This window comes from Kitasatospora sp. NPDC004531 (genome assembly GCF_053602195.1).
Window position 1 is genome coordinate 57,040 of sequence record NZ_JBSGDD010000002.1, and the last position, 57,671, is coordinate 114,710.

Here is a 57,671-nt window from a genome sequence, read left to right on the forward strand (position 1 = left end):
GGGGTGGACGGCCCGAAGCCGGGCTGCGGCGGGCCGAACTGGTTGTCGGACACGGGGGCTCCGTTCGAGCGTGAAGTGTGCTGCGGTGACGCTTACTTGGCGACGGTCGAGGCGTCGCGGAACTGGCGGGCGCGGGCCGCGGCCTCGGTGGTGCTGATGGACTTGCCGCTGGAGTCCATGGAGACGAACGCGACCACGCCGATGGTGGAGTGGCTGGCGAACATGCAGATCGGGATGCCGGGGGAGGCCTTGCCGGTGGTGCCGGTGTCCGAGGCGCCCACGCCGCAGCGGAGCTTGGCGCCGGAGTCGGTCGGGTCGTTCGCGTCGACGTCCTTCAGCTCCTCCTTCCAGACCGGCTTGTCCGAACCGTCCTCGCCGTCACCCTCGTTGATCTTCTGGGCGGCGACGTCGAGCGCCTTGGCCGGGTCCGGGACCTTGCCCCAGGAGCCGCTGAAGCTGGCCACGTCGGTGGGGGTCTTCTGGTACGTCGCGGTGAGCGAGCCCTCGAAGGTGCCGATGCCGTCCAGGCCCTTCAGCTCGCCCTTCTCGGAGACGTTCTTCTGGGTGTAGCCGGACACGCTCTGCGGCGCGGCCAGCTTGTACTTGCCCGCGCTGTCCGCGCCCTTGGAGCCGCTCAGCGCGAACCACGCGCCACCGCCGGCGACGGCCAGCACCAGGACCACCACCAGGGCGATGATCCCGCCCTTGCCCTTGGACGGGGCGGGCGGCGGCGGGAAGCCGCCGTAACCGGGCTGCCCGGGCGGGCCGGGCTGCTGCGGCATGCCGCCCCACTGCTGCTGGGGCGGCGGCGGCTGCTGCGGGTAGCCGTACCCCGGCTGCCCGGCGGGCGGCTGCGGCGCGCCGTAGGCCGGCGGCTGCGGAGCCCCGTACCCGGGCGGCTGCTGCGGAGCGCCGTACGCCGGCGGCTGGGGGGCGCCGTAGGCCGGAGGCTGCTGCGGGGCGCCGTAGCCGGGCTGCGGCGGCGGAGCACCGTACGGCTGCGGCGGCTGCCCCTGCGGATACTGCTGCGGTCCCTGGCCCTGGCCGTACATATGTCTTTTCTCCCCCGCCGCTTCTGTTGCGCGGCCCCGTCCGATCGACTATGCGGGCACGCTACCGTACGGCCCCCCCAGCGCGCCCGACCGGTCGCCGCACTGTCGGGTCACAATTGCCGCCCCGGCTTCCGTAAACTGTGCGTCGTGACCGACACGACGAACCAGCGCCCCGCGAGCAAGCCCGGGGACGAAGCAGCCACCCTCCCGACGACCTACACCCCCGCGGACGTAGAGGGCGAGCTGTACGAGCGCTGGGTAGAGCGTGGCTACTTCACGGCCGACGCGAAGAGCGACAAGCCCCCGTTCACCATCGTCATCCCGCCGCCGAACGTCACCGGCAGCCTGCACCTGGGCCACGCGTTCGAGCACACGCTGATCGACGCGCTGGTCCGTCGCAAGCGCATGCAGGGCTACGAGGCGCTGTGGCAGCCGGGCATGGACCACGCCGGCATCGCCACCCAGAACGTGGTCGAGCGCGAGCTCGCCAAGGAGGGCAAGTCCCGCCACGACCTGGGCCGCGAGGCCTTCGTCGAGCGCGTCTGGAAGTGGAAGGCGGAGTCCGGCGGCCAGATCTCCGGCCAGATGCGGCGTCTGGGCGACGGCGTGGACTGGTCCCGCGAGCGCTTCACCATGGACGAGGGCCTGTCGCAGGCCGTCCAGACCATCTTCAAGAAGCTCTTCGACGAGGAGCTGATCTACCGCGCCGAGCGCATCATCAACTGGTGCCCGCGCTGCCTGACCGCCATCTCGGACATCGAGGTGGAGTACCAGGACGACGACGGCGAGCTGGTCTCGATCCGCTACGGCGAGGGCGAGAACTCGATCGTGGTGGCCACCACCCGCGCCGAGACGATGCTGGGCGACACCGCGGTCGCCGTCCACCCGGACGACGAGCGCTACAAGCACATGGTCGGAACCGAGATCGAGCTGCCGCTGACCGGCCGCCGGATCCCGATCGTCGCCGACGCCCACGTCGACCCGGAGTTCGGCACCGGCGCCGTCAAGGTGACCCCGGCGCACGACCCCAACGACTTCGAGATCGGCCAGCGCCACAACCTGCCGAACATCGCGGTCATGGACGAGCACGCCGTCATCACCGTCCACGGTCCCTTCCTCGGCCTGGACCGCCTGGAGGCCCGCTCGGCGATCGTCGCCGCCCTGCGTGCCGAGGGCCGGATCGTCGCCGAGAAGCGCCCGTACGTCCACTCGGTGGGCCACTGCTCGCGTTGCAAGACCACCATCGAGCCGCGGCTGTCCATGCAGTGGTGGGTCAAGGTCGGCCCGCTGGCCAAGGCCGCCGGCGACGCCGTCCGCGACGGCAAGGTCAAGATCCACCCGCAGGAGATGGAGAAGCGGTACTTCGACTGGGTCGACAACCTGCACGACTGGTGCATCTCGCGCCAGCTCTGGTGGGGCCACCGCATCCCGGTCTGGTACGGCCCGAACGGCGAGATCATCTGCGTCGGCCCGGACGAGCAGCCGCCCACCGGCGAGGGCTGGCACCAGGACACCGACGTCCTGGACACCTGGTTCTCCTCCGGCCTGTGGCCGTTCTCCACGCTCGGCTGGCCGGAGCAGACCGAGAGTCTGGCGAAGTTCTACCCGAACTCCGTCCTGGTGACCGGCTACGACATCCTGTTCTTCTGGGTCGCCCGGATGATGATGTTCGGCCTCTACGCGATGGACGGCACCCCGCCGTTCCACACGATCGCGCTGCACGGCATGGTCCGTGACCAGAACGGCAAGAAGATGTCGAAGTCCTTCGGCAACGTGGTCAACCCGCTGGACTGGATGGACAAGTACGGCTCGGACGCGCTGCGCTTCACGCTGGCACGCGGCGCCAACCCGGGCGTGGACGTGCCGATCGGCGAGGACTGGGTCCAGGCGGCCCGCAACTTCGCCAACAAGATCTGGAACGCCACCCGCTTCGCGCTGATGAACGGCGCCACCGTCGAGGGCCCGCTGCCCGCGCCGGAGGAGCTGACCGCGGCCGACCGCTGGATCCTGTCGCGCCTGGGCAGCACCGTCGCCGAGGTGGACGGGCTGTACGAGGACTACCAGTTCTCCAAGCTCTCCGAGGCGCTGTACCACTTCGCCTGGGACGAGGTCTTCGACTGGTACGTCGAGCTCTCCAAGACCACCCTGGCCAAGGGCGGCCCGCAGGCCGACGCCACCCGCCGGGTGCTCGGCGAGGTCCTGGACGTCACCCTGCGCCTGCTGCACCCGATCGTGCCGTTCGTCACCGAGGCCCTGTGGACCACGCTGACCGGCGCCGAGTCGGTGGTCATCGCCGACTGGCCGACGGACAGCGGGTTCCGCGACGCCGCCGCCGAGGCGGAGATCGTCTCCCTCCAGCAGGTGGTCACCGAGGTCCGCCGGTTCCGCACCGACCAGGGCCTCAAGCCGGGCCAGCGCGTCCCGGCCGCCCTGGAGTTGGACGGCACCCCGCTGGCCGCCCACGAGGACGCGATCCGCTCGCTGCTCCGCCTGACGGTGCCGGAGGAGGGCTTCCACGCCACCGCCTCGCTGCCCATCGCCGGCACCACCGTCGCGCTGGACCTGTCCGGCACCATCGACGTCCCGGCCGAACGCAAGCGCCTGCAGAAGGACTTGGCGGCGGCCGAGAAGGAGAAGGCGCAGGCCACCGGCAAGCTCGGCAACGAGGCGTTCCTGGCCAAGGCGCCCGACGAGGTGGTCGCCAAGATCCGCACCCGGCTGGAGACCGCCGAGGCGGACATCGCCCGGATCACCGCGCAGTTGGCGGCGCTGCCGCAGGGCTGACCGCCCGCCCGGAAGGGCCGCCGCTCCCGCTTCGCGGGGGCGGCGGCCCTTCGCCATTTGCGAGTTGGGGCCCATGGGTTGTCAATTCCCTTGGCCGCGCGTCGCCGTAACGGTTTCGCTGCGGCTATTCGCCCGGTATTCCCGACAATTGGAGTACTCCGCCAAAGGGAATACAACGCGTTGCCGCCCCCCGCGCGTTCAGCGAACTTCGCACATCGAATGTGTACGGTGGGCGGAGTTCCCATTCGGGCGGGGCATCGAACGGAGGGCAGAAGCATGGTGGCGACCAGGGAGTTGGCCGACGAACTTCCGATGGAGGAGGTGGAGGCGGCCAAGGCCCGGGCGGCGACCCTGCTGCTGGCATTCCGGCACGGAAACCAGCTCGCCTTCGACGCCGAACTCGACCTGCTGCTCACCGAGAACGCCGAGCGCGAGGCGGCCACCCTGCTGGTGTGGATCGCCGCCGAGGCGGTCCGCAAGGCGTACGCCCCCGAGGTCGCCGACCGGGTGCTGCGCGGTCTGGCCCGGCGCGCCCCGTACGGCGCCGCCGAGGTCGCGGTGGACGAGGAGACGGCGAGCGCCGCGATGCTGCTGGAGGCCGTCGTGGACGGGGACGTCGTGGCGGTCCGCGCCCTGGTGGCGGGCACCCCCGACACCACCTACCTGCTCGGCGGCCTGCTGCAGGCGGTGGCGATGATGCTGCCGCTGCTGCCGGAGGGCGAGGCCGAGGAGATCGCCGCCGAACTGCGCCGCCGGCACGCCGCGCGACTGCCCACTCCCCGCGTCACCACTTGACGGATCGTCACTGCGCGGGCCCGGCACGGAGAGTCCTCCGCGCCGGGCCCGCCGTCGTCGCGCGCGGCTACGGCATGGCGTGCAGGTGCGAGCCGACGGTGTTGGCGATGCCGCCGCCCGCGAGGGCGTCCCAGTTGGTGGACCAGGTCATCGCGCCGCCGATGCCCGGCCAGGTCTTCGAAGGCTTGTAGGAGCCGCAGTTGGTGCCCGAGGCGAGGCAGTCCAGCGCCGCGTTCACGGTCGCCGGGCTGGTGTAGCCGCCGCCCGCCGCACTGGTCGAGGCGGGCACCCCGAGGCCGACCTGGCTCGGGTCGAGGCCGCCCTGCAACTGGATGCAGGCCAGCCCGGTGAGGAAGTTCTCGGTGCCCTGCGAGTACACCCCGCCGTCGCAGCCGAGCATCGCCCCGGAGTTGTAGTACTGCATGTTGACGATGGTCAGGATGTCCTTGGTGGCCAGCGCCAGCTTGAAGTACTCGGTGCCGGTGGACTGCATGTCGATGGTCTGCGGGGCCATGGTGAGCACGAAGCCGGCCCCCACCTTGGCCGCCAGGCTGTGCAACGCCTGTGCCATGTAGGTGGCGTTGACGCCGTTCTCCAGGTCGATGTCGATCCCGTCGAAGCCGTAGGCCTGGATCAGGCTGTACGCGGAGTTGGCGAAGTTGGCCGCCGCGGTCGAACTCGCCACCGACACCGTGCCGTTCTGCCCGCCGACCGAGATGATCACCTTCTTGCCGGCCGCCCGCTTGGCCGCGATGTCGGCCTTGAACTGGGCGTCGGTGTAGCCGTTCAGCTTCGAGGACAGCGCCGGGTCCAGCGTGAAGGAGATCCCGCCCGGAGTCCCGGTGGCGTCCGCGAAGGCCACCGCGATGATGTCGTACGCCGCCGGGACGTCACTGATCCGCTGCGGGGTCGCGCCGTTGTAGAAGTTCTGCCAGTAGCCGGTCAGCCGGTGCTTCGGCCCGGGCGGCGGCGGGGTGCTGGCCGAGCCGCTGGGCGACGGCGACGCGGACGTGGAGGTCGACGGCGACGCGGAGGTGGAGGTCGAAGGGGACGGCGAGGACGAGCCGGAACCGGACGCGGAGGCCGACGGGCTGGGCGAGCCGGTGCCCGGGCCGACCATCGACACCTTGTCCACCAGGTACGCGGACTGGCCGTACCAGCCGTGGAACCACACCTGCACCGAGGTGGTGGACGCCCCGGTGGTGAAGGTCGTGGTCAGCGTGTTCCACCCGGTGTTGGAGGTCCAGGTGGACGGGTCGGTGCCGCCGGTGCCGGTGGCGCCCAGGAACACGTACGAGCCCTGCGCCACCGCGGAGAGGGTGTACGTCGAGTTCGGCAGCACGGTGACCTGCTGCGAACAGTTGGCGTAGTCGGAGCCGGCCGGGGCGCCCTGCAGGTCCCAGCCGGTGGCGGAGTTGTTCACCGCGGTGACGGTCGGGCCGCAGGTCCACGGCGCGAGGTGGTTGCCGGACGAGAAGTCGCCGTTCTGGATCACGTCCACGTTCGCGGCGGTGGCCGTCCCGGTGCCGGTCAGCACCATGCCGACCAGCGCCAGCGCGGCCGACAGCAACCCGGCGAGCAGGGCCCGCGCGCCGCGCGGGTCTCGATGTGGTGCACGCATGCCATCTCCATGTGGGGGAGTGTCGATGGGGGTGCGGTGCGGGGAGCGGGGAGCGACTCACACGGTGGACTGGACCAATTCGGGTGTCAAGAGGGCCGGGGCGGCTTCGCCCGCCGCCGGGGTGGCCGTCGGGGACGGACGTCGGGAGTCCTTAGACTGGCAAGGTGAGCGACAAGGCCGAGCCCAACCCCTACACCGTCCGTCCCGCCGACGCCGGCGGCACCGACTCCGAACTGCGCGCCGTCGAGGCCGAACTGGCCACCCGCTGGCCGGAGAACAAGCTGGAGCCCTCGCTCGACCGGATCGAGGCGCTGATGGACATCCTCGGCCAGCCGCAGCGCTCCTACCCGTCCATCCACATCACCGGCACCAACGGCAAGACCTCCACCGCCCGGATGATCGAGCAGCTGCTCGGCGCCTTCGAGCTGCGCACCGGCCGCTACACCTCCCCGCACGTGGAGTCCGTCACCGAGCGGATCAGCCTGGACGGGGCGCCGATCAGCCCGGAGAAGTTCGTCGAGACCTACCGCGACATCGAGCCGTACGTGCGGATGGTGGACGCGGCGCAGCCGGTCGCGATGTCCTTCTTCGAGGTGCTCACCGGCATGGCGTACGCCGCCTTCGCGGACGCCCCGGTGGACGTCGCCGTGGTCGAGGTCGGCATGGGCGGCTCCTGGGACGCCACCAACGTGATCGACGCCCAGGTCTCGGTGATCACCCCGATCGGCCTGGACCACACCGACAAGCTCGGCGACACCACCGGCAGGATCGCGGTCGAGAAGTCCGGGATCATCAAGCCGGGCGCGCTCGCCGTGGTCGCCCAGCAGCAGTTGGACGCCGCCGAGACCATCCTGCGCCGGGCCGTCGAGGTGGACGCCACGGTGGCCCGCGAGGGCATGGAGTTCGGCGTGCTGCGCCGCGAGGTCGCCATCGGCGGCCAGCTGATCACCCTGCGCGGCCTCGGCGGCCACGAGTACCAGGACGTCTTCCTGCCGCTGCACGGCGACCACCAGGCGCAGAACGCGGCCCTCGCGCTGAGCGCCGTCGAGGCGTTCTTCGGCGTCGGCCAGGGCGGCGCCGAGCACCTGGACGAGGACAAGGTCCGCCAGGCGTTCTCCGGCGTCTCCTCCCCGGGCCGCCTGGAGGTGGTCCGCCGCAGCCCCACCGTGATCCTGGACGCCGCGCACAACCCGCACGGCGCGCAGGCCGCGGTCGCCGCGCTGGGCGAGGCGTTCGGCTTCACCAAGCTGGTCGGCGTGATCGGCACCAGCGGCGACAAGGACGTCAGCGGCCTGCTGGAGGCGTTCGAGCCGATCCTCGCCGAGGTGGTCGTCACCCAGAACTCCACCCACCGCGCGATGCCGGTCGACGAGCTGGCCGCGCTGGCCGTCGAGGTGTTCGGCGAGGACCGGGTGCAGGTCGAGCCCCGGCTGGACGACGCCATCGACGCCGCGGTCACCCTCGCCGAGGAGGAGGACCTCGGCGGCGCCGGCGTCCTGGTCACCGGCTCCGTCATCACGGTGGGCGAGGCGCGCCTGCTGTTCGGAAGGAAGTAACCGCCGATGCGCACCCTGTGCTCCTCCACCCTGATCGGCGAGGCGCTGCTGATCATGTTCGCCGGCCTGGTCGCGATGAAGCTGACCGACGTCGGCACCGGCACCATCTGGGCGGTCAGCGGCGTCGCCATCCTGCTGTGCGTGCTGCTGTGCGGCGTGATCACCCGCCCCGGCGCGGTCTGGGTCGGCTGGGCGCTCCAACTCGGCGTGCTGGCCAGCGGGTTGGTGCTGCCGACGATGTACGCCTTCGGCGTGGTGTTCGGCGGCCTGTGGTGGTGCTCGGTGCACTACGGCCGCAAGATCGACGAGTTCAAGGCGCAGCGCGCGGCGGCCGCCGCGGCGACCGCCTGAGCCGGGCTGGGCGCGGAGGCGGCGACCGGGCCGGGGTAGTGTCAGGTGCACACACCGCACCACCCACGACCTCAGGAGCCGCCCCGTGTCCCAGCGCACTCTCGTCCTGCTCAAGCCCGACGCCGTCAAGCGCGGCCTGGCCGGCGAGATCATCAGCCGGATCGAGCGCAAGGCCGGCTGGCGCTTCGCCGCGATGGAGCTTCGCACCTTCGACCGCGGCACCCTGGAGCAGCACTACGCCGAGCACGTCGGCCGTCCGTTCTACGAGCCGCTGCTGGAGTTCATGACCTCCGGCCCGTCGATCGCGCTGATCGTCGAGGGCGAGAACGTGATCCCGGGCATCCGCGCGCTGGCCGGCGCCACCGACCCGCTGCAGGCGGGCGCGGGCACCATCCGCGGCGACTACGCGACGATCACCCGCGAGAACCTGATCCACGCCTCGGACTCGCCCGAGTCGGCCGAGCGCGAGATCAAGATCTTCTTCCCGGCCCACGTCTGAGGCCGCCGGCGGAAGCCCGGTAGGACCCTGGTGCCCCTGCCTCGGCAGGGGCATTTCGCCCAACCGGGCGTTCATCCTCAAATCACGGAACCCTACCCTCCGACACGGCGTCCCAATGCCAGGAGAAGCCGATCCGTGCCCGGACAATGGGCGGGACGCCGTACCCGCCGCTCGTCATGTCCGGCGTGATTACGATGGACCCCAACTCACGGGCCCGGAGCGGCAGCTCAGCCGCCGGCAGCCCCGTTGCGGGCCTGCGCGGCCGGCTCTCTCTCCCCCCGCCCTTGATCCACATTCGGGAAGGCACTCGACATCCCATGGCGAACAACCTGTCGTTCCTCGGCCGGGACCTGGCGATCGACCTCGGCACCGCGAACACACTGGTGTACGTCCGGGGCAAGGGCATCGTTCTGAACGAGCCGTCGGTGGTCGCGGTGAACACCAACACCGGCGGAATCCTCGCGGTGGGCGCCGAGGCCAAGCAGATGATCGGCCGCACCCCCGGCAACATCGTGGCGATCCGCCCGCTGAAGGACGGCGTGATCGCCGACTTCGAGATCACCGAGCGGATGCTGCGGTACTTCATCCTGAAGATCCACCGCCGCCGCTACCTGGCCCGCCCCCGGGTCGTGGTCTGCGTGCCGTCCGGCATCACCGGCGTCGAGCGCCGCGCCGTGGTGGAGGCCAGCATGCTGGCCGGCGCCCGCCAGGTGCACATCATCGAGGAGCCGATGGCCGCCGCGATCGGCGCCGGTCTCCCGGTGCACGAGCCGACCGGCAACATGGTCGTCGACATCGGCGGCGGCACCACCGAGGTCGCGGTGATCTCGCTCGGCGGCATCGTCACCGCCCAGTCCCTGCGGGTGGCGGGCGACGAGCTGGACAACGCGATCGTCCAGCACATCAAGAAGGAGTACAGCCTGCTGCTGGGCGAGCGCAGCGCCGAGCAGATCAAGATGTCGATCGGCTCCGCGTTCGGCCTGGAGGACGAGAAGGACGAGCACGCCGAGATCCGCGGCCGCGACCTGGTCTCCGGTCTGCCGAAGACCGTGGTGATCTCCGCCGCCGAGGTCCGCGAGGCCATCGACGAGCCGGTGAACTCGATCATCGACTCGGTGAAGACCACCCTCGACCAGTGCCCGCCGGAGCTGGCCGGCGACGTGATGGACCGCGGCATCGTCCTCACCGGCGGCGGCGCCCTGCTGCGCGGCCTGGACGAGCGGCTGCGCCGGGAGACCGGCATGCCGGTGCACATCGCCGAGAACCCGCTCGACTCGGTGGCCCTGGGGGCGGGCAAGTGCGTCGAGGAGTTCGAGGCACTGCAGCAGGTACTCGACGCCCAGCCGCGTCGCTAGACAACTTTCCAACTGAAGAACAGACAGAGCTGATGGACCAGCTGATGGACAATCGGCACGAAGGGGCGGCAGCAGCACCGTGAGGGACACCCGACAGAGTCGACTACTGCTGGTCCTACTGGTCGCGCTCGCTTTCGCCCTGATCACCGTCGACATCAAGGGCGGCCAGGACTCGCCGCTCGGCGCACCGCGCCGGGCGGCCGCTTCCGTGCTCGGCCCGGTGGAGAACGCCGCGGCCGGCGCCGTCGACCCGATCGCCGGATACATCCGGGCGATCCGCGACGCCGGCACGCACCAGCAGCGCCTGGACCAGATCACCCGGGAGAACACCGACCTGCGCCAGAAGCTGGCCTCCTCGGACGCCGCGGCCGGCCGCACCAAGCAGCTGGACGACATGCTGCGCACCGCCGGCACCGGCGGCTACACCGTCAAGGCGGCGCAGGTGATCGCGATCGGCGCCGCCCAGGGCTTCTCCTGGACCATCACCATCGACGCCGGCAGCGACGACGGCCTGACCCGCGACATGACCGTCATCGATGGCCAGGGCCTGGTCGGTCGGATCACCACCGTCGCCCCGACCACCGCCACCGTGCTGCTGGCCTCCGACCCCGGCTTCACCGCCGGCGTCCGGCTGGAGGGCAACAACGAGATCGGCTTCGCGGCCGGTCAGGGCGCCTCGCCGATGAAGATCGAGTTGCTGAACGGTCGCGCCCAGGTGAAGGCCGGCGACCGGCTGGTCACCTTCGGCTCGCAGAGCGGGCGCCCGTTCGTCCCCGGCGTCCCGGTCGGCACCGTCAAGGAGGTGCAGGCCACCCCGGGCCAGCTCACCAAGACCGTCCTGGTCGAGCCGTACGTGCAGTTCACCCGCCTCGACCTGGTCGGCGTGGTGGTCGTGCCGCCGCGCACCGACCCGCGGGACGCGGTGCTGCCGCCGGTTCCCGCCGCCTCCGCCGGCGCCGCGGGCAACCCGCAGGCGCCGATCGCCAACGCACCGTCCACCTCCGGGGGGAACTGATGTTTCGTCCGTCTCGGATCCTGCTGTCCGCCGTCCTGCTGGTGCTCGCCCTGGTGATCCAGGTCAGCATCCTCGGACGGCTCCAACTGCCCGGCGCCACACCGGACTTGCTGATGCTGGTGGTGGTCGGCCTGGGCCTGGTCCACGGCTCCACCGGCGGCTGCCTGGCGGGCTTCTCGGCCGGTCTGCTGGCCGACCTCGCCCCGCCGTCCGACCACGCGGTCGGCCGGTACGCGCTGGTGCTCTGCCTGGTCGGCTACGGCGCCGGACTGCTCCGCCCGGAGGCCGGCCGGCAGCGCTCCGCGATCAGCGCGATCGGCGTGGTCGCCGTCGCCGCGGTGGTCTCCACCCTGCTGTACGCCACCGTCGGCGCCCTGGTCGGCGACACCGCCGCCCGGCACGTCGGCCTGACCGGACTGGTCTTCAGCGCCCTGCTCTACGACGTGCTGCTGGCCCCGTTCACCGTCCCGCTGGTGATGCTGCTGGCCCGCCGCTTCGACGGCGACCGGGTGGTCAACGAGACGCTGCGCGGCGCGGACGGCGGCTCCGGCCTCGGCGCGCTGGCCCGCTACCGCACCACCCGGGAGACCTCGCCCACCCCCTCCTACAAGAAGAAGCGCGCGCTCGGCCTCGCCAAGCGCCCCTGAGCCGGGACGGAGTCCGCGCACGTGACGAACATTCCCGAGACCGGCCGCACCCGGCGGGTGACGATCCGGCTGGTGGTGCTGCAGATCCTGGTGCTGTCCCTGCTGGCCACCCTCGGCGGCCGGCTGTGGTACCTGCAGATCCGCAACGGCAAGGAGTTCAGCGAGAAGGCCCAGGGCAACCACATCCGCGAGGTGGTGGAACCCGCCGTCCGCGGCGAGATCCTGGACGCCGCCGGCCGGATCCTGGCCGGCAACGAGACCAAGCTGGTGGTGTCGGTGTCCCGCACCGCGCTGATGCAGCAGAAGGACCGCGGCAAGGAGGTGCTGACCCGGCTCGCCGAGGTCCTCGGCGTGCCCGCCGACGACGTGAAGAACAAGGTCCGGCTGTGCGACGCGAAGACCCCGCAGCCGTGCTGGAACGGCTCCCCGTACCAGCCGATCCCGGTCACCCAGCAGGCCACCACCCAGCAGGCGATGCAGATAATGGAGCGCCGCGAGGACTTCCCCGGCGTCACCGCCCAGCCCACCGCGCTGCGCCGCTACACCGGCGCCGAGGGCGCCAGCGCCGCCCAGATCCTCGGCTACCTGTCGCCCGTCACCGACGACGAGGTCACCAAGACCGCAGACAAGTCCGGCCGTGAGCGCCGCCTGCCCTCCGACCAGATCGGCCGGGCCGGCCTGGAGTCCGTCTACGACGACGACCTGCGCGGCACCACCGGCGTCGACCGGCTGGAGGTCGACAACCTGGGCCGGGTGATCGGCAGCGCCGGCACCACCCCCGCCCAGCCCGGCAACAACCTGGTCACCTCGATCGACGCCCGGGTGCAGAAGGTCGTCGAGGACCAGCTGAACCAGGCCATGGTCGAGGCGCGCAAGGTCTTCGACAAGGAGACCAACCGCAACTACATCGCCGACTCCGGCGCGGCCGTGGTGATGGACGTCCACACCGGCCGGATCGTCGCGATGGCCAGCGCCCCCACCTACGACCCCAACCTGTGGGTCGGCGGCATCTCCGCCAAGGACTACGAGGCGCTGAACAGCAAGGACTCCAACTACCCGCTGATCAACCGCGCCATACAGGGTCAGTCGGCGCCCGGCTCGACCTTCAAGGTCATCTCCACCACCGCCGCCGTGCAGGCCGGGTACGACCTCAACGGGCGCTACCCCTGCCCGAAGTCGCTGACCATCGGCGGTCGCGAGTTCAAGAACTTCGAGTCCGAGCAGTTCGGTGACATCACCCTGGAGAAGGCGCTCGAAGTCTCCTGCGACACCGTGTTCTACGGCCTGGCCTACGACCAGTGGATGAAGGACGGCGGCCTCAAGCCCAAGAAGGACGCCCCGGACTGGTTCTTCAAGACCGCCCACGAGTTCGGCCTCGGCGCCAAGACCGGCATCGACCTGCCGGGCGAGGTCCCCGGCCGGGTGCCCGACCGGCAGTGGAAGCAGTCCTACTACGACGCGATGAAGCAGTCCTGGTGCGACCAGGCGGCCAAGGGCGGCCACGAGTACGCCGACGAGATCGCCCGCGAGAACTGCGCCGACGGCAACCAGATGCGCGCCGGTGACATGGTCAACTTCGCCATCGGCCAGGGCGACACCCTGGTCACCCCGCTGCAGATGGCCCGGATCTACTCGGCGCTCGCCAACGGCGGCACCCTGTACCGGCCCAGCATCGGCAAGGCGGTGGTCAGCCCCGACGGCACGCTGGTGCGCGACATCGCCCCGCACGAGGACGGCAAGATCCCCGCCCAGGGGCAGCTGCTCGAATACATCGACCAGGCCACCGCCGGCGTCATCACCAGCGGCACCGCCGCCTGGAAGTTCACCGGCGCCGGCTGGCCGCAGGGCAAGATCGAACTGCACGCCAAGACCGGTACCGCCGAGGTCGCCGGCAAGCAGACCACCTCCTGGCTGACGACGTACAGCAAGGACTACGCGGTCGTCATGACGATAAGCCAGGGCGGCACCGGCTCCGGCGGCTCCGGCGACTCGGTGCGACGGATCTACCAGGCGCTGTACGGCGTCGACGACAAGGGCACCATCGACAACGGCAAGGCGCTGCTGCCCAAGCCGCAGGCCGAACTGCCCAAGTTCAACCCGGACGGCACCGCGATCGTCCAGGCCGCGTACACCTACGAGGGCGACCGGACCTTCCTGGACCCGGCCCGTCCCGCCCAGGCCGACCCGGCGCCCGCGGTGGCGCTGGCCGCCCTGGAGCCCAACCGGGCCGGCGGCCCCGGAAGGAGCCGTTCGTGAGCTCCTACGGCTCGTACCGCCCCCCGCGGCGCTCCTTCCTGGCGCGGGCGCTGGCCAAGGACTCCCCGCTGCGGCGGCTCGACTGGATCATGATCCTGGCGGCGCTCGCGCTGTCCCTGATGGGCTCGCTGCTGGTGTGGTCCGCCACCCGCGGCCGCGACTCGCTCACCCACGGGGACCCGCAGTACTTCCTGTACCGGCACCTGACCAACCTGGTGATCGGCGTCGCCCTGTGCGTCGCGGTGGTCGTGCTCGGCACCAGGCGGCTGCGCACCGCCGTGCCGTTCGTCTACCTGGCCGTGATCCTGATGCTGTTCGCGGTGCTCAGCCCGCTCGGCTCGACCATCAACGGCGCGCACTCCTGGATCCAGTTCGGCGGCGGATTCTCCATCCAGCCCGCCGAGTTCGCCAAGCTGGCGATCGTGCTGGGAATGGCCGTGCTGCTGTCCGCACGGGTGGACGCCGGCGAGCGGGAGTTCCCGCCCACCCGCAGCGTGCTGCAGGCGCTGGCCGTGGCGGCGTTCCCGATGGGCGTGGTCATGCTGATGCCCGACCTCGGCTCGGTGATGGTGATGGCCGTCACCACGCTCGGCGTGCTGATGGCCTCCGGCGCCGCCAACCGCTGGACGTTCGGCCTGCTGGCGGGAGGCGTGGCCGGCGCCCTCGCGGTGTGGCAGCTCGGCGTGCTCGACCAGTACCAGATCGACCGCTTCGCGGCGTTCGCCAACCCGGCGCTCGACCCGTCCGGCGTCGGCTACAACACCGCCCAGGCCCGGATCGCCATCGGCTCCGGCGGGCTGACCGGCATGGGCCTGTTCCACGGCACCCAGACCACCGGCCAGTTCGTGCCCGAGCAGCAGACCGACTTCGTGTTCAGCGTGGCCGGCGAGGAGCTCGGCTTCGTCGGCGCCCTGGTGATGATCGGCCTGCTCGGCGTCATCCTGTGGCGGGCCTGCCGGATAGCGCGCCAGGCCACCGACCTGTTCGGGACGATCCTGGCGGCCGGCGCGGTCACCTGGTTCGCCTTCCAGGCCTTCGAGAACATCGGCATGAACCTCGGCATCATGCCGGTCGCCGGCATCCCGCTGCCGTTCGTCTCCTACGGCGGCTCCTCGATGTTCGCGGTGTGGATCGCGATCGGGCTGTTGCAGTCCGTGCGCTCCCAGCGACCGATAGCGATATAGCCCGCACAGCGGTGCGAACCAGTGACCCTCGGGGCTCGGCTACCCTTGAGGGTCACTGCTTTTTCTGCCGTAAAGGTCCTTGCGCATGACTGTCGAATCGGTCTTCCCACGCCTGGAGGCCCTCCTCCCGCACGTCCAGAAGCCGATCCAGTACGTCGGTGGCGAGCTCAACTCGACCGTCAAGGACTGGGACGCCTGCGATGTCCGCTGGGCGCTGATGTACCCCGACGCCTACGAGGTCGGGCTGCCCAACCAGGGCACCATGATCCTCTACGAGGTGCTGAACGAGCGCGAGGGCGTCCTCGCCGAGCGCAGCTACAGCGTCTGGCCCGACCTCGAAGCCCTGATGCGCGAGCACGGCGTCCCCCAGTTCACGGTCGACGCCCACCGCCCGATCAAGGCCTTCGACGTCTTCGGCCTGTCCTTCTCCACCGAGCTCGGCTACACCAACATGCTGACCGCGCTCGACCTGGCCGGCATCCCGCTGAACGCCGCCGACCGCACCATGGACGACCCGGTCGTGCTGGCCGGCGGCCACGCCGCGTTCAACCCCGAGCCGATCGCCGACTTCATCGACGCCGCCGTCATCGGCGACGGCGAGCAGGCCGTCCTCGACATCACCGACATCGTCCGCGCCTGGAAGGCCGAGGGCCGCCCCGGCGGCCGCGACGAACTGCTGCTGCGCCTCGCCAGGACCGGCGGCGTGTACATCCCGCGGTTCTACGACGTCGAGTACCTGCCGGACGGCCGCATCGGCCGCGTCGTGCCCAACCGCCCCGGCGTGCCGTGGCGGGTCTCCAAGCACACCGTCATGGACCTCGACGAGTGGCCCTACCCCAAGCAGCCGCTCGTCCCGCTCGCCGAGACCGTGCACGAGCGGATGTCGGTGGAGATCTTCCGCGGCTGCACCCGCGGCTGCCGTTTCTGCCAGGCCGGCATGATCACGCGCCCCGTGCGGGAGCGAAGCATCACCGGCATCGGCGAGATGGTCGAGCGCGGCCTCAAGGCCACCGGCTTCGAGGAGGTCGGCCTGCTGTCGCTGTCCTCCGCCGACCACTCCGAGATCGCCGACGTCACCAAGGGCCTCGCCGACCGCTACGCCGAGGACAAGATCGGCCTCTCGCTGCCGTCCACCCGGGTCGACGCCTTCAACATCGACCTCGCCAACGAGCTCTCCCGCAACGGCCGCCGCTCCGGCCTCACCTTCGCGCCCGAAGGCGGCTCCGAGCGGATCCGCAAGGTCATCAACAAGATGGTGTCCGAGGAGGACCTCATCAACACGGTGGCCACCGCGTACGGCAACGGCTGGCGCCAGGTGAAGCTGTACTTCATGTGCGGCCTGCCCACCGAGACCGACGAGGACGTGCTGCAGATCGGCGAGATGGCGAAGAACGTCATCGCCAAGGGCCGCGAGGTCACCGGCACCAACGACATCCGCTGCACCGTCTCCATCGGCGGCTTCGTCCCCAAGCCGCACACGCCCTTCCAGTGGGCCCCGCAGCTGTCCGCCGAGGCCACCGACGCGCGGCTCACCAAGCTGCGCGACTCGATCCGCGGCGACCGCAAGTTCGGCAAGAACATCGGCTTCCGCTACCACGACGGCAAGCCCGGCATCGTCGAGGGCCTGCTCTCCCGCGGCGACCGCCGCATCGGCGCCGTCATCCGGGCCGTCTACGAGGACGGCGGCCGCTTCGACGGCTGGCGCGAGCACTTCTCCTACGACCGCTGGATGGCCTCCGCCGAGAAGGGCCTGGCCGGCACCGGCGTCGACGTCGACTGGTACACCACCCGCGAGCGCGGCTACGAGGAGGTCCTGCCCTGGGACCACCTCGACAGCGGCCTCGACAAGGACTGGCTCTGGGAGGACTGGCAGGACGCCCTCGAAGAGGTCGAGGTCGAGGACTGCCGCTGGACCCCGTGCTTCGACTGCGGCGTCTGCCCGCAGATGGACACCCACATCCAGGTCGGCCCCACCGGCAAGAAGCTGCTGCCCCTGACGGTCGTCAACAACTGACGTTCCCACAGCGGTGATCGCCCCCGTCGCACGCGTTGCGGCGGGGGCTTCGCGCTGGGTCGGACGATCGGGTCGGTCTACCATCGGTCGATCGTTCGGACGGGGAGTGGCAGCGGTGCAGCAGCAGCAACAGCAGGGCGGCGGCGGGTGTTTGGTGGCCGTGGTGCGGCCGGTGGTGGTGGCGGTGGTGGTTCCGCTGCGGCTGCTGTGGGAGTTGGTCGTGCTGATCGCCCGCGGGGTCGGGTGGGTGTGCGACAAGGTGCTGGTGTGGCCGCTGCGGTTGCTGTGGCGGTACGTGCTGGAACCGCTGTTGAGGTGGCTGGTCGTCATACCGCTGCGCCGGCTGTGGCGTTGGGTGGTGCGACCGGTGCTGGAGTGGCTGTGGCGCTGGGTGCTGGCACCGATCGGGCGCGGGGTGCGGGCGGTCGCCGTCGGGTTCGGCAGGGTGGTCTCCTGGCTGGCCTGGTACCTGGTGGCGGTGCCCGTCCGGGCGGCGTGGCGGTGGATCCTGGTGCCGCTCGGCAAGGGCTTCTACTACGGGCTGTGGCGGCCGGTGCTGTTCCCGGTGCTGCGCGCGCTGTGGCTGGCGTTCCGGTGGGCCTGGCGGCTCGGCGGCCGGATCTGGCGGTTCACGGTGGTGCGTCCGTGCCGCTGGGTGCGCCGCCAGGTGTGGTGGCCGGTCAAGGCGGAGATCCGCCGGGTCGCCCGGGAGGTACGCCGGACACTGCTGGGCTGAGGCACCGCGTACCCTTGGAACGACAGAGTTCGGCCGGAGCCGCAAGCGGTGCGAGGCCGGACGGGGACACACTGACGAAGGACTGAGCTCCCTGGCACGCCGCACGCCCGACGGTCCGCCGCCCGCGCCCACGGTGCAGCGCATCCGTCTGCGCTACACCAAGCGCGGCCGTCTGCGCTTCACCAGCCACCGGGACTTCCAGCGGGCGTTCGAGCGCGCGCTCCGCCGCTCGGCCGTCCCGATGGCCTACTCCGCGGGCTTCACCCCGCACCCGAAGGTCTCCTACGCGAACGCCGCCCCCACCGGCACCGCCAGCGAGGCCGAGTACCTGGAGATCGGCCTCGCCGAGGCTCGCGACCCAGAGGCCCTGCGCCGCCAACTCGACGAGTCGCTGCCGCCCGGTCTGGACGTCACCGACGCCGTCGAGGTCCGCACCAGCAACTTCGTGGAGCGCCTGGAGGCCTCCGAGTGGCTGCTGCGCCTGCCCGGCGTGGAGCCGGCCGAGGCCGAGCGGGCCGCCGCCGCGTTCCTGGCCGCCGAGGCGGTCGAGGTGCAGCGGATGACCAAGAACGGCCTGCGCACCTTCGACGCGCGCGCCGCCGTCGCCGCCCTCGACGTGGTGCCGGAGGGCTCCGTGCAGGTCGGGATCGGTGACGACACACTCACCCAAGGTGCGGACGATGTTCGTACGGGTGCTCCCTGTGCGATACTGCGCCTGGTAGTACGACACGCCACACCCGCCGTACGACCCGACGACGTATTGTCCGGTCTCCGTTCGACGGCCGACCTCGCGCCGCCGGTCCCCGCAGAGGTGACCAGGCTGGCGCAGGGGCCGCTCGACGAGCAGACCGGCACGGTGACCGACCCGCTGGCGCTCGACCGCGCCGCGGCCGAGGTCGGCCGGTAGGCCGCCCCGCCGCGCGCATCCGCCGTCCGCCGAGTGGGCGGGAGCGCAGGCACGGAGTTCAGCTCCGGGCCTGCGGCTCCCCGGCCTCCGCGGCTCCCCAGGGGAGCGAGCGTCGTCGCGCGCAGGCCAGGCCACCCTCGGCCGGGCCGCTTGAAAACTGAGAAGACTGGTCAGACCAGAAGACTTTTCGACTCCCCGCGCCCTGCGGGGGTCGAGCGAGACTACGAGCCCCTGTGCGGCCTCGCGTCCGCACGACGGCACCGTGGGAGCCGGAACCGCCCGAAAGGCGCGGCCGGCTGGTGAATGCGGTGGTACGTCGTGCCCGGATGCGGAGCCCGGGGGCCTGACGGGAGACACACCCGCATGCTCGAAAACACCGAACCGCAGTCCGCTGCGGCCGACCACACCGACGACGGCGCCTCCGCCGCGCCGCCGCGCCGCCGTCGCCGGGCGGTCTCCCGCCCGGCCGGCTCCCCGCAGGGGGCCGCGAGCGAGAGCGCCGAGACCGTCGTCGCCGCCCCGGCGAGCGCCGAGGAGCCGCCGGCCGCCGAGAAGCCCGTCCGGGCCCGGCGTACCCGCAAGCGGGCCGAGGCCCCGGCCGGTGCGCCGGAGACCACCACTGCCGCCGCTGAGCCGGTCGTCGAGACGCAGGCCGAGCCGGTTGTCGAGGAGCCTGCCGCGGAGGAGAAGCCCGCGCGTGCCCGCCGGGCGCGCAAGCGCGTCTCCGCGCCCGCCCAGAGCCCCGTGGCGGCCGAGGAGGCCGTCGTCGAGGAGCCCGCGGCCGTCGAAGAGCCGGTCGCCGAGGAGCCCGTGGTCGAGGAGCCGCCGGCCGCCGAGCCGCCGCGGGCCCGCCGCCGCGCCGTCCGTCCGTCCACCGCGATCTTCCAGGCGCCGGTGTTCCAGGAGCCCGCCTCCTACACCGCCCCCGCCGCTGCCGCGCCCGCCGCCAAGGCCGAGCCGGCCCAGGCCGCCGCGCCGCAGGACGAGGCCGAGCAGGACGACGAGTTCGAGTACAGCGGCGTCGGCCGCCGTCGCCGGGTGCGCACCCAGGTGCGCGTCCAGCAGCCCGCGAAGGGCGGCAGGGGCGGCAAGGCCGCTCAGCAGCCCGCCAAGGCCGCGGAGCCGGTGAAGGCCGCCCCGCCGGTGAAGGCCGAGGCCCCGGCCGAGGTCGAGGCGCCCGCCACCGGCCCGGAGCAGGAGTCGGAGTGGGAGGAGGACGGCCGCCCGTCCCGCCGCCGCCGCCGTGGCGGCCGTCGCCGCCGTCGCGGTGACGCCGAGGACGCGGGCGAGGCCGAGAGCGCCGAGACCGTCGAGACCGACGCCGAGGACGCCCACGAGGAGCCCGAGGCGCAGGACGCCCACGACGAGGACGAGGACCACGAGGACGACCTGGCCGCCGGCCTGTCCTCCTCGCGCCGCCGTCGTCGCCGTCGCCGCCGCAGCGGTGAGGGCGGCGCCGACGCCGGCGAGACCACCGAGGACGGCGTGCGCACCGTGGTGAAGGTCCGCGAGCCGCGCCGCCGCTCCACCGAGCCCGCGTTCGACCCGGACGAGGTGCAGTCCATCAAGGGCTCCACCCGCCTGGAGGCCAAGAAGCAGCGCCGCCGCGAGGGCCGCGAGCTGGGCCGCCGCCGGGTGCCGATCATCACCGAGGCCGAGTTCCTGGCCCGCCGCGAGTCCGTCGAGCGGGTCATGGTGGTGCGCCAGACCGGCGCCCGCACCCAGATCGGCGTGCTCGAGGACGGCGTGCTGGTCGAGCACTACGTCAACAAGGAGCAGGCCACCTCGTACGTCGGCAACGTGTACCTGGGCAAGGTGCAGAACGTGCTGCCGTCCATGGAGGCCGCGTTCGTCGACATCGGCAAGGGCCGCAACGCCGTGCTGTACGCCGGCGAGGTCAACTTCGGCGCGCTCGGCGGCCACAGCGGCCCGCGCCGGATCGAGTCGGTGCTGAAGTCCGGCCAGTCCGTGCTGGTGCAGGTCTCCAAGGACCCGATCGGCCACAAGGGCGCCCGCCTGACCAGCCAGATCTCGCTGCCCGGTCGCTACCTGGTGTACGTGCCCGAGGGCTCGATGACCGGCATCTCCCGCAAGCTGCCGGAGAACGAGCGGGCCCGCCTCAAGCAGATCCTCAAGAAGATCGTCCCGGACGACGCGGGCGTGATCGTCCGCACCGCCGCCGAGGGCGCCTCCGAGGAGGAGCTGACCCGCGACGTCCAGCGGCTGCAGACGCAGTGGGAGGAGATCCAGAAGAAGGCCGCCACCGGCAACGCCCCGGCGCTGCTCTACGGCGAGCCCGATATGACGGTGCGCGTGGTCCGCGACATCTTCAACGAGGACTTCACCAAGGTCATCGTCAGCGGCACGGACGCCTGGAACACCATCCACGACTACGTCTCCAACGTCGCCCCCGACCTCACCGAGCGCCTGCAGAAGTGGACCTCGGACGTCGACGTGTTCGCCACGTACAGGATCGACGAGCAGCTGATGAAGGCGCTGGACCGCAAGGTCTGGCTGCCCTCCGGCGGTTCGCTGGTGATCGACCGGACCGAGGCGATGGTCGTCATCGACGTCAACACCGGCAAGTTCGTCGGCCAGGGCGGCAACCTCGAAGAGACCGTCACCCGCAACAACATCGAGGCGGCCGAGGAGATCGTCCGCCAGCTGCGGCTGCGCGACCTCGGCGGCATCATCGTGATCGACTTCATCGACATGGTGCTGGAGTCCAACCGCGACCTGGTGCTGCGCCGCCTGCTGGAGTGCCTGGGCCGCGACCGCACCAAGCACCAGGTGGCCGAGGTCACCTCGCTCGGCCTGGTCCAGATGACCCGCAAGCGGGTCGGCCAGGGCCTGCTGGAGTCCTTCTCCGAGCCCTGCGTGCACTGCAACGGCCGCGGCGTGATCGTCCACATGGACCAGCCGCACAGCCACGGCGGCGGTGCCGCGAGCACCACCGGCGCGGGTACGGCGGCGGGCGAGGGCGGCGGCAAGCGCCGCCGTCGGGGCCGCGGCGGGGCCGGGCAGGCCGAGGCGGAGACCGTCGAGACGGTCGAGATCGTCGAGGAGCCGGAGCCGATCGAGGCCCCGGTCGAGGCTGCCGCCGAGGTCGAGGTCGAGGAGATCGTCGAGCCCGTCGTGGTCGCGGAGCCGGTGGCGGCCGAGCCGGTCGTCGAGCCGGTCGCGGTCGAGGAGCCGGTGGCCACCGCCGCTCCGGCCCGGCCGCGGCGCCGGGCCGTGCGCAAGGCCACCGCTCCGGCCGGGGCGTCCGGCGAGCCCGAGATCGTGGTGCTGCAGGCCCGTGCCGAGGCCGCGATGGAGGCCGCGCTGAGCGCCGCGGAGAAGTCCGCGGAGCAGTCGGTCGCCGAGACCGCCGCCGAGGTGGCCGCCGAGGCCGTCGCCGCAGTGGAGCCCGAGGCCGAGGTCGCCGTGGCGGTCGAGACCGAGGAGCCGGCGCCGAAGAAGCGGGCCGCCCGCAAGACGGCCGCCAAGACCACCGCGGCGAAGAAGACCACCACGGCCAAGAAGACCGCGGCGAAGAAGACCACCGCCACGGCCGCCAAGAAGACCACCGCCCGCAAGACCGCCACCAAGCGGACCAGCGCGGCGGCCAAGAAGGCCGCGGCCGCCGAAGGTGACGGCGCCGCAGAGTGAGCCACGAAGGGCCGGGACCTCGGGTCCCGGCCCTTCGTACGGCCCGGTTTGTCTTCGGATGGACAGGTCCGTATTCTTGACCCTCGGCGTGTTGACGCCATGCTCCTGAGCATCTCACCTCCCGGTCGGGGCCGATTTTCGGCACTTTCCGGGGGAGGCAGCCTGTGTCCATACCCAGGCGGCTGGCATCCGGAGTTCCGACCGAGTTAGGAAAGTAGGTACCGCATGTACGCGATCGTTCGCGCCGGCGGCCGCCAGCACAAGGTCGCCGTGGGCGACGTGCTGGAGATCGACCGTATCGAAGCCAAGCCGGGTGACTCGGTCGAGCTCTCGACCATCCTCGTCGTCGACGGTGAGTCCGTCACCTCCGACCCGTGGGTGCTCGGTGGCGTGAAGGCTCACGCCGAGGTCGTCGACCAGACCAAGGGCGACAAGATCGTCATCCTGCGCTACAAGAACAAGACCGGCTACCGCCGTCGTCAGGGCCACCGCCAGAAGTACACCGCGGTGCGCATCACCAGCATCGACTCGGTCAGCAAGTAATCACACTTACTGCGGTCTTCCTAGAAAGGGGATAGCCAGATGGCACACAAGAAGGGTGCGAGTTCCACTCGCAACGGTCGTGACTCGAACGCCCAGCGCCTCGGCGTGAAGCGCTTCGGCGGTCAGGTCGTCTCCGCCGGCGAGATCATCGTCCGCCAGCGTGGCACCCACTTCCACCCGGGTGCGAACGTCGGCCGTGGCGGCGACGACACCCTGTTCGCGCTGACCGCCGGTGCCGTCCAGTTCGGCAACCGTCGCGGCCGCAAGGTCGTCAACATCGTGGCCGTCGAGGCCTGAGTCTGTACAGACTCGCTGTGAAGGGTGGGCCGGGACTATCCGGGCCCACCCTTCGTGCTTTACCAGCAGGACCACTTTTCTTCTTCGCACTGGAGGCAGACACATGACCACCTTCGTGGACCGCGTCGAACTGCACGTCGCCGCGGGTAACGGAGGCCACGGCTGCGCCTCCGTGCACCGCGAGAAGTTCAAGCCGCTCGGCGGCCCCGACGGGGGCAACGGCGGCGAGGGCGGCTCGGTGACGCTGGTGGTGGACTCGCAGGTCACCACCCTGCTCGAGTACCACCACTCGCCGAAGCGCAAGGCCACCAACGGCAAGCCCGGCGCGGGCGGCCACCGCACCGGCGCGGACGGCCAGAACCTCGTGCTGCCCGTCCCCGACGGCACCGTGGTGCTCGACCGCAAGGGCAACGTGCTCGCCGACCTGGTCGGCCACGGCACCACCTTCGTCGCCGCCCAGGGCGGCCGCGGCGGCCTCGGCAACGCCGCGCTGGCCTCCGCCCGCCGCAAGGCCCCCGGCTTCGCGCTGCTCGGCGAGCCCGGCGAGGCCCGCGACATCGTGATGGAGCTCAAGTCCGTCGCCGACGTCGCGCTGGTCGGCTACCCGAGCGCCGGCAAGTCCTCGCTGATCTCGGTGCTCTCCGCCGCGAAGCCGAAGATCGCCGACTACCCGTTCACCACGCTCGTCCCCAACCTCGGTGTGGTGACCGCCGGTTCGACCGTCTACACGATCGCCGACGTGCCCGGCCTGATCCCCGGCGCCAGCCAGGGCAAGGGCCTCGGCCTGGAGTTCCTCCGCCACGTCGAGCGCTGCGAGGTGCTCGTCCACGTCCTCGACTGCGCCACCCTGGAGCCGGGCCGCGACCCGCTCACCGACCTGGAGACCATCGAGGACGAGCTCGCCCAGTACGGCGGCCTGGAGGACCGGCCGCGACTGGTCGCCCTCAACAAGATCGACGTCCCCGACGGCCAGGACATCGCCGACCTCACCCGCGCCTCCCTCGAAGAGCGCGGCTACCGGGTCTTCGAGGTCTCCGCGGTCGCCCACAAGGGCCTGCGCGAACTCTCCTACGCCCTGGCCGAGATCGTCTCCACCGCACGCGCCGCCAAGCCGGCACAGGAGAACACCCGCATCGTCATCCGGCCGACCGCCGTGGACGACGCCGGCTTCACCATCGAGGAGGAGGACGGCGCGTACCGCATCCGCGGCGGCAAGCCCGAGCGCTGGGTCCGGCAGACCGACTTCGCCAACGACGAGGCCGTCGGCTACCTGGCCGACCGGCTGGCCCGGCTCGGCGTCGAGCAGGAGCTGTGGAAGGTCGGCGCGAAGGAGGGCGACACCGTCATCATCGGGCCCGACGAGAACGCGGTCGTCTTCGACTGGGAGCCGACGATGGCCGCCGGCGCGGAGATGCTCGGCCGCCGCGGCGAGGACCACCGCTTCGAGACCCAGCGGCCGGCGGTCGACCGGCGGCGGGAGAAGCAGCGCGGGCGGGACGCGGCGGAGCAGGAGTTCCTGGACTTCGAGGCGCTCAGCTCTGGCCGAGAGCAGTTGGAGCAGTAAAGGAGCGCACGTCAGCAAGGTCGCGAACACGTGCAGGTGAATGTCGTGCTTCGCGATCTTGCTGGTGGAGGCCTTCCGCCGCGCGCCGTTCCCCGCGCCCCTGGTGGTGCTTCCCACCCGTCCCCGGATTTCGTGAGCGGCGAGTCGGGTCGCTACATTTCGGGCGTACAGGACGTCGTGTCGGGAAGGTCGGACTGATGGTGGATCAGTTGCTCCGCGAGGAGGTCGTTTCGGCGCGGCGGATCGTGGTGAAGGTCGGTTCGTCGTCGTTGACGACGGCGGCCGGGGGGTTGGACGCGGACCGGGTGGACGCGTTGGTGGACGCGTTGGCGAAGGCGCGGAAGGGGCAGGGCACGCCGGAGATCGTGCTGGTCTCGTCCGGGGCGATCGCGGCCGGGCTGGCGCCGCTCGGGCTGGAGAAGCGGCCCAAGGACCTGGCCCGGCAGCAGGCGGCGGCCAGCGTCGGGCAGGGGCTGCTGGTGGCCCGGTACACGGCGTCGTTCGCGCGGTACGGGGTGCGGGTCGGGCAGGTGCTGCTGACCGCGGAGGACGCGAGTCGGCGCGCCCACTACCGCAACGCGTTCCGGACGTTGGAGCAGCTGCTGACGATGGGTGCGATGCCGATCGTCAACGAGAACGACACGGTGGCCACCGCGGAGATCCGGTTCGGCGACAACGACCGGCTGGCGGCGCTGGTGGCGCACCTGGTGCGGGCGGACCTGCTGGTGCTGCTGTCCGATGTGGACGGCCTGTACGACGGGGATCCGGCGAAGCCCGGCAGCAGCCGGCTGGACGTGGTGCGCGGCCCCGAGGACCTGGCGGGCGTGGAGGTCGGCAGCGCCGGCAGGGCGGGCGTCGGGACCGGCGGCATGGTGACCAAGGTGGAGGCGGCCCGGATCGCCACCGGCGCGGGCATCCCGGTGGTGCTGACGGCGGCCAGCCAGGCGGCCGACGCACTGGCCGGGCGGCCCACCGGCACGCTGTTCCTGCGGACCGGCAGCCGCTCGGCGGACCGGCTGTTGTGGCTGGAGCACGCGTCCTCGCCGCGCGGCGCGCTGACCCTGGACGAGGGGGCGGTGGCGGCCGTGGTGCACGGCGGGAAGTCGCTGCTGCCGGCCGGGGTGACCGGGGTGGACGGGGAGTTCGTCGCGGGTGATCCGGTCGACCTTCTTGGCGAAAACGGTCACATCGTCGCCCGCGGACTGGTCAACTTTGATGCGAGGGAGTTGCCCCGTCTGCTCGGCCGGTCCACCCGAGAACTGGCCCAGGAGCTCGGTGCCGCGTACGAACGCGAGGTCGTCCACCGCGACGACCTGGTCGTGCTGCGCGGCTGAGCGCGGGCGGCGGGGCCGGTACGGGGGGTGGGAGCAGCGGGCCGGGGGGCCCGCGCGACACGCTGAATGGGAGGCCGCCGGTGGTTCGCAGGCGGGAGGAAGCGCTGCCGGGGCAGAAGCCCGAGCGGCGGCTCACCAGCATCGAGGGCGGCCGGGGCGTCGAGGAGCAGGAGGACGTGCGGGAGCCGGAGCAGGGCCGGCTGTGGCACGTGGTGCTGAGTGTGGCCGGGGCGGCGGCGCCGTTGCCCGAGCTGCGGGCGTCGCTGGAGAAGCTGGCCCACGACCATTCGTTCTTCCTGACGGCCCGCTACGCCGCCGACCACGCAGAGCTCCGGTACTGGGAGGAGGCGCGGGACCTGCACGACGCGGCGGCGATCGCGCTGCGGCTGTGGGGCGAGCACAAGGCCAGCGCGAAGCTCCCGGCGTGGGAGATCGTCGGCCTGGAGGTGGTCGACCGTCCGACGTACCACAAGCGGGTCGCGGAGGGCTTCGGCGGTCCGCCGCCGCAGCTGGGCGGGGTGTACCCGTACTGACGTGCGCAGGCCGGGCCCGCAGGGGTGTCTCAGCGGGCGAAATACGCGCCGGGGCGGGGCGGGTGTCTCGCTAGGCTGGGGGCCATGAGCGACCTCACCGCCACCGCCGACAGCCCCGTCCTCGCCGCCGCGCGCCGTGCTCGGGAGGCGGCCGCCGCCCTGGCGCCAGTGCCGCGTTCGGTGAAGGACGCCGCGCTGCTGGCGATCGCGGACGCGCTGGTCGCCCGGGCAGGGGAGATCACCGCCGCGAACGCCGAGGACGTCGCCCGGGCCCGCGAGGCCGGCACCGCCGAGTCGGTGATCGACCGGCTGACGCTCACCGAGGAGCGGATCGCCGCGATCGCCGCCGACGTGCGCAGCGTGGTCGGCCTGCCCGACCCGGTGGGCGAGGTGGTGCGCGGCTACACCCTGCCGAACGGGCTGGACGTGCGCCAGGTGCGGGTGCCGCTCGGCGTGGTCGGCATCATCTACGAGGCCCGGCCGAACGTCACGGTGGACGCCGCCGCGCTGTGCCTGAAGTCCGGCAACGCGGTGCTGCTGCGCGGCTCCGGCTCCGCGTACCGCTCCAACACGGCGCTGGTGGAGGTGCTGCGCACGGCGGTCGCCGGGGCGGGCCTGCCGGCCGACGTGATCCAGCTGGTGCCGGGGGAGAGCCGCGAGTCGGTGCAGCAGCTGATGCGCGCCCGCGGCCTGGTCGACGTGCTGATCCCGCGCGGCGGCGCCTCGCTGATCCGCACCGTGGTGGAGGGCTCCACCGTCCCCGTGATCGAGACCGGCACCGGCAACTGCCACGTGTACGTGGACGCGCAGACCGACCTGGCGATGGCCGTCGGCGTGCTGCTCAACTCCAAGGCACAGCGGGTCAGCGTCTGCAACGCCGCCGAGACCCTGCTGGTGCACCAGGACGTCGCGGACGCCTTCCTGCCGCTCGCGCTGGCCGCGCTGGCCGAGGCGGGCGTCACCGTGCACGGTGACGACGCGGTGCTGAAGGCCGCCGAGGGCACCGGCGTGACGGCCGTCCCGGCGACCGAGGAGGACTGGGGCGCCGAGTACCTGTCGCTGGACCTGGCGGCCGCCGTGGTGCCCTCGCTGGACGCCGCCGTGGAGCACATCCGCCGCTGGTCCTCCGGCCACACCGAGGCGATCGTCACCACCTCGCAGGCCGCCGCCCGCCGGTTCACCCAGCTCGTCGACTCCACCACCGTGGCCGTCAACGCCTCGACGCGGTTCACCGACGGGAGCGAATTCGGTTTCGGCGCGGAGATCGGCATCTCCACCCAGAAGCTGCACGCCCGCGGCCCGATGGGCCTGCCGGAACTGACCAGCACCAAGTACATCGTCACCGGCGACGGCCACGTGCGCGGCGAGGCCCGGCAGACCGTCGGCGGCTGAGCGACCGGGAGCGTTACAGACCCGATCGGCCCGACCCACAGACAAACGCCCCGGCCGGTAATACATTGAATCCGTGGCTGAGGATGTGGGGGGCTCGCCGTACTCCGACGGCGCCGACCACGGTGGTGCGGACGACGAGTTCGCCACCGTGGTCTTCGACGAGAGCTTCGTCCGCTCCGCCGCCGTGCACGAGCCGAGCGCCCGGGAGCGGCAACTCGCCGCCGCCGAGACCAGGTTCGAGCCGGATCAGGCCGGTGCGGCCCGGAGCTACGAGTTCACCGCCGGGAGCGAGGTGCTGCCGCTCGAACTGCGCCCGCTGCCCGGTGGGCTGGACGAGGACCGCTTCTACCCCGACCCGTGGTCGGGCGGCGACCGGCAGCACCGGCGGTTCCGCCGCTCCCGGCTGCGGGCCTTCGACCCGCTGCGCGGCGGCACGGTCGCCCAGCAGCGCTGGCACCGGCCGGTGGCGTGGGTGCTGGCCGTGGTGATGGGCATCGGCGTGGTCGCGCTGGCCGTCGCCGCCGTGTACCGGGGCGTCGGCAGCGCCCCCGAGTCGCCCGCCCGGCCGGCCAGCGGCACCAGCAGCCCCGGTGCGACGCCCTCCGTGACGGTGCCCGTTCCCGCAGGCTGACGGGCCGCGCGGCTCACCCGCCGTGCCGGTCCCGTTACCCGCCCGCCCCTCGTCGCGGGCGGCCCGCGAGCCTACCCTGGTGTCATGGGTGACCGGCGCGAGCCTCCCGGGGGCACGCCCGACGACGGCTCGAACGATGACGAATTCCGGTCCGTCGTCTTCGACGAATCGTTCGTGAAGGCTGCCCGGATCCAGGAGCTGTCCGCGCAGGAGCGGCTGGCCGGCGCGTTCGGCCGGGCCACCCGGATGCGCGGCTGGGGCTGGTTCGGGTCGCTGCCCCGGCAGGCCGTGATCCTGTTGCTGCTGGTGACGATGGCGTTCGCCGCGGCCGTCTACTTCGGCGTCAGCTCCCCGCACGGCCAGGTCGCCCCGCCCAGCGGCGCCCAGCTGACCGTCGCCGTCGCCCCGCTCAGCCCGTCCGGCACGGTCGGGGCCGTCCGCGACCCCGTCCACCCGTTCGCCGCGCTGCCGCCCGGTTACGCCGACGGCCGGGCCGGCTTCGGCATGCCGGCCGCCTCGTCCACCGCGCACTTCGGCGGGACCGACGTGCAGCGCGCCCTGGACGCCGCCGAGCACTACCTGGTGGTCTCCGAGCTGGCCCCCGCCACGCTGACCGCCAACGAGACCGGCCAGGTCCGCGCGCTGCTCACCACCGGCGAGCTCGCCCAGTACGACGACAGCGTCGACGCGCCGCGCGACGACCAGCACCACGCCGCCACCGGGTGGATGGTGCGCTTCGATCCCGGGCAGGTCGCGCTGGCCACCGACACCGTGAAGGTCGCCGGAAGCGTCCAGGTCGGCGAACTCGACTCCGGCACGCTGGAGATCACCGCCGACCACACCCTGATCTACGCGCTGCGCCCGGCCGGCACCACCAGCGACCCCTCGGTGACCCTGTACGCGGTGCGCCGCGAGGTCCGCATCGAGGTCGACCGGGCCGACCTGGACGCCGGACGCGTCCGGGTGGTCGACTCCGCCGTCCAGGCCGGGCCCACCGCGTGCGGCGCCGTGCAGAGCGACTACCTGCAGCCCGTGCTGGCCACGGCGGGCGGCGTGAACCCGAGCACCCCGCCCGCCGTGAACCCGGCCGACCACAGTCGGCCGGCCTGGCAGAGCTGCGGAGTGCTCGGGCCGATCACCGGCTGAGCGCCTGCCGCAGGGTCAGTCCTGCTGCTCGTCGGCGCTCGCGCCGTTGCCGTTGCCGTTGCTGCGGCCGGCGCCCGTGAAGGTGTCGCGGAGCTTGCCGCCGACCGTGCCGACGCCGTTGGTGAGTTCGCGCAGCAGGCCCATCAGCGGGTCCTTGCTCTCCTTCACCGACTGCGAGTACGAGTCGGCGGCGGCCTTCCACTGCGCGCCGATCGAGGCGTCCGGGTCGTCGCCGCGACGCGGGTACGCGCCCGCCAGGATCGAGCGGTACTCCTCGCTCTCCGCCCACTTCTTCAGCTGCGCCACCCGCACCACCGCGAACGGGTGGGTCTGCGGCAGCACCTGCAGCAGCTTCAGCACGCTGTCGCGCAGGTCGCCTGCCTTGTCGTACTCCGCGGCCTGCTCCAGGAACGCGTCCACGTTCATCTCGGCCATGTTCGCGCCGCCGGCCAGCTTCATCAGGCCGCGCATCGACGCCTGCAGGTCCTGACCGGCCAGCAGACCGGCCCGGTCGCTGGACAGCTCCGCCTTGCGGAACCACTCCTTGAGCGCGGTGATCACCGCGGTGATCGCCAGGTTGCCCAGCGGCAGCCAGCCGATCCGGGCCGCCAGGTTGGTGAGGATCAGCAGCATCGTCTGGTACACGGCGTGCCCCGACATCGCGTGACCGACCTCGTGGCCGACTATCGCGCGCAGCTCCTCCTCGTCCATCAGGTCCACCAGGCCGGTGGTCACCACGATCACCGGGGTGTCCATGCCGATGCAGTACGCGTTGACCTTCGGGTCCTGGGTCACGTACAGCTCCGGGACCTTGTCCAGGTCCAGCACGTACGCGGCGTCGCGCACCATGTTGTACAGCTCCGGGAACTGCCGCTCCGAGGTCTTGACCGCCGTGGCCAGGAACATCAGCCGGACGCTGCGCTCGGAGACCAGGCCGGCCAGCTTCTTCAGGATGTCGTCGAAACCGCTCAGCTTGCGCAGCGCCACCAGCCCCGAACGGTCCGCCGGGTGCTCCCAGGCACGGGTGGAGATCTCCGGGAACCGCTGGCGGCGGCGGCTCGGCGTGTTGTCCTTGGTCATGTCGGTCATTGAGTACCTCTCCTGGCTCGACGCCGGCACCGGCTCCCGTGGCCGGCCCCCGCTGCTTTCCTCATAACGTCGCGCTGTCCGAACTCGTCCCCGGGCGCCACGGTACGCGGTCGGCCTCGGCGAGCAGCGGGCGGCTGCGAGCGGGGGCCGGACGGTCGGGTGGGGCGCCGGTGTGCTCGATGGTTGGTGGCCCCGCCGGGCGGGGTGCGGGGCGGGCCTGGCGGTAAACGGGTCTACCCTGGCTGGTGCCGTACCGAAAAGGAGCCCGTGATGTCCCCTGCCGACCTGGTCCAGCTCGCCGGACCGATCTCCAGCGAGAACGGCCCCGGCCTGTTCCTGAGGATCATCCTGATCGCCTCCTTCGTCGGGGTCGGCCTGCTGGTGTGGGCGATCGCCCGGGCCGGCCGTGACGGCGCCAAGCGCGACGCCGAGCGCGAGCGGGCCCGCGCCGAGGCGGCCGAGCAGGGCTGAGCCCCGGGCTGTCGCCGCCCCGGTCGCCGAGGCCGGCGACCGACGGGCCGTGAGGTCGGCGACCGGGTGGTGGGCGAGATCGGCGACCGGGTGGTGGGCGAGATCGGCGACCGGGTGGTGGGCGAGGTCGGCGATCGGGTGGTGGGCCCGGGACCGCTCACGACCGGTCAGACGCGGTGGGCCGCCGCGCGGTTGCGTGTCAGGCCCCCGTACGATGAGCCCGCGGGCCGCACGGTCCGTGACCGCCTGGTCCTCACACCGAGCCGAGAAGGTCCCGCCGATCATGAGCACTGCTGCCCTGCCCACCCTCGTCCACCTCGCCGAGGAGGGCGGTAACCACGACAGCCTCAACCCCTACCTGACGGGCGGCGCGGCTCTGTTCATCCTGCTGCTGCTGCTGTTCGTCACCACCCGCTTCAACCGCGACCGCTGACCCCGGCCGCGCCGCCGCCCCCGCGCGGGGGCGGACACGGAGAGCCCGGGGCCCGCGAACGGGCGGAAACCCCGGGACACCCGGGTCGCGTAAGGTGTGGCGCCATGAGAGAGCAGGTCGACACCTCCGGGACGGACACCGCGTCGGGCACCCCCGCGCCGGCCAGTGCGCCGCGTGGGCGCCGCCGGCTGGGAGTGATGGGCGGCACCTTCGACCCCATCCACCACGGCCACCTGGTCGCCGCGAGCGAGGTGGCCAGCGCCTTCCAGCTGGACGAGGTGATCTTCGTCCCCACCGGGCAGCCCTGGCAGAAGTCCGACCGGGACGTCTCGCCGGCCGAGGACCGCTACCTGATGACGGTGATCGCCACCGCCGAGAACCCGCAGTTCTCGGTCAGCCGGATCGACATCGACCGCAACGGCCCCACCTACACCGTCGACACCCTCCGCGAGCTGCAGGCGCTGCACCCCGGGGACGAGCTCTTCTTCATCACCGGTGCCGACGCCCTCGCCCAGATCATCTCCTGGCACTCCTCCGAGGAACTCTTCGACCTCGCGCACTTCATCGGCTGCACCAGGCCGGGCCATACTCTCTCCGACACCGGCCTGCCGGTCGGCGGCGTCTCGCTGGTCGAGGTGCCCGCCCTCGCCATCTCCTCCACCGACTGCCGGATGCGCGTCGCCAAGGGCGAACCCATCTGGTACCTGGTGCCGGACGGCGTGGTCCGTTACATCCACAAGCGGGCGCTGTACGCGTCGGCCCGGCCCTGATCCCCGGGAGGGAAGGCATGACCGGAACGTCCGACGACGAGCAGTGGTACGGCCGCCAGCCCCAACCGCCCTACCAGCAGCAGCCCGGCTACTACCCGCCGCAGGGGTACGAGCAGCAGCAGGCGCAGCCGTCCGAGCCGCAGGGGTACGAGCAACTGCCGTACCAGCAGCAGGCGTTCGGGCAGCAGGACTTCGGGCAGCAGGCGTTCGAGCAGGGCGGGGCCGCCGGGTACGACGCGTCGGGGTACGACGCCTCCGGGTACGACGCCTCGGGGTACGGGCAGCAGCAGGCGTACGGCGGGCAGGCGCACTCCTACGGGCAGTACGACCAGCAGGGGGCGCAGCAGTCCGGGCAGCACGGGGCGTACACGCAGGATCCTTACGGCGGCGGCCAGTCCGGGTACGGGCAGCAGGCCGCCGGGTACGTTCAGCCCGGCTACGAGGCGCAGGGGTTCGAACAGCAAGGCTTCGAACAGCAGGGGTACGGGCAGCAGGGGTACGGGCAGCAGTTCGGCGGTCGGCCGGAGGGCGGGCAGCCGTCGGCCCAGGGCGGCTACGGGCAGCAGGCGGGTGAGTCCTCCTACGGACAGCAGCCTGCGCAGGGGTTCCTCCAGCAGCAGCCGCAGGGCCCCGGGGGGCAGGTGCAGGGCGGGTCCGCGCAGGGCGGGCAGGTGCTCGACGGGCGGCCGTTCGACGGGCGCGGGCTCGACGGGCGGGTGCCGTCGCAGGCCGGACCGGCCGGGCGGGTGGTGCCGCCGGTGAGTCCGGTCGCGGCGCCGGCTGCCGCGGGGATGCCGCCCCGGGGGCGGGCGGCCACGTCCTCGGCGGCTGCGGCTGCGGCTGCGGCTGCGGAGGCCGAGGAGCCGGCCGAGCCGTCCGAACTGGTCGGCGGGCGGGCGGCCGCGGCGACCGCACGGGCCAAGACCGCGGCGGCCGACTCGTACGCCACCGGTGAGTTCAACTTCGTCGACGAGGCCACGGAGAGCTCCGAGGACGCCATCGACTGGCTGAAGTTCGCCGAGTCCCGCAGCGAGGTCCGGGCCGAGCGGCGGCGACGGCTGCGCAACCGGGTGATCGCGCTGGTGGTGGTGCTGGCGGTGCTGGCGGCCGGCGCGGTGGGCTACCTGTGGTGGTCCGGCAAGTTCGGCGACGCCAACGACGCGACCAAGGCGGCGGGCGGCCGGTTCGTCAACGTGGTGCACCTGATCGACTCGCAGAACAAGGTCAGCACCGCGCTGCTGGTCGACGACCAGGGCGGGCAGAAGGCGACCGTGCTGCTGCTCCCCGACACCCTCCAACTGCCCAGCAACGGCGACACCGCCAGCACCACGGTCGGCCAGTCCCTGACCGCGGTCGGCGCCTCCGCCACCCGCGACGGCATCTCCTCCGTGCTCGGCACCAAGGTCGCCGGCACCTGGCGGCTGGACACCCCGTTCCTGCAGGTGCTGGTCTCCCAGATCGGCGGGATCAGGGTGGACACCAACGCCGAGGTGCGCGAGAACAACAAGCCCGACGGCAAGGTGACCGCAGCCGCCGGCAAGGACATCCTGCTGAGCGGCCGCGCCGCCGTCGACTACGCGACGCTGCAGGCTCCCGGTGAGAGCCGGGACGCCCAACTCGCCCGCTTCGGGCAGGTGATGGCGGCGGTGATCAACACCATGCCGGTCACCCTGGAGGACGCCACCGACGACGTGCACCGGATGGGCTCCGTCGCCGACCCGTCGCTGCCGGAGAAGGCCCTCGCGGGCGTGCTGGTCAACCTGTCCAAGCAGGCGAAGGCCGGGCACCTGGCCACCGCCCTGCTCACCGCCAAGCCGGACGGCACTCTGGACGACGCCACCGCCGGCAAGCAGGTGAAGGACATCCTCGGCGGCGCCCTCGGCAGCGCCAAGGGCAGCGGCGGCAGCACCCGCGTCACCGTGGTCAACGCCTCCGGCAACGACACCGCGGCGGCCGCCGCCCAGGTGGTCGTCACCAACTCGGGCATGGACCCGCTGCCGTCCACCGCGAAGGCGGCCGCGCAGGCGACGTCCGAGATCCGCTACACCGACGACGCCAAGCAGGCCGCGGCACGCACCCTGGCCACCAGCCTGGGGCTGCCGGAGACCGTGGTGAAGAAGGTCACCGAGGCGCAGAACGCGGACCTGGTGCTGGTGCTCGGCAAGGACTACCAGCCGCCGCAGCGGCAGGGGCAGTAGCGGCGCGGGCCGGCGCGGCGACGCCGCGGGCCTGCGGTGCGGGCCGGTGGCGACGCTGCGGGCCTGCGGTGCGGTCCGGTTGCGCGGGTCGGTCGTGAGGTTCGGTCGGGCGGTCGGGGCCCCGGGGCGGAAATCGCTCCGGGGCTCCGGCGTGTTCGTGAGATCCTGGGAAGGTATCCCCACAGCCGATCCGGAAGAGCATCGTGACCGTCACCGACCGAAGCCAGGAACTGATCACCGTCGCCGCGCAGGCGGCGGCCGACAAGCTGGCGCACGACATCATCGCCTTCGACGTCAGCGAGGTGCTGTCGATCACCGACGCCTTCCTGATCGCCTCCGCCGCCAACGACCGCCAGGTCCGCGCCATTGCCGAGGAGATCGAGGACCAGCTGCGCGAGAAGCTCGACGCCAAGCCGGTGCGCCGCGAGGGCGAGCGCGAGGGCCGCTGGATCCTGCTCGACTACCTGGACATCGTGGTGCACGTCCAGCACTCCGAGGAGCGCTCCTTCTACTCGCTCGACCGCCTCTGGAAGGACTGCCCCGAGCTGCCGCTCCCCGAGGACGCGCTGGCGACCCGCAACCGGCCCGAGAACGCCGTCACCGACGCCGCCGGCAACGCCGTCTCCGGGGGCGACCTCTGAGCCGCTCGGCGGCGGGGCCGCGCATCGTCCTCTGGCGGCACGGCCAGACGTCCTGGAACCTCGAATCGCGGTTCCAGGGCACCACTGACGTCGAGCTCACCGAGCAAGGGGTGTTCCAGGCACAGCGGGCCGCCCGGCTGCTCGCTGCGCTCCGCCCCGACCTGCTGATCTCCTCCGACCTGACGCGAGCCCGGCGCACCGCCGCCGAGCTGGCCGCGCTCACCGGCCTGGACGTGCACCACCACGAGGGTCTCCGTGAGACCTACGCGGGGGAGTGGCAGGGGCTCACCAATGCGGAGATCAGGGCGCGGTACCCGGAGCAGTACGAGGCCTGGACCCGTGGCGAGCCGGTGCGGCGCGGCGGCGGTGAACTCTCCACCGAGGTGGCCGACCGGGCCGTCCCGGTGGTGCTGGACGCCGTCGACAAGCTGCCCGAGGGCGGCACCCTGGTCGTGGTCAGCCACGGCGGCACCATTCGCACCATGATCGGCCGACTGCTGGGCATGGAACCGCAGTTGTGGGAGCGCCTCGGCGGTCTCTCGAACTGCTGCTGGTCGGTGCTCGGCCAGGACGCGCGCGGCTGGCGGCTCCAGGAGCACAACGCGGGCACCCTCCCGCAGCCGGTCATCGGTGACGAGACCTGAGGCGTGGCCCGAGCCACGGCCGGAGGTATGGCCTGCGTCGTCGCCGCCGGCGGGGCGCGAGGCCTGACCGGGGTCGGGAGCGGAGGGTCTCCCGACCCGGATTTCACAGTTCCGGCTCTGACCAGCTAGAGTCTTCCTCGTTCGCAGCGAAGAACGCAGACGGGAAACCGGGGGCGGGAGTCGCGGAACTGCGGGGCTATAGCTCAGTTGGTAGAGCGATTGCATGGCATGCAATAGGTCAGGAGTTCGATTCTCCTTAGCTCCACTCCGCACCGATGGTCCGTGAGTGGTCGTCAGTGTTGCGGGGCTATAGCTCAGTTGGTAGAGCGATTGCATGGCATGCAATAGGTCAGGAGTTCGATTCTCCTTAGCTCCACAGCAGTTCCGCGAGGCCGCTACCCGAGACGGGTGGCGGCCTTCGGCGTGCTCGGGGCCGGTTTCAGGGTGCCCGGAACGGATTAGGGCCTGGACCGTCGACCGTGTACAGTTGTCGATGTCGCCAAGGGGAACCGCAAGGGAAACCGAAGGCGGCAGGAACAACAACATGGGGCTATAGCTCAGTTGGTAGAGCGATTGCATGGCATGCAATAGGTCAGGAGTTCGATTCTCCTTAGCTCCACAGTAGTCCGAAGGCCGTCCCGCGAGGGGCGGCCTTCGGTCGTTCACCCGGCTCCTCTGCCGTGCGGGGCGCGAGGCCGCTACCGTCGTGCCATGGCCGATCTGGTGCGAAAACGGAACGACGAGCTCGCCCGGATACTCCACCAGCTCGGATGGAGCCCGGAGCGGCTGGCCCGCGAGGTGAACGCGGTGCTGCCGCCTGGCATGGCGATCAGCTCGACCGCGCCCTACAAGTGGCGCGACCGGGGCATGGTGCCGCGCTCGCCGCACGACCAGACCGTCTGCGAGGTCCTCGGCCGCAGTGTCGGCATCGCCGTCACGTACGAGCAGCTGTGGGGAAAGATGGGCTCCCACCGGGGCGCCAAGATGCTCTCGCCCCGGCTGCTGACCGACCCGTGGACCGCCGACACCGCACAGACCGCGCTCCGTGAGGCCGGCGCGGACGGCGCCCCGGTGCGCCTGACGGACCTGTTCCGCGGCGACGAACTGGAGCAGGCGGCCCGGCACTGGGCCTCCCCGCCGCCGCCCGTCACCGGTGGCGAGGGCGCGCTGCGGATCGCCCCCGAGCAGCTGGCCGACCTGCGGCTGTCCTACGAATCCAAGCAGCGCCTGGAACGCGCCTACGGCGGTGGACTGATCCTCGACCTCGCCAAGGCCGAACTCGCCATGGTGGGGAAGCTGTTGGAGCTCGGCAGCTACGACGAGCCGCTCGGCCGCGAACTGTACGGCGCCGCCAGCCGGCTGGCCCGGCTGGTCGGCTGGGCGAACTACGACATGGGCAACGACGCCGCCGCGCAGCGCGCCTTCGTCGCCGCCCTGCGGGCCGCCCACGTCTCCGGCGACTCCCGGCTCGGCGTCGGCGTGGTCGGCTGCCTCGCCGTCCAGGCGACCTACAACTCCGGGGGGCGCGGCCTGGACCCGGTCGCGATGCTGTCCACCGCGCTGCGCGCCGCCGACGGCGAGCTGACACCTCGTGACCGGGCACTGCAACTCGGCCGCATCGCCCGGGCGCACGGCCGCAAGGGCGAGCAGATCAGCGCCGAGGCGGTCGCCGAGCGGGCGTTCCGGGTGCTGGAGGGGCTGGACGGGCACGACCAGGAGTGGGCCGACCTGGAGGGCATGGTCGGCGAGGGCTTCCTGCTGCTCGGCGACCACGAACAGGCCCGCGGTCTGCTGCGGAGCGCGATCGAGAACCTCACGGCGGAACGGGCCCGGGTCAAGGCGCTCTTGATGGTGCGCCTCGCCGACTCCTACCGCCGCACCGGCGAACGCGAGGACGCCGAGCACACCGCCGACCTGGCCCGCCGACTCGCCGCCGGCATGCAGTCCGCCCGCGTGGCGCGGGCCCTGCGCGAGTTCGACACCGCGATGCGGGCGGAGGCCTAGCGAGAGCGCGGGCCAGCCGACTGGGGGAGTGGCCGGGGGCGCCGCTGCGGAGCGGAGCGGGGGCGCGGTCGGAGGCGCTGCTGCGGAGCGGAGCGGGGGCGCGGTCGGAGGCGCTGCTGTGGAGAAGGCCGTCAGCGCGGTCGGGATGTTGACGTGGTGACGCGAAAGGGGGTTGAAGGGGTGCGGTACCCTGAGCCCATGCGAACCGTGCGCCTGCTTCTTAGCCGGCCGCGCTGACCAGGACCGGCCCGAGGGCCGGAGTCGGCGTGGCGTCCCCTCCTGCGGAGGGGCTTTCTGCTTTCTACGGCCTGTTCGCTGACTGATGACGATGGAGCCTGAAGGACCATGAGCGAGACGACCCCCGCTTCCGGCGCGGCCGAAGCCGCCACCGAGCCTTTCCGCTACGGCGCCGCGCTGGCCGCCGAGATCGAGTCCCGCTGGCAGGACCTGTGGGAGAAGGAAGGGACGTTCAACGCCCCCAACCCGGTCGGCCCGCTGGCCGACGGGACGTCCGTCGCCGCGAAGCCGCACAGCTTCATCATGGACATGTTCCCGTACCCGTCGGGTTCCGGCCTGCACGTGGGCCACCCGCTGGGCTACATCGCCACCGACGTGTACGCCCGCTACCAGCGGATGACCGGCCACAACGTGCTGCACACCCTGGGCTACGACGCCTTCGGCCTGCCCGCCGAGCAGTACGCCGTCCAGCACGGCGTGCACCCGCGGGTGTCCACCGAGGACAACATCGCCAACATGCGCCGCCAGCTGCGCCGGCTGGGCCTGGGCCACGACTCGCGCCGGTCGATCTCCACGATCGACCCCGAGTACTACCGCTGGACCCAGTGGATCTTCCTGCAGATCTTCAACTCCTGGTACGACGAGGACGCCGCCAAGGCCCGTCCGATCGCCGAACTGGTCGCCCAGTTCGAGTCCGGCGAGCGCGAGGTGCCGGGCGGCCGCGCCTGGGCCGAGCTGACCGGCGTCGAGCGCGACGAGGTGCTGGGCGACTACCGGCTGGCGTACTCCAAGGAGGTGCCGGTCAACTGGTGCCCCGGCCTGGGCACGGTGCTGGCCAACGAGGAGGTCACCGCGGACGGCCGTTCCGAGCGCGGCAACTTCCCGGTGTTCAAGTCCAACCTGCGCCAGTGGATGATGCGGATCACCGCCTACGCGGACCGCCTGATCTCGGACCTGGACCTGCTGGACTGGCCCGAGGCGATCAAGCTGCAGCAGCGCAACTGGATCGGCCGCTCCGAGGGCGCGCGCGTCGACTTCGCCGTCGGCAGCGACACCATCACCGTCTTCACCACCCGCCCCGACACCCTGTTCGGCGCCACCTACATGGTGCTGGCCCCCGAGCACGGCCTGGTCGACAGTGTCGTCCCGACCGAGTGGCCGGCCGGCACCCGCGACGAGTGGACCGGCGGCGCCGCGACCCCGGCCGAGGCCGTCGCCGCCTACCGGGCGGCGGCCGCCGCCAAGTCCGACGTGGAGCGGCAGGCCGACGCCAAGGTGAAGACCGGTGTGTTCACCGGCGCCTACGCGACCAACCCGGTCAGCGGCGAGCAGATCCCGGTGTTCATCGCCGACTACGTGCTGATGGGCTACGGCACCGGCGCGATCATGGCCGTTCCGGCGCACGACAGCCGTGACTTCGCCTTCGCGCAGGCGTTCAACCTGCCGATGCGCTGTGTGGTCCGGCCCACCGACGGCCGTGGCGAGGACCCGCACGGCTGGGACGACGCCTTCGACACCTACGACTCGGTGCTGACCAACTCCGAGCGCGACGGTGTCTCGCTGAACGGCCTGTCCGTGGTCGACGCCAAGGCCCGGATCACCGCCTGGCTGGCCGAGCAGGGCATCGGCGAAGGCACCGTCAACTTCCGTCTGCGCGACTGGCTGTTCAGCCGCCAGCGCTACTGGGGCGAGCCCTTCCCGATCGTCTACGACGAGACCGGCGCGATGCACGCGCTGCCCGAGTCGATGCTGCCGGTCGAGGTCCCCGAGGTCGACGACTACTCGCCGCACACCTACGACCCCGACGACGCCACCTCCTCGCCGAAGACCCCGCTGTCCCGCAACGAGGCCTGGGTCAACGTCGAGCTGGACCTGGGCGACGGCCCGAAGACCTACCGCCGCGAGACCAACACCATGCCCAACTGGGCGGGTTCCTGCTGGTACGAGCTGCGGTACATCGACCCGGTCAACTCGGCCTCGGTCGTCGACCCCGCCAACGAGGCCTACTGGATGGGCCCGACCGCCGAGAAGCCGGCCGGCGGCGTCGACCTGTACGTCGGCGGCGCCGAGCACGCCGTGCTGCACCTGCTGTACGCCCGCTTCTGGCACAAGGTGCTGCACGACCTGGGCCACGTCTCCTCGGTCGAGCCGTTCCACAAGCTGTTCAACCAGGGCATGATCACCGCCGACGTCTTCCGCGACGACCGGGGCTTCCCGGTGCCCGCCGCCGAGGTCGAGGAGATCGACGACGAGTTCTTCTGGAACGGCGAGAAGGTCCGGCGCGAGGCCGGGAAGATGGGCAAGTCGCTGAAGAACGCGATCGCCCCGGACGAGTTCGCCGACGAGTACGGTGCCGACACGCTGCGCCTGTACGAGATGTCGATGGGCCCGCTGGACGTCTCCCGCCCCTGGGACGCCCGTGCCGTGATCGGCTCCTACCGCTTCCTGCAGCGGCTGTGGCGCAACATCGTCTCCGAGGTCACCGGCGAGCTGGTGGTCACCGACGAGGAGCCGGACGAGGCGACGCTGCGTGCGCTGCACAAGGCGATCGACGGCATCCGCGGCGACATGGCCGGCATGCGGTTCAACACCGCCGTCGCCAAGGCCATCGAGCTGAACAACTTCCTGGTGAAGCGCGGCTCCACCCCGCGCCCGGTCGCCGAGCAGATCGTCCTGCTGATCGCCCCGCTGGCGCCGCACATCGCCGAGGAGCTGTGGCGCCGCCTGGGCCACGAGCAGTCGCTGGCGTTCGCCGACTACCCGGTCGCCGACCCGGCGTACGTGGTCGACGAGACGGTGACCTGCGTCGTCCAGATCAAGGGCAAGGTCAAGGCCCGCCTGGAGGTCGCGCCGTCCATCTCGGACGCCGAGCTGGAGGCGCTGGCCCTGGCCGACCCGACCGTGGTCGCGGCCATCGGCGGCGCAGAGGTGCGCAAGGTCATCGCCCGCGCCCCGAAGCTGGTGAACATCGTCACCGGCTGACGTCACCTCTGCCGGCGTGCAGCCGGATCGGTAGGGCCGGTTGCCCCGGGTATGGGGCGGCCGGCCCTTCGCCGTCCGCAGACCTGCTGCGGCCTCCTTCCCGGGCAGGGCGAGGGGGATCACAAGGGCGAGGACGAAGGCGAGAAGCAGGGCGCTTCGGATTCGTGGCATGCGTGGCATTCGTCCGGCGCGCCGGACGTCCGGGACTCCTCGGATTCCCGAGATCCGACGGACTCGACGGGCAGGCGGGGAGGAGGGGAAGAGCTCGAACACGGTGGCTCCGTTCTTCGTAGGGGCGCTGGGTGGGGTAGGCGTCGGCGGTCTCCGGGTGATCGCTTGGGGGATATCCCTGAGCTGTCCCTGATCTCCCTTCTCCGGGCGGTTGAACGTCTGCTGTCGGCCGCCGGGCCGAGCTACGGTGGAGACCGATGGACAGGGCGGGCCGCATTCGGCGGACCGCTGCCGGTCACGGGCGGAAGGTGGGCTCCCGATGGAAGCGCTCGGTGTCGTCGTAGCGCTGGTTGCGCTGCTCGGGGTGACGCTGCTGGTGATGGCGGTGGTCGGGACGGTCAAGGCGGCGAAGGCCGTGGCCGCCAAGGTCGAGCGGCACAGCGCCAACGCCCAGCGGGCGGTGGAGAACGCCACCCTCAGGGCGAAGAGCATCACCAAGCCCGGCGACCAGGGCCGGATCGCCGGCCTCCGGCTCTCCCTGCGTACCGCACTGGACTCCACCCGCCAGGTCCTGCAGGGCGGCCTCCCGCAGGACGGCCAGCTCGGTGACGCGCTCCAGCTCCTTGCCCGGCTCGACTCGCACGCCGCCGAACTCGACGCCGAGCTGCGCCTGCTGGAACGCGAACCGATGACCAGCCGCGTCACCGCCAAGCTCCCCGAACTGCGCGAGCGCACCGAGCGGATCACGCACTCCGCGGACTCCCTGCGCTGGGCCGCCCAGGACCGCATGCGCCGCTTCGCCGACGACGAGCTCGCCCACCTCAGCAAGGAGTGCCAGGACGAAGCCGGAGCGCTGCGGCACTGGACCCCTGCCGAGCCCGCCGCCGACCACGGCACCGAAGCCGCTGCCGCCGCCGATGCCCGGGTTGCTGCCGCCTCCGCCGACGGCACCGCCGACCGTCGAAAGGGAATCGGCGCCGGACGCCAGACCAGTGCCGAGGAACTGCTCGGGCTTGCTGCCGAGCCGCTCTCCCGTCTCGCGGACCGTCTCCGCAAGCCGAACCCCGCCGGACCCAACCACCGCTGACCCCGCGTCACGCGATGGGTACTGTCCGCGACCAGAGGGTTACCCCCTGCCGTTGAGGTCAAACCGGCACAGGACGGGCACTGTCATCCTGGCCCTGCGGAGGGTAACCTCCGGCTCATGCTCGGCCACCTCGCGATTGTCACGGATTCCACCGCGTATCTGCCCCAACAGGCGGTGGACCGGCATCGCATCCAGGTGGTACCGCTCAGCGTCGCAGTCGGTGACGAGGTCTTCGCGGAAGGCGTCGAGATCTCTCCGAAGGACGTCGCCGAGGCCCTGCGGGCCAAGCATCGGGTGACCACCTCGCGGCCGAGCCCCGAGACCTTCACCGCGGCCTACCGGGCCGCCGCCGAGGCCGGTGCTCGGGGAATCGTCTCCATCCATCTGTCCGCCGAGCTGTCCGGTACGGCAGAGGCGGCCCAGCTGGCGGCCGCCACGGCACCCGTCCCCGTCAGGGTGGTGGACAGTCGGCTGGTCGGTATGGCGATGGGGAGCTGTGTGCTGGCCGCCGCCGAACTTGCCGACGCCCTCGACAGCGGCCGGGCGCAGACGGCAGCCGGTGACGCCGGCATCGAGGGAGGCGGCGGCAGCGGCGGCACGGAAGCCGACCTGCACCAGGTCGTCCTCGCCGCCGAGCGGCGCGCCGAAATCACCAGGGCCTTCTTCTACGTCGACACCTTGGAGCACTTGCGGCGCGGAGGCCGGATCGGAACCGCCCAGGCTCTGGTGGGTTCCGCGCTGGCCGTGAAGCCTCTGCTCCACCTGACCGGCGGCCGGATCGAGCCGTTGGAGAAGGTCCGCACCGCATCCCGGGCCATCGCCCGGCTTGAGGAGATCGCCGTCGAGCAGGCCGGGGCGCAGTCGGTGGACATCACCGTCCATCACCTTGCCGCAGAGCAGCGGGCGGTGGAGCTGGCCGAGCGGCTGCGGGAGAGGGTGCCGGCGATGAACGAGCTCTACGTCGGCGAAGTCGGCGCTGTCATCGGTGCGCACGTCGGCCCCGGTCTGCTGGCCGTGGTGGTGGCGCCGGTCCTCGCCTCCCCACGCTGAACGACACCAAACGCACTCGTCCGAGCGACGAGAGTTGTCCACAGGCCCGAGTTATCCACAGGGGTGGGCCAATTTCCTGACCGCATGCCAGGTCGGCCCTACTGTCCTCGCCATGAGGACCATCACCACACCCCAGGCCCGCCGCCGTCAGACCACCGCCACTGCCCGCGCCCGCCTCGACCTGCTCCTTCCGCCTGCCGAACCCGCAGACCTCCACCGATCCGGGCCGACTCCCGGCTTGGCTCCCGAGCCGACGGCCGGGGCGCCGGGGGCCGTCAGGCCGGCCGAGGCGGGCGGTGATGAGGCAGCGGCGTGCGCGAGCGAGGTGGAGGAAAGAATAGGAACCGCTCCCGAGTCGGAGCGGGCGGCGGCAGCTGCGACGGCTGCCCCTGATCCGCCGCACATACTGCCGTCAGCGCGCATCTTGGCGCTGTATGAGGTGCCCGAGCGCTCGCCCGGTACGGCCGTTCAGGCCCTGACCGACCCGGCCTACGGGCGGCCCACAGGTCGGCCCGGCGCGATTCCGGAGCGAGATCCGCCCCTTGCCAAGCCCGACACCGTGTCGTCGGCGCCAACCGTTCCTGACGCCGAGACGGACAACTGGGCCGACCTCCCGCTGCACCCGGATCCGCCACCCCCGCCCGATGCGCCACCGATTCCCGAACCCACAGCCGTGGCCCACCACACCGACCAACCGCGACTACCGCTGCGGTTCCGCCTCCCCGCAGCCATCGCCTTCGACCGCCGCGCCGTTCTCGGCCTCACCGTTCTGCTCGTCCTCGCCATCGGCTACGCCGCGCAGCACTTCTGGTTGGGGCGGCCGCACCCCGTCGCCGTCCCCGCCATCTCCATCACCGAGTCCACCGCCGACCCGCTCACGGAAGGAGCACCCACTCACCAGCAAGCCGGAACGTCCCTGGTCGTCGACATCGCCGGCAAAGTCGAGCACCCCGGCCTACGAACCCTCCCCGCAGGTTCACGGGTCGCCGATGCACTCACCGCCGCAGGCGGCCCGATCCCCGGAACGGACACCAACGCCCTCAATCTCGCCCGCCCACTCACAGATGGAGAACAGATCCTGGTAGGCGCCGAGAACCCGACCGGCGGTGCCCCTGCCGCTCCCGCCGGCCCCCTCAGCCTCAACCGCTCCAGCGCCGAACAACTCGACTCACTGCCCGGTGTCGGGCCGGCCCTGGCGCAACGCATCCTCCAGTACCGCCTGAGCCACGGCCCGTTCCACTCCCTCGACCAACTCCGTCACGTCCCCGGCATTGGCCCCCGCAAGTACGAGGACCTCAAGCCACTCCTGACCTTGTGATCCCACCGACCGTCTCCCGCAAGGAGGTTGCCCATGGTCCAGCAGCCCTTCTGCTGAGCGAAGCCCTGCTTCCTGTCCGCCTGGGAAGCCCGGCCGCTCGCCCGATGCTCTGTCCCCGACCCGCCCCGGTCGCTCCGGAACGCCGTTCCGTCACGCTGCCGACCGTCAAATCAACAAGTCGACCGACGAACTCACCGAGAGGAGGTGCCCATGCCGGCCCTGCCCGCTGCCATCCCCGACCGAGCCGACTACCGGCTCCTCCTCCCGGCCGTCACCGCATGGCTGGTCACCGCCGCCGTCCTCGACCTGGACGGCCGGCACCATCCGGCGCTGCTCCTGGGCGCCTTGGTGGGCGGCGTGACCGCCGCTGGCCTCCTCACAACGAAGGGATCTCGCCGCTCGATCCACCGGCTCGCGGCCGCCGTCCTGCTCACCGCAGCGGCGGCGGCCACCACCACCGTCCTCCACACCGCAGACCTGCACCGTGGTCCGCTGCCCGCCCTCGCCCGTCCGACGCCGACATCCGTGGACTCCCCGAGCAGCTCGCAGAAGCGTTCGGACGAGGCCGAGCGGCCGACCCGGTCCGGCTCCGGAGGCAGCCGGACCACCAACCCCGAGATCACCGTTGAAGCGACCATCACCGGTGACCCCAAGCTGCACGGGGCGCAGACCCGGGGAAGCGCCCTCTCCCAGCCGACTCTCACTGTCGCCGCGCTGGTCACCCGAGTTCGCCCAGGTGCGGGCGTCGGGAAGGAAAGCCAGGTCTCCACCGCGACGAGAACGCCTGTCACGCTGCTCATCCGCTCCCAGGACGCGGAGCAGTGGCAGCAACTGGTCCCTTCCACCCGGCTGGAGGTGCAGGCGGAGGTGCTGCCGGAGCGGCAGACACCCCCGCCCACCGGCGAGGCGTCGGCCGCGCGGCCCCGGACCGATTCGGCAGCGCTGCTCGCCCCGCAAGGGCAGCCCAGAATCCTTGCACCGCCCAGCCTCCCGCAACGCCTTGCCGCCCAGCTCCGCAAGGGACTTCGCGACGCCTGCGACCACCTGTCGCCGGACGTTCGAGGTCTGCTTCCGGGCCTGGTGGTGGGCGATGTGACGAGGCTTCCGGACGACCTGGCGGATGCCTTCCGATCCACCGATCTCGGACACCTGGTGGCGGTGAGCGGGGCAAACCTGGCGATCATCCTGGCCGTTCTGGTCGGAGGCACCCCGACGGAGCCGGACGCGCCCGGACGCGGCGGACTCGCCGGGTTCCTCGGCCTCTCCTTTCGCACCACGGCGCTGCTCGGAACGGGGCTGACGCTGGCGTTCGTCACCGTCTGCCGACCCGACCCGAGCGTGCTCAGAGCGGCAGCGACGGGCCTGATCGGACTTCTGGCCCTCGCCACGGGCAGGCCGAGACGAGGACTGCCCACGCTGGCCGGTGCGGTACTGATCCTGGTCCTGGTCGACCCCTACCTCGCCCATTCCTTCGGATTCCTGCTCTCCGCACTCGCCACGGCGGGGCTGCTGATTCTCGGTCCGAGGTGGACGGCCGCGCTGCGCGCGCGCCGCTGGCCCCACCATCTCGCGTCGGCGGTCGGGGCCACTGCGGCGGCGCAGGCCTTCTGCTCGCCCGTCACCGTCCTGCTGGCGCCGCGAGTGAGTCTGGTGGGCATTCCGTGCAATCTGCTGGCGGAGATCGCGGTCGCGCCCGCCACCCTGCTCGGGTTCGGCGCGCTCGCGGTCGCTCCGCTCTCCGCGAAGGCGGCCGAGTTCCTGACGGACCTTGCCGCACTGCCCGTCGGATGGCTGGCCACCGTGGCGCGGCGGGGTGCCGAACTTCCGGGTGCGGAACTCGCGTGGCCCGCCGGGCTGTTCGGCTCGGTCCTGCTGGTGGTGGTCATCGTCGCGCTGGCCTGGGCGGCGCCGCCGCTGTTCGGCGGACGAAGGCTTCGGCAACGACGGCTCAGGATGTGGTCCGTGCTCGCGCTCGCCGTTCTCCTGCCGGTGGTCCTGCTGCGCCCGGCGATCGTCACTCGGTTCGCGACCGGCTGGCCGGCCGAGGGCTGGCGGTTGGCGATGTGCGACATCGGGCAGGGCGACATGACCGTCCTGCCGGTCGAGCCCGGCAGCGCGGTGGTGGTGGACGCCGGGCCGGACCCGAAGTCGGCCGACGCCTGTCTTCGGGAACTCGGGGTGACCAGGGTGCCGGTTCTGGTCCTCACCCACTTCCACGCCGATCACGTCGAGGGCGTCCCCGGGGTGCTGCGTGGCAGGGCGGTCGGTGCGATCGAGGTGACCACCTCGGACGAGCCCGAAGGCGAGCAGAGCCGGGTGCTGCGCTGGGCGGCCGACGACCGGGTACCGGTGGTCAGGGCCCGGCGGGGCGAGCGGCGAACAGCCGGCGCACAACTCGCCTGGCAAGTGGTGTGGCCGACCTCGCCACCGGCGCCGGACGCGACCGGCCCCAACAACTCCAGCATCGCGATCCTCGCCCACCTCGGCCCACCCGCCGCCCAGATTCGGGTCGCCCTGCTGGGTGACCTGGAACCGCCGGCCCAGGCCGCCCTGTTGACGCTCGGTCTGCCGCCGCCGACCTACCCGGACGAGCGCGGTCCGCCCCCACTGGTGGGGACGGTGTCGGCTGCGGTGCGCGGTACGGGCCGGACGTCCGACGGCTGGTCGGAGAGGCAGAGCGCCGTCGGCCCGGGCGGTCGGCAGGGCGGTCCAGGCATTCCCGGGCTGGGTCGGGTGGACGTCCTGAAGGTGGCGCACCACGGATCGGCGAACCAGGACTGGGCGTTGATGGCCACGCTCCGTCCGAGGCTGGCCCTGATCTCCTGCGGCATCGGCAACCCGTACGGGCACCCGGCACCGCAGACGATGGCCGGACTCCGGGCGCTGGGTGCCACGGTGGTCCGCACCGACCGGGTGGGAGACATCGCGGTGGTGGGGGATGCGCTCACCCTGGCGGTGGCCTCCCACCAGCGCCCCGTGCGCGGTTGATGCCGAGCAGTCGAGACTGTCGGCGGCAGCGTGTGCCGGCGGCCCGCGAAGGTGCGGCCTCAGCGCCCGTCCGAGCGGGTGGGTTCACCTCGCTCGGGCGGGAACTAGGGCATGAGGGCCGGGCCGGGGCCGAACGGTCAGTCCTGCTCGCGCCACCCGTCCTGCTCGGCGACGAGCCGGTCGAGTTCGGACAGCAGCTTCGGCGTCCAGCCCTCGTCCTCGGGGGCCTCGACGACCACGATCCACTGGGCATCCTCGGCGTCGTCCTCGCCGGCGAGGGAGTCCCGGACCACCTCCAGCTCGCCCAGGTCGGGCCAGCGCGCACTCAACTCCTCGGCAACCTCATCCGCCGCGTCGCGGTCAGGAAGGACGAGCAATTGACGGTCATTGTTCTTGATCACGCCAATATTCTCCCCAGCCCGCCAGGTGGTGCGGCGGCGGCCCCGCTTCGTGTCCCGCCCGGGGGAGTCGACCGTATGGAAGGCAGCGGTGAGGGGAGGCAGGGACGTGCCGGGGTAGGCCTGTCGGCACGGCGTGCGATCCTGGTAGGCGATGGCCAGGAAGAGTGCACCCGACGACCTGCTCGCCCCGCTGACCGTTGCGGTCGGTCAGGAGGAGCTGCTGCTGGACCGCGCGGTCGCCGAGGTGGTGGCGGCGGCGAAGAAGGCGGACCCGGAGACGGACGTGCGCGACCTCGCGCCGGGGGCGCTGCAGGCCGGTCAGTTGGCCGAGCTCACCACGCCCTCGCTCTTCGCGGAGCGGAAGGTGATCGTGGTCCGGGCCGCGCAGGACCTCGCGGCCGACGCGGTCAAGGAGGTCAAGGCGTACCTGGAGGCGCCGGCCGAAGAAGTGATCATGGTGCTGGTGCACGCGGGCGGCGCCAAGGGCAAGGGCCTGCTGGACGCGGCGAAGAAGGCGGGTGCGCGCGAGGTCCTGTGCGCCAAGCTCACCAAGGCGAGCGAGAAGCTGGCGTTCATCCGCAACGAGTTCCGCACCCTCGGCCGGGCCGCCAGCCCGGAGGCCTGTCAGGCGCTGCTCGACTCGCTGGGCAGCGATCTGCGCGAGCTGTCCGCCGCCTGCAGCCAGTTGACGGCCGACATCGAGGGTCCGATCGACGAGACCGCGGTCGCGAAGTACTACAGCGGCCGGGCCGAGGCGACCGGATTCGAGGTGGCCGACCTCGCTGTCACCGGCCGGGCCGCCGAAGCGCTGGAGCGGCTGCGCTGGGCGCTGGCCGTCGGCCAGCCGCCCACGGGCATCACGTACGCGCTCGCCTCCGGGGTGCGCAGCATCGGCCGGCTCGCCTCCGCGGGCCGCAACATGCGGCCCGGCGACCTGGCCCGCGAACTGGGCATGCCGCCGTGGAAGGTGGACCGGGTCCGCCAGCAGATGCGGGGCTGGACGGGCGACGGTGTGGCCGCGGCCCTCACGGCGGTCGCCGAGGCCGACGCCGCCGTCAAGGGCGGCTCCGACGACCCCGCGTACGCCCTGGAGCGTGCAGTGGTCGCCGTGGCCCGTGCCTCCCGGGCCGGTTCCCGCCCCTACTGAGCCGCCTGCCCGGGGCGTGGGCCGCCCGCTCGGAACGCTCCCGACCGGGTCCGGCCGGATCCTGGGGCGGCGCCGGTGAGCGGTGTCGGCTCAGGCGGATCCGCCGAGGGCGCGCAGGAGTTCGCGGGTGTCGGACATGAGCGCGGTGCGGACCTGGTCGCGGTCGGGAGCGGCGCCCTTGCCGTCCTGGTACGAGGCGGACCAGCTGGTGTAGCAGGTCATGCCGCCCTGGCGGACGTACAGGACCTGGGTGAGGTAGTGCGAGCCCGGGCCGTTGTCGCCGGGGTCGTCGAGGTAGCCGAGGTAGGCCGCGTCGCCCAGGTCGGGCACCGAGGTGATCTGGTAGCGGCGTTGGGCCAGCCCGTCGCGCTGCGCGTCGAACTCGGGGCGCGGGTCCACCTCGTGGTGGAGCTGCACCTGCAGGTAGAGGGTGGCGGAGTCCTGGCCGGCGCCGACGTTCTTGCGGTACTGGCTGCAGTACATCTCGTCCAGGGCCCGGTGGCGCGTCGTGTAGTGGTAGGGGGTGCCGGATGGGGACGGGTACAGCCGGCTGAAGGTGGTCAGGCGGGCGGTGGCGCACAGGTTGTCGACCACTCGGAAGCCGGTCGTGCTCGGGACGCTGGGCCGTTCGCCGCCGTTGATCAGCGAGGGGACGGTCAGGACGGTCGCCGCCCACACCACCGAGGCCGCCAGGGCACCGCCGATGCCCCACCGCAGTCCGCGGCCGGGACGGTTGCCGTCCGGGGCCGGTCGATCAGTGCCCGTCCCGTTCGGAGGGCCGTCGTGGCCGGACGAGCCGTCGGGCCCGATGGTGGTGACGGTGCCGGTCGACGGGGAGAGGCGTGGGTTGCGCGAGAAACTGCTGGTGGCGCGGCGGCCCTGGAGCTGATGCGGCGGCGGAGTCGACATCGGTCCCCCGAGTAGTTGGTCACGCACGGGCAGTGTCAGACACACCCGCACCCTACCCCGCCGCATCGTTCGCGCCGATCCCCTTTCCTGGCCGGGCGGTTGAGCACTCCGTCGGGCAACGAAGCCGCCGCACCGGCGGGCGGCGGCCGGGGCCGGAAACGCGAACTGCCCGCCCGGTGGGGACCGGGCGGGCAGTTGGGGGAAGCGCCCCGAGCGGGGGACTTCCGTGGTTCATCGGGTACCGCACCCGCGTGGCGAACGCAGGCCGCGTGCGGTACGGGTCGTGCGGCTCGTCGGGAATCCGGGTAGAGGGCCGGATTCCCGGGAGCGGACGGTCGGCGGTGGCGGGTAGAGGGCCGCTTGATCACGCCGTCCGGGGTCGGTGCCGGAGCACCGGTTCGTACGGCCGAGCCGTACGGGAAGGACCAGGATCAGGCAGCGACGTTGACGCGCTTGGTGATCGCCGACTTCTTGTTGGCGGCCTGGTTCTTGTGGATGATGCCCTTGCTGGCGGCCTTGTCGAGGGCCTTGGAGGCGGCGCGAGCCAGCTCGACGGCCTTCTCGGTCTCGCCGGCGGCAGCGGCCTCACGGGCCTTGCGCAGAGCGGTCTTCAGCGAGGACTTGACGGCCTTGTTGCGCAGGCGCGCCTTCTCGTTGGTCTTGTTGCGCTTGATCTGGGACTTGATGTTCGCCACGAAAGAGCCTCAGTCTGTGTGAATCGGCAGTTCAACGGGTTGCACCGCGCGCCGCCCGGACCTGCTGAGAGGGCATGCCGAGGGCGGAGTGCAGCCGCCCACGCTACCAGGGCCGCCCCGCACCGCCCAAACCGGACCGACGGGCGGACCTGCGGGCGGACCGGCGGGCGGACGTGTGGGCCGAGCCGAGCGCGGCCGAGCCCGGTCAGGCGGTGATGAGCGGCTCGCCGTAGTGCTCGACCACCGGGAACGGGTCGTAGTAGCGGTGCAGCAGTTCGCGCCAGCGCCCGTACTCGGGGGAGCGGCGGAAGCCCTCGGTGTGGTCCTCCAGGGTCTCCCACCCGACCTGCAGCAGGAAGCGCGAGGTGCGGCCGTCGTCCAGGCAGCGGCGCAGTTCGAGGGAGCGGAAGCCCGGCTGGCCGGCGATCAGGGGGCGGGCCTCGGCGAAGCCGGCGAGGAAGTCGTCCTCCTGCCCGGGGCGGACGTCGAGCAGGGCGCTTTCCAAGATCATGCGGAGATCCTGGCGCATGCCCGCCCGGGTGGAAAGACCGGTCGGCCTCGGGCATGGGAGGATGGACGGAACCATATTGATCGGATCAGAAATCGGACCAAGGTGCCCGCGACCCCCAGCAACGTGCCAGAGCCCAGCCGTACTGACCCGGCGGTGATTCGCAACTTCTGCATCATCGCCCACATCGACCACGGCAAGTCGACGCTCGCCGACCGGATGCTGCAGATCACCGGCGTGGTGGACCCCCGGCAGATGCGCGCCCAGTACCTCGACCGGATGGACATCGAGCGCGAGCGCGGCATCACCATCAAGTCGCAGGCCGTCCGCCTCCCGTGGGCGCCCCGGACCGGTGAGAACGCGGGCAGGACGCACATCCTCAACATGATCGACACCCCCGGCCACGTGGACTTCACGTACGAGGTGTCCCGCTCCCTCGCGGCCTGCGAGGGAACCATCCTGGTGGTCGACGCGGCCCAGGGCATCGAGGCGCAGACCCTCGCCAACCTGTACCTGGCGCTGGAGAACGACCTCACCATCATTCCGGTGCTCAACAAGATCGACCTGCCGGCGGCGCAGCCCGAGAAGTACGCGGCGGAGATCGCGCACATCATCGGCTGCGACCCGGACGACGTGCTGAAGGTCTCCGCGAAGACCGGCCTCGGCGTCGAGGACCTGCTCGACCACGTGGTCGACAAGATCCCGGCCCCGGTCGGCATCAAGGACGCCCCGGCCCGCGCGATGATCTTCGACTCGGTGTACGACGCCTACCGCGGCGTGGTCACCTACGTGCGAGTGGTCGACGGCCAGCTCACCAAGCGTGAGCGGATCGCCATGATGTCCACCGGCGCCACCCACGAGCTGCTGGAGATCGGCGTCATCTCGCCCGAGCCGAAGGTCGCCGACGGCCTCGGCGTCGGCGAGGTGGGCTACATCATCACCGGTGTGAAGGACGTCCGGCAGTCCAAGGTCGGCGACACCATCACCTCGCAGAACAAGGGCGCCACCGAGCCGCTCGGCGGCTACAAGGACCCGCGTCCGATGGTGTTCTCCGGCCTGTACCCCTTGGACGGCTCGGACTACCCGCTGCTCCGCGACGCCCTCGACAAGCTGCGCCTGAACGACGCCGCGCTGGTCTACGAGCCGGAGACCTCGGTCGCCCTCGGCTTCGGCTACCGCTGCGGCTTCCTCGGCCTGCTGCACCTGGAGATCATCCGGGAGCGCCTGGAGCGCGAGTTCAACCTCGACCTGATCTCCACCGCCCCGAACGTGATCTACCGGGTGATCATGGAGGACGGCACCGAGCACACCGTCACCAACCCGAGCGAGTTCCCCACCGGCAAGATCGCCGAGGTGTACGAGCCGGTCGTGCGCGGCACCATCCTGGCCCCGAACGAGTTCGTCGGCGCGATCATGGAGCTCTGCCAGGCCCGCCGCGGCAACCTGCAGGGCATGGACTACCTCTCCGAGGACCGGGTGGAGCTGCGCTACACCCTGCCGCTGGCCGAGATCGTCTTCGACTTCTTCGACCAGCTGAAGTCCAAGACCCGCGGCTACGCCTCGCTGGACTACGAGCCCATCGGCGAGCAGTCCGCGAACCTGGTCAAGGTCGACATCCTGCTGCACGGTGACGCGGTGGACGCGTTCTCCGCGATCGTGCACAAGGACAAGGCCTACAACTACGGCGTGATGATGGCCGGCAAGCTGCAGAAGCTGATCCCGCGCCAGCAGTTCGAGGTGCCGATCCAGGCCGCGATCGGCTCCCGGGTGATCGCCCGTGAGACGGTCCGCGCGATCCGCAAGGACGTTCTCGCCAAGTGCTACGGCGGTGACATCTCGCGCAAGCGCAAGCTGCTGGAGAAGCAGAAGGAAGGCAAGAAGCGGATGAAGATGGTCGGCCGGGTGGAGGTCCCGCAGGAGGCCTTCATCGCCGCGCTGTCGACGGACGCGGAGGCGCCGAAGGAGAAGAAGTAGCTCCTTGGCAGGCCGCACGGGCCGGGTCCCCGCACGGGGTCCCGGCCCGTTGCCGTGCCCGGCGGCAGTCTGGGCCGCGGGGCGGAGGAAGCCGGTGACGGGTCAGCGCAGCGACAGCGGCAGACCCTTGACGATCGCCGCCTTGACCAGCCGCCCGACCGGACCGGTCAGCACCCCGGGGCGCATCGAGTCGTCGCCGTGGATCAGCTGCACCAGCGCCTCGCCGCGGCCCAGGCTCAGGCACTGGAGGGCGTAGCGGTACGAGAACGGCTGGTCGGTGCGTCCGCCGAGCAGCCGGCCCAGGTAGCGGCCCTGCGGCAGGGCGGTGGCGCAGGCCATGCGCAGCTGCCCGATGCCCGGCACCTCGACGGCGGCGGCGTCGCCGGCCACGTACACGTCGGGGTGCGACACCGAGCGCAGATGGTCGTCCACCACGGCCCGGCCGGCTTCGGTGACCGCGAGACCGGCTTCGGCGGCCAGCGGGTGCGGCTCCAGCGAGCCGGCCCACACCACCAGGTCGGCCGGGATCGGGCCGCCCGAGGTCTCCAGGCCGGCGGCGGTGACGGCGGTGACCCGGTGCGCCTCGTCCACCCGGACTCCGAGCCGGCCGAGCACCGACCGGATGTGCGCCCGGCCGCGCGGCGACAGCCAGCCGCCGACCTGTCCGGACGCCACCAGCCTGACCTGCCGGGCGGGGTGGGCCTCGGCGAGTTCGGTGGCCAGTTCGATGCCGGTCGCGCCGCCGCCGACCACCGCGATCGTTCCGGGCACGGGCGCCTCGGCGATCCGGCGGTGCAGCTCCTCGGCACGGTCCGCCGGGTAGGCGTGCTCGGCGGCACCCGGCACCTCGCTCCACGCGACCCGGCTGCCCAGCGCGTACACCAGGGTGTCGTAGGCGATCCGCTCGCCGTCCTCGGTGACCACCTTCCGTCCGGCCAGGTCGAGTTCGACGACCCGGGTCGCCAGGTGGTCGACCTCGCGGCCGCGCAGCACGCGGGCGATCTCCGGCCGGGAGACCCGGCGGCCGGCGGCGATCTCGTGCTGGCGGACCCGGTGGGCGAAGCGCCGCTCCGGGGCGATCAGGGTGACCCGGTTCGGCCCGCGGCCGATTCCGGCGGCGGCGGACAGCCCCGCGTAGCCCGCGCCGATCACCACGATGTGCTTGCCGGTCATCTCGTCCTCCTTCACGGACCCCGCCGGGCGGCGGGTACGGAAGGGGGACGGAGCGGCCCGGAGAAGTGTGACCGTGACGGGTGTCACGCCTCCTGGAGGTGGGCGAGCTTCTCGGGGTTGACCATCACGTACGCGGAGCTGATCCGGCCGTTCTCGACGGTGAACGCCATCACGCCGCCGACGACACCCGGCGCCGAGTACCAGACCGCGCCCGGCTCGCCGTTGACCAGCGCCGGAACCAGCGGGTGCGCCGGGTCCACCGAGCGCTCGCTGGGCTTGCGCACCAAGCGGCCCACGTGGATCGCGCCGACCACCGGACGGCGACCCGCGCGGACGATGCCGCCGCCGTCGGAGTGCCAGACCACCTCGGGGTCGAGCACCTCCATCAGCGTCATCAGGTCGCCGCCGGTCGCCGCATCGATGAACGCCGTCACCACCTGGCGGTGCTCGGCCGGGGCGACGGTGCTGCGGCGACCGCCGTCCCGCACCCGGCGGCGGGCCCGGGAGGCGAGCTGCCGGGTGGCCTCGGGGGAGCGGTCCAGCGCCGAGGCGATCTCCTCGAAGCCCACCGCGAACACGTCGTGCAGCACGAACGCCGCCCGCTCCGCCGGGGTCAGCTGCTCCATCACCGCCAGCATCGCCACCGACACGGCCTCACCGACCTCGGCCAGTTCGGCCGGGGACTCCTCGGAGCCCAGCAGCGGCTCCGGCAGCCACTCGCCGTAGTACGCCTCCCGGCGGGCCCGGGCCGAGCCCAGCTGGTCGTAGCAGAGCCTGGTCACGATCGTGGTCAGGTACGCGCGCGGCTCGGCGATGCCCGAACGGTCGGCGGACTGCCAGCGCAGCCAGGCCTCCTGCAGCACGTCCTCGGCGTCGGCGACCGAGCCCAGCAGGCGGTAGGCCACCGCGCCCAGGTAGCGGCGCTCGGCCTGGAACGCGTCCGCGGGGCCGGACGGCGTGGTGTCGACTGCGGTCGGATCGGGCATCCGCCAACGGTAGCGCGCCGAACGGCCCGAGCGTCGGCCGGTGTTGACTCGGCGTCAGGCAGGGTGGCCGGGCAGTGTCAGGGGCGGGCCGACGCCGGGTGCGAGGTGGTCTCCACGCTGTGCAGCAAGTCCCGGAGCAGGGTGTTCAGCTCGGACAGCCGCTGCTCGCCCAGCCGGTCGATGATCCGCTGCTGGACGGTGGTGCCCGCCGCCACCGCTCCGTCGACCCGCTCCCGGCCGAGGTCGGTGAGGGTGATCCGCAGGCCGCGCCGGTCGTTCGGATCGGGGGAGCGGGTGACCAGGCCGGCCCGCTCCAGCTTGTCCAGCCGGCCCGTCATGCCGCCGGTGGTGAGCATCAGGGTGGCGGTCAGCTCGCGCGGCGACAGCGAGAACGGCTCCCCGGAGCGGCGCAGCGTGGCCAGGACGTCGAACTCGCCGAGGCCGAGGCCGAACTGCGCGTAGGCCTGCTCCATCAGGTCGCTGACCGCGCGGGAGACCCGGTGCACCCGGCCGAACGCGGCCATCGCCTCCGTCCGGTCGGCGAGGTCCGGTCGCTCGTGCCGCCACTGGTCGGCGATCGCGTCCACGGGGTCGTGCGCAGTGCTGCGAAGGTCCACTCGGTCCATGTTCGCCAGTGTGGCACAGGGTCGCTCGGGGGTGAGCGGGTGAGCGGCGAGATTTCTTTCGTTAATTGACTCGACAGCAAGTAGCTTGGCGCTAAGCTATCTGCCATGCGAACCGTAGCTCTCACCGCGCTCGCCCCGCTCGCGTGGGGCTCCACCTATGCCGTGACGACCGAACTGCTCCCCGCGGACCGGCCGTTGCTCACCGCCACGCTGCGTGCCCTGCCCGCCGGCCTGGTGCTGCTGGCCGTCACCCGACGACTGCCCAGCGGCTCCTGGTGGTGGCGCTCGGCCGTGCTGGGCACACTCAACATCGGCGTCTTCTTCGCCCTGCTCTTCGTCGCCGCCTACCGCCTGCCGGGCGGCGTGGCCGCCGTCCTCGGCGCGATACAGCCGCTGCTGGCCGCCGGGCTGGCCGTTCCGCTGCTCGGGGAGCGGTTCGGGCGGCGGGCCCTGCTGGCCGGCACCGTCGGGGTCTTCGGCGTGGCCCTGGTGGTGCTGCGCGCCACCGCCCGACTGGACGCCGTCGGCGTGCTGGCCGGGCTCGCCGGAGCCGGGGCGATGGCCGCCGGCACGGTGCTCACCAAGCGCTGGGGCCGCCCGGAGGGAGTCGGCCCGCTCGCCCTGACGGGCTGGCAGCTCACCGCCGGCGGCCTGCTGCTGCTCCCGGTCGCCGCCCTGGCCGAGGGCGCCCCGCCGGCGCTCAGCGGCGCCAACCTGCTCGGGTACGGCTACCTCGCGGTGGCCAACACCGCGCTGGCGTACTGGGTCTGGTTCCGCGGCATCGGCCGCCTGCCCGCCACCTCCGTCGCCTTCCTGGGCCTGCTCAGCCCGGTGTCGGCGGCAGTGATCGGCTGGGCCGCCCTCGGCCAGTCCCTGAACGCCGTGCAGCTGCTGGGCATGGCCCTCGCCCTGAGCTCCACCCTGCTCGGGCAGCGTCCGGCCGGTCGGCCCGCCACCACCGTGGTCGCCGCCTCGGAAGGCACCCCGACCACCGACGCGACCGGTCCGACCGTCACCGCCCCGGCGGCGACGGCCCCCGCCACCGCCCTCGGCGCGATACGCCAGGGGGAGGCCCGCGATGCGGACCTCCCCCTGGGCGGCCGACCGGTCGAGCCGGTCGGCCGGGCCGCCGGCTGACGCCGGGTCAGTCGACCTCGGCCACCGCCTGGGCGAACTGCGCCTGGTACAGCCGGGCGTAGGCGCCCTCGGCGGCGATCAGCTCGTCGTGGCTGCCCTGCTCCACGATCGAACCGTTCTCCATCACCAGGATCACGTCGGCGTCCCGGATGGTGGAGAGGCGGTGGGC

49 protein-coding genes and 3 tRNA genes (2 of these 52 only partly in view) are annotated in these 57,671 nt (G+C 72.0%); 40 read left to right on the forward strand and 12 right to left on the reverse strand.

Annotated features, from left to right (window positions below; genetic code table 11):
• Together ACWEMJ_RS01520 and ACWEMJ_RS01525 are read right to left on the reverse strand one after the other, a co-directional pair.
• A protein-coding gene (locus tag ACWEMJ_RS01520; protein WP_452134889.1) for a hypothetical protein crosses the window boundary here: on the reverse strand, positions 1-53 show its 5' end (the start). The gene continues 751 nt to the left of window position 1, outside the view; only the first 53 of its 804 coding nucleotides appear in the window; the start codon lies at positions 51-53; its stop codon lies off the left edge, out of view.
• 39 nt (positions 54-92) lie between these two features.
• Positions 93-1,052 carry a hypothetical protein gene (locus tag ACWEMJ_RS01525; RefSeq protein ID WP_452134890.1) on the reverse strand — a complete coding sequence of 320 codons (960 nt, stop codon included), beginning with the start codon at positions 1,050-1,052 and terminating at the stop codon, positions 93-95.
• Positions 1,053-1,199: 147 nt separating this feature from the next.
• Here ACWEMJ_RS01525 and ACWEMJ_RS01530 point away from each other — a divergent pair, with 147 nt between their 5' ends.
• Both ACWEMJ_RS01530 and ACWEMJ_RS01535 read left to right on the forward strand, forming a co-directional pair.
• Positions 1,200-3,836 carry a valine--tRNA ligase gene (locus ACWEMJ_RS01530; protein ID WP_452134891.1) on the forward strand — a complete coding sequence of 879 codons (2,637 nt, stop codon included), beginning with the start codon at positions 1,200-1,202 and terminating at the stop codon, positions 3,834-3,836.
• A gap of 276 nt (positions 3,837-4,112) precedes the next feature.
• Positions 4,113-4,631, forward strand: a complete 519-nt coding sequence (locus ACWEMJ_RS01535; protein WP_452134892.1) for a hypothetical protein — start codon at positions 4,113-4,115, stop codon at positions 4,629-4,631.
• A gap of 67 nt (positions 4,632-4,698) precedes the next feature.
• Here ACWEMJ_RS01535 and ACWEMJ_RS01540 read toward each other — a convergent pair whose 3' ends face one another.
• Complete coding sequence (locus ACWEMJ_RS01540) at positions 4,699-6,252, reverse strand: chitinase (RefSeq protein WP_452134893.1); 1,554 nt, start codon at positions 6,250-6,252, stop codon at positions 4,699-4,701.
• 164 nt (positions 6,253-6,416) lie between these two features.
• On the opposite strand from ACWEMJ_RS01540, the gene folC reads away from it, so the two are divergent.
• The 20 genes from folC to ACWEMJ_RS01640 all read left to right on the forward strand — a co-directional run bounded on the left by folC (position 6,417) and on the right by ACWEMJ_RS01640 (position 29,863).
• Positions 6,417-7,808 (forward strand): bifunctional tetrahydrofolate synthase/dihydrofolate synthase, encoded by a 1,392-nt coding sequence (folC, locus tag ACWEMJ_RS01545; RefSeq protein ID WP_452134894.1) that lies wholly within the window; start codon positions 6,417-6,419, stop codon positions 7,806-7,808.
• 6 nt (positions 7,809-7,814) lie between these two features.
• A complete protein-coding gene (locus tag ACWEMJ_RS01550) occupies positions 7,815-8,159 on the forward strand; it encodes a DUF4233 domain-containing protein (protein WP_452134895.1) in 345 nt (114 codons plus the stop codon).
• An 85-nt stretch (positions 8,160-8,244) separates the two neighbouring features.
• Positions 8,245-8,658: a nucleoside-diphosphate kinase gene (ndk, locus tag ACWEMJ_RS01555; RefSeq protein WP_043913981.1), complete on the forward strand. Its 414-nt coding sequence runs from the start codon at positions 8,245-8,247 to the stop codon at positions 8,656-8,658.
• Positions 8,659-8,987: 329 nt separating this feature from the next.
• Positions 8,988-10,013: a rod shape-determining protein gene (locus ACWEMJ_RS01560; protein ID WP_452135008.1), complete on the forward strand. Its 1,026-nt coding sequence runs from the start codon at positions 8,988-8,990 to the stop codon at positions 10,011-10,013.
• A gap of 79 nt (positions 10,014-10,092) precedes the next feature.
• Positions 10,093-11,028, forward strand: a complete 936-nt coding sequence (mreC, locus tag ACWEMJ_RS01565) for a rod shape-determining protein MreC (RefSeq protein ID WP_452134896.1) — start codon at positions 10,093-10,095, stop codon at positions 11,026-11,028.
• Complete coding sequence (mreD, locus tag ACWEMJ_RS01570; RefSeq protein WP_452134897.1) at positions 11,028-11,675, forward strand: rod shape-determining protein MreD; 648 nt, start codon at positions 11,028-11,030, stop codon at positions 11,673-11,675. The genes mreC and mreD overlap by 1 nt, the downstream gene beginning before the upstream one ends.
• A 21-nt stretch (positions 11,676-11,696) precedes the next feature.
• Complete coding sequence (gene mrdA / locus ACWEMJ_RS01575; RefSeq protein ID WP_452134898.1) at positions 11,697-13,931, forward strand: penicillin-binding protein 2; 2,235 nt, start codon at positions 11,697-11,699, stop codon at positions 13,929-13,931.
• Positions 13,928-15,115: a rod shape-determining protein RodA gene (gene rodA, locus ACWEMJ_RS01580; protein WP_452134899.1), complete on the forward strand. Its 1,188-nt coding sequence runs from the start codon at positions 13,928-13,930 to the stop codon at positions 15,113-15,115. Before mrdA ends, rodA begins: the two co-directional genes overlap by 4 nt.
• Positions 15,116-15,200: 85 nt before the next feature.
• Complete coding sequence (locus ACWEMJ_RS01585; protein ID WP_452134900.1) at positions 15,201-17,129, forward strand: TIGR03960 family B12-binding radical SAM protein; 1,929 nt, start codon at positions 15,201-15,203, stop codon at positions 17,127-17,129.
• A gap of 115 nt (positions 17,130-17,244) precedes the next feature.
• A complete protein-coding gene (locus tag ACWEMJ_RS01590; RefSeq protein ID WP_452134901.1) occupies positions 17,245-17,865 on the forward strand; it encodes a hypothetical protein in 621 nt (206 codons plus the stop codon).
• Positions 17,866-17,998: 133 nt separating this feature from the next.
• Positions 17,999-18,772 (forward strand): TIGR03936 family radical SAM-associated protein, encoded by a 774-nt coding sequence (locus tag ACWEMJ_RS01595; protein ID WP_452134902.1) that lies wholly within the window; start codon positions 17,999-18,001, stop codon positions 18,770-18,772.
• A 363-nt stretch (positions 18,773-19,135) separates the two neighbouring features.
• Positions 19,136-22,423, forward strand: coding sequence for an Rne/Rng family ribonuclease (locus ACWEMJ_RS01600; RefSeq protein ID WP_452134903.1), 3,288 nt, complete (start codon positions 19,136-19,138; stop codon positions 22,421-22,423).
• A gap of 225 nt (positions 22,424-22,648) precedes the next feature.
• Complete coding sequence (gene rplU / locus ACWEMJ_RS01605; protein ID WP_035862741.1) at positions 22,649-22,966, forward strand: 50S ribosomal protein L21; 318 nt, start codon at positions 22,649-22,651, stop codon at positions 22,964-22,966.
• Positions 22,967-23,005: 39 nt separating this feature from the next.
• Positions 23,006-23,263, forward strand: coding sequence for a 50S ribosomal protein L27 (gene rpmA, locus ACWEMJ_RS01610; protein WP_014135732.1), 258 nt, complete (start codon positions 23,006-23,008; stop codon positions 23,261-23,263).
• Between the two features lie 103 nt (positions 23,264-23,366).
• Positions 23,367-24,827, forward strand: coding sequence for a GTPase ObgE (gene obgE, locus ACWEMJ_RS01615; protein ID WP_452134904.1), 1,461 nt, complete (start codon positions 23,367-23,369; stop codon positions 24,825-24,827).
• A 197-nt stretch (positions 24,828-25,024) separates the two neighbouring features.
• Positions 25,025-26,161: a glutamate 5-kinase gene (gene proB, locus ACWEMJ_RS01620; RefSeq protein ID WP_452134905.1), complete on the forward strand. Its 1,137-nt coding sequence runs from the start codon at positions 25,025-25,027 to the stop codon at positions 26,159-26,161.
• An 80-nt stretch (positions 26,162-26,241) separates the two neighbouring features.
• The gene (locus ACWEMJ_RS01625) at positions 26,242-26,694 is read left to right on the forward strand and encodes a hypothetical protein (RefSeq protein WP_452134906.1); all 453 of its coding nucleotides are present in this window, start codon (positions 26,242-26,244) and stop codon (positions 26,692-26,694) included.
• 84 nt (positions 26,695-26,778) lie between these two features.
• Entirely contained in the window at positions 26,779-28,086 is a 1,308-nt protein-coding gene (locus tag ACWEMJ_RS01630; RefSeq protein WP_452134907.1) for a glutamate-5-semialdehyde dehydrogenase, read from the forward strand.
• Between the two features lie 73 nt (positions 28,087-28,159).
• A complete protein-coding gene (locus tag ACWEMJ_RS01635) occupies positions 28,160-28,717 on the forward strand; it encodes an SCO2584 family spore wall biosynthesis protein (RefSeq protein ID WP_452134908.1) in 558 nt (185 codons plus the stop codon).
• Positions 28,718-28,801: 84 nt separating this feature from the next.
• A complete protein-coding gene (locus ACWEMJ_RS01640) occupies positions 28,802-29,863 on the forward strand; it encodes an SCO2583 family membrane protein (RefSeq protein WP_452134909.1) in 1,062 nt (353 codons plus the stop codon).
• Positions 29,864-29,878: 15 nt separating this feature from the next.
• Here the strand turns inward: ACWEMJ_RS01640 and ACWEMJ_RS01645 are convergent, their stop codons facing one another.
• Positions 29,879-30,952 carry a M48 family metallopeptidase gene (locus ACWEMJ_RS01645; protein ID WP_452134910.1) on the reverse strand — a complete coding sequence of 358 codons (1,074 nt, stop codon included), beginning with the start codon at positions 30,950-30,952 and terminating at the stop codon, positions 29,879-29,881.
• A gap of 270 nt (positions 30,953-31,222) precedes the next feature.
• Here ACWEMJ_RS01645 and ACWEMJ_RS01650 point away from each other — a divergent pair, with 270 nt between their 5' ends.
• The 15 genes from ACWEMJ_RS01650 (at position 31,223) to ACWEMJ_RS01720 (ending at position 47,946) form a co-directional block, all read left to right on the forward strand.
• Positions 31,223-31,423, forward strand: a complete 201-nt coding sequence (locus tag ACWEMJ_RS01650; RefSeq protein WP_452134911.1) for a hypothetical protein — start codon at positions 31,223-31,225, stop codon at positions 31,421-31,423.
• A 283-nt stretch (positions 31,424-31,706) separates the two neighbouring features.
• Positions 31,707-31,856, forward strand: a complete 150-nt coding sequence (locus ACWEMJ_RS01655) for a hypothetical protein (RefSeq protein WP_452134912.1) — start codon at positions 31,707-31,709, stop codon at positions 31,854-31,856.
• Between the two features lie 104 nt (positions 31,857-31,960).
• Positions 31,961-32,626 carry a nicotinate-nucleotide adenylyltransferase gene (gene nadD, locus ACWEMJ_RS01660; RefSeq protein WP_452134913.1) on the forward strand — a complete coding sequence of 222 codons (666 nt, stop codon included), beginning with the start codon at positions 31,961-31,963 and terminating at the stop codon, positions 32,624-32,626.
• 17 nt (positions 32,627-32,643) lie between these two features.
• Positions 32,644-34,824: a LytR C-terminal domain-containing protein gene (locus ACWEMJ_RS01665; protein WP_452134914.1), complete on the forward strand. Its 2,181-nt coding sequence runs from the start codon at positions 32,644-32,646 to the stop codon at positions 34,822-34,824.
• A gap of 203 nt (positions 34,825-35,027) precedes the next feature.
• Positions 35,028-35,465, forward strand: coding sequence for a ribosome silencing factor (rsfS, locus tag ACWEMJ_RS01670; protein WP_030906497.1), 438 nt, complete (start codon positions 35,028-35,030; stop codon positions 35,463-35,465).
• On the forward strand, positions 35,462-36,109 hold the full coding sequence (locus tag ACWEMJ_RS01675; protein WP_452135009.1) for a histidine phosphatase family protein: 648 nt from the start codon (positions 35,462-35,464) through the stop codon (positions 36,107-36,109). Before rsfS ends, ACWEMJ_RS01675 begins: the two co-directional genes overlap by 4 nt.
• Positions 36,110-36,301: 192 nt before the next feature.
• Positions 36,302-36,374 (forward strand) — tRNA-Ala (locus tag ACWEMJ_RS01680).
• Between the two features lie 38 nt (positions 36,375-36,412).
• Positions 36,413-36,485, forward strand: a tRNA-Ala gene (locus ACWEMJ_RS01685).
• A 170-nt stretch (positions 36,486-36,655) separates the two neighbouring features.
• A tRNA-Ala gene (locus ACWEMJ_RS01690) sits at positions 36,656-36,728 on the forward strand.
• 92 nt (positions 36,729-36,820) lie between these two features.
• Positions 36,821-38,113 (forward strand): hypothetical protein, encoded by a 1,293-nt coding sequence (locus ACWEMJ_RS01695; RefSeq protein WP_452134915.1) that lies wholly within the window; start codon positions 36,821-36,823, stop codon positions 38,111-38,113.
• Between the two features lie 345 nt (positions 38,114-38,458).
• Positions 38,459-41,332 (forward strand): leucine--tRNA ligase, encoded by a 2,874-nt coding sequence (gene leuS / locus ACWEMJ_RS01700; protein ID WP_452134916.1) that lies wholly within the window; start codon positions 38,459-38,461, stop codon positions 41,330-41,332.
• A 490-nt stretch (positions 41,333-41,822) separates the two neighbouring features.
• On the forward strand, positions 41,823-42,590 hold the full coding sequence (locus ACWEMJ_RS01705; RefSeq protein WP_452134917.1) for a hypothetical protein: 768 nt from the start codon (positions 41,823-41,825) through the stop codon (positions 42,588-42,590).
• Positions 42,591-42,707: 117 nt separating this feature from the next.
• Positions 42,708-43,640 carry a DegV family protein gene (locus ACWEMJ_RS01710; RefSeq protein ID WP_452134918.1) on the forward strand — a complete coding sequence of 311 codons (933 nt, stop codon included), beginning with the start codon at positions 42,708-42,710 and terminating at the stop codon, positions 43,638-43,640.
• A 112-nt stretch (positions 43,641-43,752) separates the two neighbouring features.
• The gene (locus tag ACWEMJ_RS01715) at positions 43,753-44,958 is read left to right on the forward strand and encodes a helix-hairpin-helix domain-containing protein (RefSeq protein ID WP_452134919.1); all 1,206 of its coding nucleotides are present in this window, start codon (positions 43,753-43,755) and stop codon (positions 44,956-44,958) included.
• Positions 44,959-45,168: 210 nt separating this feature from the next.
• A complete protein-coding gene (locus ACWEMJ_RS01720) occupies positions 45,169-47,946 on the forward strand; it encodes a ComEC/Rec2 family competence protein (RefSeq protein WP_452134920.1) in 2,778 nt (925 codons plus the stop codon).
• Positions 47,947-48,083: 137 nt separating this feature from the next.
• Here ACWEMJ_RS01720 and ACWEMJ_RS01725 read toward each other — a convergent pair whose 3' ends face one another.
• Positions 48,084-48,347 (reverse strand): hypothetical protein, encoded by a 264-nt coding sequence (locus ACWEMJ_RS01725; RefSeq protein WP_452134921.1) that lies wholly within the window; start codon positions 48,345-48,347, stop codon positions 48,084-48,086.
• Positions 48,348-48,498: 151 nt separating this feature from the next.
• On the opposite strand from ACWEMJ_RS01725, the gene holA reads away from it, so the two are divergent.
• On the forward strand, positions 48,499-49,494 hold the full coding sequence (gene holA / locus ACWEMJ_RS01730) for a DNA polymerase III subunit delta (RefSeq protein ID WP_452134922.1): 996 nt from the start codon (positions 48,499-48,501) through the stop codon (positions 49,492-49,494).
• 90 nt (positions 49,495-49,584) lie between these two features.
• Here holA and ACWEMJ_RS01735 read toward each other — a convergent pair whose 3' ends face one another.
• The 3 genes from ACWEMJ_RS01735 to ACWEMJ_RS01745 all read right to left on the reverse strand — a co-directional run bounded on the left by ACWEMJ_RS01735 (position 49,585) and on the right by ACWEMJ_RS01745 (position 51,609).
• A complete protein-coding gene (locus ACWEMJ_RS01735; protein ID WP_452134923.1) occupies positions 49,585-50,403 on the reverse strand; it encodes a hypothetical protein in 819 nt (272 codons plus the stop codon).
• A 431-nt stretch (positions 50,404-50,834) separates the two neighbouring features.
• Complete coding sequence (gene rpsT / locus ACWEMJ_RS01740) at positions 50,835-51,098, reverse strand: 30S ribosomal protein S20 (protein WP_452134924.1); 264 nt, start codon at positions 51,096-51,098, stop codon at positions 50,835-50,837.
• Positions 51,099-51,303: 205 nt separating this feature from the next.
• Positions 51,304-51,609, reverse strand: coding sequence for an antibiotic biosynthesis monooxygenase family protein (locus ACWEMJ_RS01745; RefSeq protein WP_452134925.1), 306 nt, complete (start codon positions 51,607-51,609; stop codon positions 51,304-51,306).
• A 102-nt stretch (positions 51,610-51,711) separates the two neighbouring features.
• Here ACWEMJ_RS01745 and lepA point away from each other — a divergent pair, with 102 nt between their 5' ends.
• Positions 51,712-53,580: a translation elongation factor 4 gene (gene lepA / locus ACWEMJ_RS01750; RefSeq protein WP_452134926.1), complete on the forward strand. Its 1,869-nt coding sequence runs from the start codon at positions 51,712-51,714 to the stop codon at positions 53,578-53,580.
• A 102-nt stretch (positions 53,581-53,682) separates the two neighbouring features.
• On the opposite strand, the gene ACWEMJ_RS01755 is transcribed toward lepA, so the two are convergent.
• From ACWEMJ_RS01755 to ACWEMJ_RS01765, 3 genes are all read right to left on the reverse strand, one after another.
• Positions 53,683-54,753: an NAD(P)/FAD-dependent oxidoreductase gene (locus tag ACWEMJ_RS01755; protein WP_452134927.1), complete on the reverse strand. Its 1,071-nt coding sequence runs from the start codon at positions 54,751-54,753 to the stop codon at positions 53,683-53,685.
• Positions 54,754-54,836: 83 nt separating this feature from the next.
• Complete coding sequence (gene sigJ, locus ACWEMJ_RS01760; RefSeq protein WP_452134928.1) at positions 54,837-55,739, reverse strand: RNA polymerase sigma factor SigJ; 903 nt, start codon at positions 55,737-55,739, stop codon at positions 54,837-54,839.
• 77 nt (positions 55,740-55,816) lie between these two features.
• Complete coding sequence (locus tag ACWEMJ_RS01765) at positions 55,817-56,365, reverse strand: MarR family winged helix-turn-helix transcriptional regulator (RefSeq protein ID WP_452134929.1); 549 nt, start codon at positions 56,363-56,365, stop codon at positions 55,817-55,819.
• A 105-nt stretch (positions 56,366-56,470) separates the two neighbouring features.
• Between ACWEMJ_RS01765 and ACWEMJ_RS01770 the strand changes: the two genes are divergently transcribed.
• Positions 56,471-57,502, forward strand: a complete 1,032-nt coding sequence (locus ACWEMJ_RS01770) for an EamA family transporter (protein ID WP_452134930.1) — start codon at positions 56,471-56,473, stop codon at positions 57,500-57,502.
• A 7-nt stretch (positions 57,503-57,509) separates the two neighbouring features.
• Here the strand turns inward: ACWEMJ_RS01770 and ACWEMJ_RS01775 are convergent, their stop codons facing one another.
• On the reverse strand, positions 57,510-57,671 hold the 3' portion of the coding sequence (locus ACWEMJ_RS01775) for an ABC transporter ATP-binding protein (protein ID WP_452135010.1). The gene runs 1,737 nt beyond the window's last position; only the last 162 of its 1,899 coding nucleotides appear in the window; the start codon falls outside the window, past its right edge — the gene reads right to left on this strand; it ends in the stop codon at positions 57,510-57,512.

Coding starts and splice junctions, on each gene's coding strand:
- ACWEMJ_RS01650 (WP_452134911.1), top strand. CDS start 31,223: ATGTCCCCTGCCGACCTGGTCCAGCTCGCCGGACCGATCTCCAGCGAG.
- ACWEMJ_RS01710 (WP_452134918.1), top strand. CDS start 42,708: ATGCTCGGCCACCTCGCGATTGTCACGGATTCCACCGCGTATCTGCCC.
- ACWEMJ_RS01525 (WP_452134890.1), bottom strand. CDS start 1,052: ATGTACGGCCAGGGCCAGGGACCGCAGCAGTATCCGCAGGGGCAGCCG.
- ACWEMJ_RS01600 (WP_452134903.1), top strand. CDS start 19,136: ATGCTCGAAAACACCGAACCGCAGTCCGCTGCGGCCGACCACACCGAC.
- ACWEMJ_RS01705 (WP_452134917.1), top strand. CDS start 41,823: ATGGAAGCGCTCGGTGTCGTCGTAGCGCTGGTTGCGCTGCTCGGGGTG.
- ACWEMJ_RS01550 (WP_452134895.1), top strand. CDS start 7,815: ATGCGCACCCTGTGCTCCTCCACCCTGATCGGCGAGGCGCTGCTGATC.
- proB (WP_452134905.1), top strand. CDS start 25,025: ATGGTGGATCAGTTGCTCCGCGAGGAGGTCGTTTCGGCGCGGCGGATC.
- ACWEMJ_RS01720 (WP_452134920.1), top strand. CDS start 45,169: ATGCCGGCCCTGCCCGCTGCCATCCCCGACCGAGCCGACTACCGGCTC.
- ACWEMJ_RS01665 (WP_452134914.1), top strand. CDS start 32,644: ATGACCGGAACGTCCGACGACGAGCAGTGGTACGGCCGCCAGCCCCAA.
- ACWEMJ_RS01640 (WP_452134909.1), top strand. CDS start 28,802: ATGGGTGACCGGCGCGAGCCTCCCGGGGGCACGCCCGACGACGGCTCG.
- obgE (WP_452134904.1), top strand. CDS start 23,367: ATGACCACCTTCGTGGACCGCGTCGAACTGCACGTCGCCGCGGGTAAC.
- nadD (WP_452134913.1), top strand. CDS start 31,961: ATGAGAGAGCAGGTCGACACCTCCGGGACGGACACCGCGTCGGGCACC.
- ACWEMJ_RS01715 (WP_452134919.1), top strand. CDS start 43,753: ATGAGGACCATCACCACACCCCAGGCCCGCCGCCGTCAGACCACCGCC.
- ACWEMJ_RS01540 (WP_452134893.1), bottom strand. CDS start 6,252: ATGCGTGCACCACATCGAGACCCGCGCGGCGCGCGGGCCCTGCTCGCC.
- ACWEMJ_RS01535 (WP_452134892.1), top strand. CDS start 4,113: ATGGTGGCGACCAGGGAGTTGGCCGACGAACTTCCGATGGAGGAGGTG.
- ACWEMJ_RS01630 (WP_452134907.1), top strand. CDS start 26,779: ATGAGCGACCTCACCGCCACCGCCGACAGCCCCGTCCTCGCCGCCGCG.
- mreD (WP_452134897.1), top strand. CDS start 11,028: ATGTTTCGTCCGTCTCGGATCCTGCTGTCCGCCGTCCTGCTGGTGCTC.
- ACWEMJ_RS01735 (WP_452134923.1), bottom strand. CDS start 50,403: ATGTCGACTCCGCCGCCGCATCAGCTCCAGGGCCGCCGCGCCACCAGC.
- ACWEMJ_RS01585 (WP_452134900.1), top strand. CDS start 15,201: ATGACTGTCGAATCGGTCTTCCCACGCCTGGAGGCCCTCCTCCCGCAC.
- ACWEMJ_RS01765 (WP_452134929.1), bottom strand. CDS start 56,365: ATGGACCGAGTGGACCTTCGCAGCACTGCGCACGACCCCGTGGACGCG.
- ACWEMJ_RS01645 (WP_452134910.1), bottom strand. CDS start 30,952: ATGACCGACATGACCAAGGACAACACGCCGAGCCGCCGCCGCCAGCGG.
- ACWEMJ_RS01755 (WP_452134927.1), bottom strand. CDS start 54,753: ATGACCGGCAAGCACATCGTGGTGATCGGCGCGGGCTACGCGGGGCTG.
- ACWEMJ_RS01745 (WP_452134925.1), bottom strand. CDS start 51,609: ATGATCTTGGAAAGCGCCCTGCTCGACGTCCGCCCCGGGCAGGAGGAC.
- rpmA (WP_014135732.1), top strand. CDS start 23,006: ATGGCACACAAGAAGGGTGCGAGTTCCACTCGCAACGGTCGTGACTCG.
- ACWEMJ_RS01695 (WP_452134915.1), top strand. CDS start 36,821: ATGGCCGATCTGGTGCGAAAACGGAACGACGAGCTCGCCCGGATACTC.
- ACWEMJ_RS01655 (WP_452134912.1), top strand. CDS start 31,707: ATGAGCACTGCTGCCCTGCCCACCCTCGTCCACCTCGCCGAGGAGGGC.
- rplU (WP_035862741.1), top strand. CDS start 22,649: ATGTACGCGATCGTTCGCGCCGGCGGCCGCCAGCACAAGGTCGCCGTG.
- leuS (WP_452134916.1), top strand. CDS start 38,459: ATGAGCGAGACGACCCCCGCTTCCGGCGCGGCCGAAGCCGCCACCGAG.
- sigJ (WP_452134928.1), bottom strand. CDS start 55,739: ATGCCCGATCCGACCGCAGTCGACACCACGCCGTCCGGCCCCGCGGAC.
- holA (WP_452134922.1), top strand. CDS start 48,499: ATGGCCAGGAAGAGTGCACCCGACGACCTGCTCGCCCCGCTGACCGTT.
- ACWEMJ_RS01770 (WP_452134930.1), top strand. CDS start 56,471: ATGCGAACCGTAGCTCTCACCGCGCTCGCCCCGCTCGCGTGGGGCTCC.